This window comes from Limnovirga soli, assembly GCF_013106755.1.
GTDB classification, from domain to species: Bacteria; Bacteroidota; Bacteroidia; order Chitinophagales; family Chitinophagaceae; genus Limnovirga; species Limnovirga soli.
Map to the genome: position 1 here is coordinate 57,672 of NZ_WHPF01000013.1, position 57,671 is coordinate 115,342.

46 protein-coding genes and 2 tRNA genes (2 of these 48 cut by a window edge) are annotated in these 57,671 nt (G+C 39.4%); 26 read left to right on the plus strand and 22 right to left on the minus strand.

What is annotated here, in order from left to right; all coding sequences use genetic code 11:
* A protein-coding gene (locus GD597_RS17030) for a hypothetical protein (protein WP_171609108.1) crosses the window boundary here: on the plus strand, positions 1-74 show its 3' portion. It extends 382 nt beyond the left edge of the window; 74 of the gene's 456 nt are visible here — the last part of the coding sequence; the start codon falls outside the window, past its left edge; its stop codon occupies positions 72-74.
* Between the two features lie 396 nt (positions 75-470).
* Here the strand turns inward: GD597_RS17030 and GD597_RS17035 are convergent, their stop codons facing one another.
* The gene (locus GD597_RS17035) at positions 471-1,349 is read right to left on the minus strand and encodes an alpha/beta hydrolase (protein WP_171609109.1); all 879 of its coding nucleotides are present in this window, start codon (positions 1,347-1,349) and stop codon (positions 471-473) included.
* A gap of 168 nt (positions 1,350-1,517) precedes the next feature.
* Entirely contained in the window at positions 1,518-1,856 is a 339-nt protein-coding gene (locus GD597_RS17040; protein WP_171609110.1) for a single-stranded DNA-binding protein, read from the minus strand.
* Positions 1,857-2,036: 180 nt separating this feature from the next.
* Here GD597_RS17040 and GD597_RS17045 point away from each other — a divergent pair, with 180 nt between their 5' ends.
* The 3 genes from GD597_RS17045 to paaE all read left to right on the plus strand — a co-directional run bounded on the left by GD597_RS17045 (position 2,037) and on the right by paaE (position 4,315).
* Complete coding sequence (locus GD597_RS17045) at positions 2,037-2,405, plus strand: hypothetical protein (protein WP_171609111.1); 369 nt, start codon at positions 2,037-2,039, stop codon at positions 2,403-2,405.
* A 98-nt stretch (positions 2,406-2,503) separates the two neighbouring features.
* Positions 2,504-3,094 (plus strand): TetR/AcrR family transcriptional regulator, encoded by a 591-nt coding sequence (locus GD597_RS17050; RefSeq protein ID WP_171609112.1) that lies wholly within the window; start codon positions 2,504-2,506, stop codon positions 3,092-3,094.
* Positions 3,095-3,238: 144 nt separating this feature from the next.
* Entirely contained in the window at positions 3,239-4,315 is a 1,077-nt protein-coding gene (paaE, locus tag GD597_RS17055) for a 1,2-phenylacetyl-CoA epoxidase subunit PaaE (protein ID WP_171609113.1), read from the plus strand.
* A 125-nt stretch (positions 4,316-4,440) separates the two neighbouring features.
* On the opposite strand, the gene GD597_RS17060 is transcribed toward paaE, so the two are convergent.
* Entirely contained in the window at positions 4,441-5,883 is a 1,443-nt protein-coding gene (locus tag GD597_RS17060; protein ID WP_171609114.1) for a tetratricopeptide repeat protein, read from the minus strand.
* A 246-nt stretch (positions 5,884-6,129) separates the two neighbouring features.
* On the opposite strand from GD597_RS17060, the gene GD597_RS17065 reads away from it, so the two are divergent.
* The 3 genes from GD597_RS17065 (at position 6,130) to GD597_RS22100 (ending at position 6,962) form a co-directional block, all read left to right on the plus strand.
* Positions 6,130-6,324 (plus strand): hypothetical protein, encoded by a 195-nt coding sequence (locus tag GD597_RS17065; RefSeq protein WP_171609115.1) that lies wholly within the window; start codon positions 6,130-6,132, stop codon positions 6,322-6,324.
* A gap of 25 nt (positions 6,325-6,349) precedes the next feature.
* A complete protein-coding gene (locus GD597_RS17070; RefSeq protein WP_171609116.1) occupies positions 6,350-6,709 on the plus strand; it encodes a hypothetical protein in 360 nt (119 codons plus the stop codon).
* Positions 6,710-6,827: 118 nt separating this feature from the next.
* Entirely contained in the window at positions 6,828-6,962 is a 135-nt protein-coding gene (locus GD597_RS22100; protein WP_262888862.1) for a hypothetical protein, read from the plus strand.
* An 81-nt stretch (positions 6,963-7,043) separates the two neighbouring features.
* On the opposite strand, the gene GD597_RS17075 is transcribed toward GD597_RS22100, so the two are convergent.
* Together GD597_RS17075 and GD597_RS17080 are read right to left on the minus strand one after the other, a co-directional pair.
* A complete protein-coding gene (locus tag GD597_RS17075; RefSeq protein ID WP_171609117.1) occupies positions 7,044-7,685 on the minus strand; it encodes a response regulator transcription factor in 642 nt (213 codons plus the stop codon).
* A 188-nt stretch (positions 7,686-7,873) separates the two neighbouring features.
* Positions 7,874-10,978 (minus strand): sensor histidine kinase, encoded by a 3,105-nt coding sequence (locus GD597_RS17080; protein WP_171609118.1) that lies wholly within the window; start codon positions 10,976-10,978, stop codon positions 7,874-7,876.
* 251 nt (positions 10,979-11,229) lie between these two features.
* On the opposite strand from GD597_RS17080, the gene GD597_RS17085 reads away from it, so the two are divergent.
* The 7 genes from GD597_RS17085 (at position 11,230) to GD597_RS17115 (ending at position 26,946) form a co-directional block, all read left to right on the plus strand.
* Positions 11,230-12,504 carry a hypothetical protein gene (locus GD597_RS17085; RefSeq protein WP_171609119.1) on the plus strand — a complete coding sequence of 425 codons (1,275 nt, stop codon included), beginning with the start codon at positions 11,230-11,232 and terminating at the stop codon, positions 12,502-12,504.
* Between the two features lie 189 nt (positions 12,505-12,693).
* The gene (locus GD597_RS17090; RefSeq protein ID WP_171609120.1) at positions 12,694-14,499 is read left to right on the plus strand and encodes a M12 family metallo-peptidase; all 1,806 of its coding nucleotides are present in this window, start codon (positions 12,694-12,696) and stop codon (positions 14,497-14,499) included.
* A 361-nt stretch (positions 14,500-14,860) separates the two neighbouring features.
* Positions 14,861-15,967 (plus strand): GNAT family N-acetyltransferase, encoded by a 1,107-nt coding sequence (locus GD597_RS17095; RefSeq protein WP_171609121.1) that lies wholly within the window; start codon positions 14,861-14,863, stop codon positions 15,965-15,967.
* Between the two features lie 63 nt (positions 15,968-16,030).
* Positions 16,031-16,261, plus strand: a complete 231-nt coding sequence (locus GD597_RS17100; RefSeq protein ID WP_171609122.1) for a DUF4287 domain-containing protein — start codon at positions 16,031-16,033, stop codon at positions 16,259-16,261.
* A gap of 29 nt (positions 16,262-16,290) precedes the next feature.
* On the plus strand, positions 16,291-16,638 hold the full coding sequence (locus GD597_RS17105; RefSeq protein WP_171609123.1) for a DUF1801 domain-containing protein: 348 nt from the start codon (positions 16,291-16,293) through the stop codon (positions 16,636-16,638).
* Positions 16,639-17,099: 461 nt separating this feature from the next.
* Positions 17,100-25,667 (plus strand): PKD domain-containing protein, encoded by an 8,568-nt coding sequence (locus GD597_RS17110; RefSeq protein WP_171609124.1) that lies wholly within the window; start codon positions 17,100-17,102, stop codon positions 25,665-25,667.
* Positions 25,668-25,908: 241 nt separating this feature from the next.
* Positions 25,909-26,946, plus strand: a complete 1,038-nt coding sequence (locus GD597_RS17115) for a PorP/SprF family type IX secretion system membrane protein (protein WP_171609125.1) — start codon at positions 25,909-25,911, stop codon at positions 26,944-26,946.
* Between the two features lie 150 nt (positions 26,947-27,096).
* On the opposite strand, the gene GD597_RS17120 is transcribed toward GD597_RS17115, so the two are convergent.
* The 4 genes from GD597_RS17120 to GD597_RS17135 all read right to left on the minus strand — a co-directional run bounded on the left by GD597_RS17120 (position 27,097) and on the right by GD597_RS17135 (position 30,057).
* Positions 27,097-27,561 (minus strand): DUF983 domain-containing protein, encoded by a 465-nt coding sequence (locus GD597_RS17120; RefSeq protein WP_171609126.1) that lies wholly within the window; start codon positions 27,559-27,561, stop codon positions 27,097-27,099.
* Positions 27,562-27,671: 110 nt separating this feature from the next.
* Entirely contained in the window at positions 27,672-27,977 is a 306-nt protein-coding gene (locus GD597_RS17125) for a rhodanese-like domain-containing protein (protein WP_171609127.1), read from the minus strand.
* 72 nt (positions 27,978-28,049) lie between these two features.
* A complete protein-coding gene (locus GD597_RS17130; RefSeq protein ID WP_171609128.1) occupies positions 28,050-28,673 on the minus strand; it encodes a Crp/Fnr family transcriptional regulator in 624 nt (207 codons plus the stop codon).
* A 103-nt stretch (positions 28,674-28,776) separates the two neighbouring features.
* Complete coding sequence (locus GD597_RS17135) at positions 28,777-30,057, minus strand: UDP-N-acetylmuramoyl-tripeptide--D-alanyl-D-alanine ligase (protein ID WP_171609129.1); 1,281 nt, start codon at positions 30,055-30,057, stop codon at positions 28,777-28,779.
* Between the two features lie 231 nt (positions 30,058-30,288).
* Between GD597_RS17135 and polA the strand changes: the two genes are divergently transcribed.
* Together polA and purU are read left to right on the plus strand one after the other, a co-directional pair.
* A complete protein-coding gene (polA, locus tag GD597_RS17140) occupies positions 30,289-33,120 on the plus strand; it encodes a DNA polymerase I (RefSeq protein WP_171609130.1) in 2,832 nt (943 codons plus the stop codon).
* A 123-nt stretch (positions 33,121-33,243) separates the two neighbouring features.
* On the plus strand, positions 33,244-34,071 hold the full coding sequence (gene purU / locus GD597_RS17145; protein WP_171609131.1) for a formyltetrahydrofolate deformylase: 828 nt from the start codon (positions 33,244-33,246) through the stop codon (positions 34,069-34,071).
* Between the two features lie 202 nt (positions 34,072-34,273).
* Here purU and GD597_RS17150 read toward each other — a convergent pair whose 3' ends face one another.
* From GD597_RS17150 to GD597_RS17175, 6 genes are all read right to left on the minus strand, one after another.
* The gene (locus GD597_RS17150) at positions 34,274-36,715 is read right to left on the minus strand and encodes a T9SS type A sorting domain-containing protein (RefSeq protein ID WP_171609132.1); all 2,442 of its coding nucleotides are present in this window, start codon (positions 36,713-36,715) and stop codon (positions 34,274-34,276) included.
* 553 nt (positions 36,716-37,268) lie between these two features.
* A complete protein-coding gene (locus GD597_RS17155; protein ID WP_171609133.1) occupies positions 37,269-38,051 on the minus strand; it encodes a LytR/AlgR family response regulator transcription factor in 783 nt (260 codons plus the stop codon).
* A gap of 137 nt (positions 38,052-38,188) precedes the next feature.
* Positions 38,189-38,893 carry a LytR/AlgR family response regulator transcription factor gene (locus GD597_RS17160; RefSeq protein WP_171609134.1) on the minus strand — a complete coding sequence of 235 codons (705 nt, stop codon included), beginning with the start codon at positions 38,891-38,893 and terminating at the stop codon, positions 38,189-38,191.
* Entirely contained in the window at positions 38,890-39,948 is a 1,059-nt protein-coding gene (locus GD597_RS17165; protein WP_171609135.1) for a sensor histidine kinase, read from the minus strand. The genes GD597_RS17160 and GD597_RS17165 overlap by 4 nt, the downstream gene beginning before the upstream one ends.
* A gap of 322 nt (positions 39,949-40,270) precedes the next feature.
* The gene (locus GD597_RS17170; protein ID WP_171609136.1) at positions 40,271-41,527 is read right to left on the minus strand and encodes a hypothetical protein; all 1,257 of its coding nucleotides are present in this window, start codon (positions 41,525-41,527) and stop codon (positions 40,271-40,273) included.
* Between the two features lie 3 nt (positions 41,528-41,530).
* Positions 41,531-42,946: a DUF4270 family protein gene (locus tag GD597_RS17175; protein ID WP_171609137.1), complete on the minus strand. Its 1,416-nt coding sequence runs from the start codon at positions 42,944-42,946 to the stop codon at positions 41,531-41,533.
* Between the two features lie 306 nt (positions 42,947-43,252).
* Between GD597_RS17175 and GD597_RS17180 the strand changes: the two genes are divergently transcribed.
* Positions 43,253-44,263 (plus strand): Kelch repeat-containing protein, encoded by a 1,011-nt coding sequence (locus GD597_RS17180; protein WP_171609138.1) that lies wholly within the window; start codon positions 43,253-43,255, stop codon positions 44,261-44,263.
* Entirely contained in the window at positions 44,247-44,579 is a 333-nt protein-coding gene (locus GD597_RS17185; protein ID WP_171609139.1) for a DUF4907 domain-containing protein, read from the plus strand. Before GD597_RS17180 ends, GD597_RS17185 begins: the two co-directional genes overlap by 17 nt.
* 176 nt (positions 44,580-44,755) lie before the next feature.
* Here the strand turns inward: GD597_RS17185 and GD597_RS17190 are convergent, their stop codons facing one another.
* Positions 44,756-48,523, minus strand: a complete 3,768-nt coding sequence (locus tag GD597_RS17190) for a DEAD/DEAH box helicase (RefSeq protein WP_171609140.1) — start codon at positions 48,521-48,523, stop codon at positions 44,756-44,758.
* Positions 48,524-48,833: 310 nt separating this feature from the next.
* Between GD597_RS17190 and GD597_RS17195 the strand changes: the two genes are divergently transcribed.
* Positions 48,834-48,905: transfer RNA gene (locus tag GD597_RS17195), tRNA-Arg, on the plus strand.
* A 55-nt stretch (positions 48,906-48,960) separates the two neighbouring features.
* On the opposite strand, the gene GD597_RS17200 is transcribed toward GD597_RS17195, so the two are convergent.
* Entirely contained in the window at positions 48,961-49,326 is a 366-nt protein-coding gene (locus GD597_RS17200; protein WP_171609141.1) for a response regulator transcription factor, read from the minus strand.
* Positions 49,327-49,513: 187 nt separating this feature from the next.
* Here GD597_RS17200 and GD597_RS17205 point away from each other — a divergent pair, with 187 nt between their 5' ends.
* The 6 genes from GD597_RS17205 (at position 49,514) to GD597_RS17230 (ending at position 54,360) form a co-directional block, all read left to right on the plus strand.
* Positions 49,514-50,257, plus strand: a complete 744-nt coding sequence (locus GD597_RS17205; RefSeq protein WP_171609142.1) for an outer membrane beta-barrel protein — start codon at positions 49,514-49,516, stop codon at positions 50,255-50,257.
* Positions 50,258-50,429: 172 nt separating this feature from the next.
* A complete protein-coding gene (hflX, locus tag GD597_RS17210; RefSeq protein ID WP_171609143.1) occupies positions 50,430-51,620 on the plus strand; it encodes a GTPase HflX in 1,191 nt (396 codons plus the stop codon).
* A 158-nt stretch (positions 51,621-51,778) separates the two neighbouring features.
* Entirely contained in the window at positions 51,779-52,132 is a 354-nt protein-coding gene (locus tag GD597_RS17215) for a Rieske (2Fe-2S) protein (protein WP_171609144.1), read from the plus strand.
* Between the two features lie 90 nt (positions 52,133-52,222).
* Positions 52,223-52,296 (plus strand) — tRNA-Asn (locus GD597_RS17220).
* Between the two features lie 1,147 nt (positions 52,297-53,443).
* Entirely contained in the window at positions 53,444-53,926 is a 483-nt protein-coding gene (locus GD597_RS17225; protein WP_171609145.1) for a hypothetical protein, read from the plus strand.
* A gap of 17 nt (positions 53,927-53,943) precedes the next feature.
* On the plus strand, positions 53,944-54,360 hold the full coding sequence (locus GD597_RS17230; RefSeq protein WP_171609146.1) for a hypothetical protein: 417 nt from the start codon (positions 53,944-53,946) through the stop codon (positions 54,358-54,360).
* Between the two features lie 60 nt (positions 54,361-54,420).
* Here the strand turns inward: GD597_RS17230 and GD597_RS17235 are convergent, their stop codons facing one another.
* The 4 genes from GD597_RS17235 to GD597_RS17250 form a co-directional block, all read right to left on the minus strand.
* Positions 54,421-54,942: a hypothetical protein gene (locus GD597_RS17235; RefSeq protein ID WP_171609147.1), complete on the minus strand. Its 522-nt coding sequence runs from the start codon at positions 54,940-54,942 to the stop codon at positions 54,421-54,423.
* Positions 54,943-55,253: 311 nt separating this feature from the next.
* Entirely contained in the window at positions 55,254-55,493 is a 240-nt protein-coding gene (locus tag GD597_RS17240; RefSeq protein WP_171609148.1) for a hypothetical protein, read from the minus strand.
* Between the two features lie 54 nt (positions 55,494-55,547).
* Positions 55,548-56,105, minus strand: coding sequence for an alpha-ketoglutarate-dependent dioxygenase AlkB family protein (locus tag GD597_RS17245; RefSeq protein WP_171609149.1), 558 nt, complete (start codon positions 56,103-56,105; stop codon positions 55,548-55,550).
* A 67-nt stretch (positions 56,106-56,172) separates the two neighbouring features.
* Complete coding sequence (locus GD597_RS17250) at positions 56,173-56,670, minus strand: hypothetical protein (RefSeq protein WP_171609150.1); 498 nt, start codon at positions 56,668-56,670, stop codon at positions 56,173-56,175.
* A 332-nt stretch (positions 56,671-57,002) separates the two neighbouring features.
* On the opposite strand from GD597_RS17250, the gene GD597_RS17255 reads away from it, so the two are divergent.
* Complete coding sequence (locus GD597_RS17255; protein ID WP_171609151.1) at positions 57,003-57,206, plus strand: hypothetical protein; 204 nt, start codon at positions 57,003-57,005, stop codon at positions 57,204-57,206.
* A 293-nt stretch (positions 57,207-57,499) separates the two neighbouring features.
* Here GD597_RS17255 and GD597_RS17260 read toward each other — a convergent pair whose 3' ends face one another.
* Positions 57,500-57,671, minus strand: the 3' portion of a protein-coding gene (locus GD597_RS17260) for a hypothetical protein (RefSeq protein ID WP_171609152.1). It continues 80 nt past the right edge of the window; only the last 172 of its 252 coding nucleotides appear in the window; its start codon lies beyond the right edge, outside the window; the stop codon is at positions 57,500-57,502.

Below are 57,671 nucleotides of genomic sequence, written 5' to 3' on the forward strand. Positions count from 1 at the left end.
AGCAAGGGCTTGAAAAGATTGACAGTATTGGCGTAAACAGGATTAATATTGAAAAGTATGTACGCTTTAAATAGCCGTGGTTTAGCTGCGCAAGGTGTTTAAAGTACAATTGCTCATGAGCCATCGGTACACACAGTCACAAGAAAGATAACGGACAGACGGCTTTGAGCCGTAGGACTGATGTTGCCATCATCGCTTTGCCGATCATTCTTACTGCATAGGAAGTGTGCGACGCAACAACAGCCTCTTTTAGCACAGTTGTTGGGTACATACATTGTAATAAAACCAAATTTTTTAAAAGCATTTTTTAGCCGGGCAATTTGTTTTTATGGCATCTTTACTTGCGTCGCACACTTGTGCGGCAGCACCTAATTGGGCTTTTAACAGCCAGATACACCACCTTCAAAATAAAGCATAAAAAAAAGGCGAAAGCATATGCACTTTCGCCCTTTTTTTATCAACGGTTATTCTTATTGGTGAAAGCTTTGGCCTATAAACTGCAGGGCATCAGTAATGCCGGTGCGCCAGTAGGTCCAGGTATGTGCGCCATCGCGTACACGGTATTCGTGCGGTATTCTTTTCTCTGATAAAGCAATATGCAATAAGCAGTTGCCCTTGGTAAGAAAATCGTCATCGCCGCAATCTATCCAGTAACGTACTTTTTTAAGATCATCGGCCGATTTATCTTTTACCAGTTGTAAAATACTATTGCTATTCCAGGCAGCATTCAGGCGGTCTTTGCCTTTTATGTCTTTACCATAAAGTTGGGCAAAAGTATTGTTCCAGTTATTATCGGGCATAGTGGTCATGGCATCATCATCAAATACGGCAGCACTTAAAGGGGCACAGGCTGCAAACAATTCTGGATATTTTATAGCATAAATTAAAGTGCCATACCCGCCCATAGAAAGTCCGGCCACGCCACGGTATCTTTTCTCGCCCTTTATATGATAGTTTTTCTCAATGGTGGGCATAAATTCTTTAATAAAAAAGTCTTCATATTTCTCCTTGCCATCGTAGGAGTTAATGTACCAGCTGGAGTCGGCATTGGGCATTACAATAATCATGGGCGGAATGGTACCATCGGCAATGGCTTTATCGGCATAACGGTTTATTTCGCCAAACTGTAACCAGCCGGTATTGTCGTCAGTATAGCCATGCAATAGATACACAACAGGGTAATATCTGTCGGAGCTGGTATAATCTGCAGGCAGGTAAATGGTATATTTTACCGCCTTGTTAAGAATGGCACTTTTTACCGTTTGTGTTTCTATTACTTTTCCTGCAGGCTGGGCAATTGCCAAAACGCTACAGCATACACACATAAAAAACAAAAGCATTTTTTTCATAAAGCAAAATATTGAATGAAGGTTTTATTTTGAAACCTAAATGTAACACTCAATTATTGAATAAAGGGGGAATCTAATAAACAAACCTCTACCTGGCAGGCAGTTGCCACAAAATAAAAAAAGCCCTTATGCATTTGCATAAAGGCTTAAGATAAGGGTTGAATATGCTTATTGTTTTTTACTCAGTATCAGCAATTCTATGGCCTGTACTTCGGTGGCATAGCGCTTAATACCATCTTTATCGGTATAATTACGGTTTACCAGTTTGCCTTCCACCAGCACTTCCAGACCGCGGGTAAAATATTTTTCTACAATTTCTGCGGTTTTATCCCAGGCAATAACATTGTGCCATTGGGTTTCGGTAATTTTTTCACCTTTGGCATTTTTATAGGTTTCGTTGGTGGCAAGGCTAAGGCGGGCTAATTTTTTGCCGCCTTCCAATACTTTTATTTCGGGGGCATTACCAAGATTTCCTATTAACTGTACTTTGTTTCTTAAACTGTTCATTGTTTTAATTTTTAAATTGTTATTCAAATTTGCTGTTCAACTACGGTGGCCACCGTTTACAACACAAAATTGCAATGCCGGCTAAAGGGTAGCCGGAGATTATTCGTTTAGTTTCGACAATAAATATTTTTACCCGGTTATAAGCGTTTAAAAACGGATAATTTTTCCTATCTTAACTGCATGGAAACCACAACCCGCTTATGTTTGGCCTGTGGCAAACCACTTAAAGGCCGCACCGATAAAAAATTTTGCGACGACTATTGCCGCAATGCCCACAACAATAAAAACAAGGCCGAAGAACCCCTTGTAGTAAAAGAATTATGGCAGGTATTAAAAAAGAACCGGCGAATTTTAGAAGAAATGCTGGGTGCCGAAGAAATGATAAAACAACCCAGAACCAAATTTATTACCAAAGGCTTTCAGTTTAATTACCATACCCACCAGTACACCAATAAAAAGGGCAATATTTATACCTTCTGCTTCGAGTATGGCTATCTTTCACTGGAGGGCGATTGGCTGTTAATAGTAAAACGTAGCCCCAATATATAAGGCTTTTTATCCGCTCCAGGCAGTTTGTTTACCCCGTTTAACTAACAAAAAATCAAAAATTATACAACATATTTGCTAATGAACGTTAATTTTACGGCATGGCAAGAATACAAACCGATAAAGATGTATCACGCAAAGAAGTGATCATTAAAGCCTCAGCCAAGCTGTTCAGAGAAAAAGGCTATAAGGCTGCCAGCATGAGAGACCTGGCCGTAAAAGTAGGCGTAGAGGCTGCCAGCCTGTACAACCATATCCGCTCTAAAGCAGAATTACTACACGATATTTGCTTTAACGTGGCTAATGTTTTTTTCGAACATATGAACGAGGTAGAATCTACCCAAGCCACCCCCATAGAAAAGCTGGAAAAGTTATTGCGCTTTCATATAAAGCAAATGCTCGAAAACTTTGAAGAAGTATATGTAAGCGACCGTGAATGGCGTTACCTGGCCGATCCTTACCTGTCCAATTTTCAAAACCAGCGCCGAAGTTACCGCAAGCGTTTTGCATCCATTATTCAGCAGGGTATAGAACAGGGGCAAATCAATAAAATTGATGCTTCTACCGCCGTACTGGTATTGCTACACGCCATCAGCGGTATCGACTCCTGGCACCGCAGTACCCACAAAGTAAGTGGCGAAGAGCTGGAAGAAAATATTGTAACCATACTAATACAGGGTTTACAAAAATAAAACTAACAATGGGGGCGTTGCCCCGCTATGCAGCGGGGCCGGGCTTTCCGTTACAAGTCCTCGCTCACTGCGTTCGCTGCGGGCTTTTCACTGCAATCCCTAACGCAACAGCCGCTATTCATATTCACCTAATTTGCCAAAACCATGTCGCTGCATTTTGAAAAAATCAGGATTAAAGAAGTAAGAAAAGAAACGGCAGATTGTGTATCCGTTCTTTTTGATATTCCGCCGCATTTGCAGGATGCATTTAGCTATCAGGCGGGCCAGCATATAGGCATTAGAGCCACCATTAATGGCAGCGAGTTAAGACGTTCTTACTCGCTTTGCAGCACACCATTGCAAAACGAATGGCGGGTAGCTATAAAAAAAGTGCCTGGTGGGCAATTCTCCACCTATGCCAACGAAGTATTGGCAGCTGGCACCGAAATAGAACTAATGAAACCAATGGGGCATTTTGGTACAAGCTACCACCCCACCCAAAAAAAGAAATATATAGCCATTGCGGCAGGCAGCGGTATTACCCCGGTTATTTCCATTATAAAAACCGTATTGCAAACTGAGCCGCAAAGCCATTGCACCCTGGTATATGGCAATAAAAACAGGGCTTCCATTATTTTTAAAGAAGAGCTGGAAGCGCTAAAAAATAAATACCTGCAACGCTTTAGCCTTATTCATATACTTAGCCGCGAAGGAACAGATGCTGCCATTAACCACGGTAGAATAGATGCCGCCAAATGCCAGCAGCTTTTTAATAAAGCTATACCACTGCATGCCGATGAATATTTTATATGCGGCCCTGAAGAAATGATTTTTACTGTAAAAGATTTTTTAGCCAATAGCGGCGTAGATAAAAGCCATATTCACTTTGAATTATTTAGCACTGCGGCAGTGCAGCCATTAGAACAAGCCGCAAAGCTTAGCACAGATGCTATTGAAAGAAACAGTACCGTTAGCATAAAGCTGGATGGAATTAGTTTTAATGTGGGCGTACCATTTTATGGCACTTCTATTTTAGATGCCGCATTGGTAGGTGGTGCTGATTTACCATATAGCTGCAAAGGCGGCGTTTGCTGTACCTGTAAAGCCCGTTTGTTAGCAGGCGAAGTGAGTATGGATGTTAGCTATGGACTGGAAGCAGAAGAAATAGAAAAGGGCTTTATACTGGCCTGCCAGGCACACCCCAAAACAGAAAACGTAGTAATTGATTTTGATATAAAATAAAAGCCGCGCAATACTATTACACGGCTTTTATTACAGGTGGCTGTTATAAGCTGCATTTACTTGCTACCGTACAAGTGTGCGACGCAAGTAAAGCACAATAGCTGTTTATAGCCCGGCTAACAGGCTTACTGTAATTGCTCAATTTTTTTTAGTTCAATAGTCCAGCCCAAATCCATTTTTACAATCAGGGGGTTGGCGCTGTTTTTTAATATCCATAACTGGCGGCTGCCTTCTTCGTTTGTAATATGTATACATTCCAGCAGCTTATCGTTATTATCTCCCAAATTTACCCTTTGTTCAAAACGGGCGTCATCCTCTTCAAACTCATCATCCGCTACCACGGTAAAATTTTCCATGCCTTCGCCCACATCCAAACCGGTTTCGTTATTATCTATTAATGACTGGTAGCTGGCTTTACTTATCCAAACAGTGCTGGTGGCATCGTTCATTACCTGCAGGCCCATGCCACCCTTAAAATAATTGTTTAAAATAGTGGCATTGGCCAGGGCTTCTTTACCAATGCTAACTTCGCCCGTCATATCTGTCGAGTTGGTCATTTCCCAGTTAAAATGCAGTTCTTTTTGTATATCGGCATTAGAAAGGGTAACAGAAAAATTATACTCACTACCATTATTTTCTACGGCCCAGGTATATTTTGTACCGCTGGCAAGAATAGGCTTTGCAAACTCTGAAGGACATTTTAGCTGGTAATATAAAAAGTCGTAACCTTCAAATTTGGTATTGATGTTATTGGCATCTTCGCAGGCTTTTTCGGGGTTGCCCATTTCTTTATACACATACATACGCCGCAAGGCAATGCTGGCATTTTCCGGGTCTATTATAACCAGGCGGTTTAATAAGGAAATGGCTTCGGTATACTTTCTGTCTGACCGGTACATTTTTGCCAGTTCTTCCATAATGGCAGGTGTTTCGGGGTAGGTTTTGTTTAAGTCCAGCGCAATATTATAAGCTTTCTCCGATTCACCTGCCGCAAATAAAACGGTGGCATATACAATGCCCATATCCCTTTTTTCGTCATTGGTTTTAAGCAGGCCAAAAAAATGTTCACCGGCTGCAAGGGCATCGGGGTAGTGGCCCAAATCGGTTAGTATGGCTGCTTTTGTAAAATAGCCATAGGGGTTATTGGGTGCAATACGAATGGCTTCGGTGCAAACGGGAATGGCTATGGCGCTATCCGTTGCTTTTTCTATAACCAAAGGAATAATGGCCATCATTTTAGCAGCTGAATCGGGATTTTTATATAAGGTTGTCATTACATCAAAACCCTGCTTAAACTGTTTATTTATAAAGTAACTGGTAGTAAGTTGAAATACCACTACCGTATCGTTTGTTCTTTTTTGCAGGTAAGTATTGGCTTTTGGGATGAGTTTATCGTAGGCTTCTGTGTCGAACAGGTCGGCAATTTCTGTTTTTAGCTCATCATAATTAATCACTTTTGGGGTGGGTGGTTTTGGGTTTTTATTGGTATTTTGAGCCATAGCATTGGCAGTAATACACAGCATTATCACTACAGTAAAAAAGGGCTTAAGCATAGCTTGCATGTTCATATGATAGATTTATTTTTTAAAATTACTATTAAATGCGGTTGCAATTTGTACCCGCCAAAAGGTATATATGGTTACCGGCAAAATAAGTAGCGCCTTGGGGTCAAATAATGCCAGGGTTCATCAATCATTATTTAACTTTAAAACAAATCTAATTGGTGGCTACAGCAAATTACCAGGTATAACTATAAAGGCTACATGTTATTAATTACCCTAGGTTGCTGTAGGTGATAGTAAAAATTTAAAATAATGGAAATACCGATACCTGGAATTATGTTCGCTGCAATTGTTTCTTTAGGGATATTTTATTACTATAATAGAAAAGTAACATTGAGAAGGGAGGAAAAGCGTGAAAGACTTAAAAGCAGGCAGGAAGGCTATATGAATGTTATGCCTGGCAACCCAAATAAAAATACGGGTAAACCAAATGACACATTTATTTAGCAGACTAATGCAACAAATAAGCAGTATGAATATCTTTCTTACTATAATTACAGAAAATCAAACACAAAAAATGCAGGCTGTGCAGTTGGCTGCATTTGTACAAACCGCATTGGGTGCAGATTGGGGTATTGAAAATATTGACAGTTATTATAAGTTTGATCACTCTTACAAAATAGCCTTAAAGATCGTAGTAAATGGAATGACCCGAAGCGAAATATTCCAATTGGCTATAACCCAAACTGATCACCTGGTATCGCCCTGGCTGCTATATTTTGATCAGTTTGAAAACACTATAGAACTTATTTTCAACAAGAATGAAAATACAAAATCCGTCCATCCGGCATTTGATGCTATACATTGGGCGCATTTACAAATGGCTGAATAAAAGCAAGCTATAGCCAGCGCGTAAAATCCAACACTAATTATGGGCCGTAAAAGCAATAGATGAAAGCATAGAGCCAGTGCACAGTGAAGGAGCCAGGTAATATGAGTATTATTTTTTTGTGCATATTGATAAAGAAGAAGAAAAACTAACCGTGTATAAAGATTTTTGGAACACGCTTGCCGAAGAACAATACATTGAATTGTGTTTGCAAAAAGGCGTTCTGGGGTTTGACTATATTTCCATACAACAGTAAGCTGCGCCAGGTTATACAGTACAAGAGTGCGACGCAAGCGGTGCTGCTATTGGTTCCCTGCAGCCGGGAACAAAATAGCTGTTATACAATTCGCTGGCCAAGGGCTTTGGCTACCGCCTCGGCGGCATTGCTAACGTGCAGCTTTTCGTAAATATGCGATATATGGCTATTTACCGTGGCATAGCTAATATTGCACTCGGCTGCAATCATTTTATAGCTGAGGCCCTTTACGAGCAGCTTAAGAATTTCATGTTCTCTTTCGGTAAGGTCAAAATTATCAGGCGTATTTTTATAGTGTTTGTTATTAAACAGGTGCAATACCTGTCGGGCTACGGTGGGTGTCATAGGGGCGCCACCATCCAACACTTCACGCATGGCATCCAGTAATTTTAAAGGCGGCGTTTTTTTAAGAATATATCCATCTGCGCCGGCCAGTATGGCTTCAAATATTTTTTCTTCTTCTTCAAAAATAGTTTGCATTAGCACTTTTACTTGCGGAAACTGGGTATGAACAATTTTAAGTCCTTCAATACCATTAACACCCGGCATATCAATATCCATTAAAATTACATCGGGCAGGCAGCCAACAATGTTTTTAATAATGTGCTGGCAATTTTCAAAAGCGCCGGTACATACAAAACCTTCCGAGGTTTCCAGCAGCATTTTCAGCAATTCCCTGCGGGCTTTGTTATCTTCAAATACAGCTACTTTTATTTCCTGCATGTTGCAAAGTTCTCTATAATAATTTAGCTGCCAATCATTGAATCCAATGATTTTTTATATCACAATTAGAGCATAGATTTTTGTGGCCCGGCTTTCCAATAGTTATTGGGCTTTACTTGCGTCGCACACTTGTTCTACAGTAATTATAGGCAGCACTAAACAGCCAAAACAATCATCCAGCCATCAGTTTATACAGGAAAGGTTAAAGAAATGGTTGTCCCCATGTCGTGTGCAGCGTTAATTGTTAGCGTGCCATTTAGTTCCAGTGCCCTTTTATACATACCGGGCAAACCATTACCTCCAAAACTATTATTAGGTGTTGTGTTAGCACCCGCAGCAGTAAAAGCAAAGCCCTTACCATCATCTTTAATGTGCATGGTTATTTTTTTACCATGTAATTCAATGGTAACCCAAACATTTTTACAGGCAGCATATTTAGCGGTATTATTAATAGCTTCCTTAAACAGCAGGTAAGTGTTTTTGCGTTGCACCATATCCAGGTTTTGACGCAACACGCCATCGCTAATTGAAAAGTGAATAGTAATGCCAATGGGTTCCAGAATTTCTATGGCAAAAGCCCGCATTCGGTTTATAACACTTTCAAAATTATCGTTACGGGTATTAATGGCCCAAACAATATCGCTCATGGCTTCCATCATATTATCTGTATGCTTGCTTATCTGGTGTAACAGGTTTTGTACGTCTTTGCTTTCACCGGTTAGCTTTTGTTGTATAATGGTGCTGGATAAGGAAATACTGCTTAATGTACTGCCAATTTCATCGTGCAGGTCTCCCGCAATACGGTTGCGAATAGTTAGCAGTTTAAGTTGTTGCTGTAAACGGTAACGATACAAGGCATACAGGCTGCTGGATAATAACAGTCCCATTAAAATTTTAAACCAGCTGGTTTGATACCAATAAGGCAATACTTCAATGATAATACTTATGTTCTTACTGTTCCACACGCCATCAGTATTAGTGCCGGTAACAAAAAATGTATATTGTCCGGGACTTAAATTAGTATAGGTAGCTTCGTTTTTATTGGTGGGGTTGGTCCATTGGTCATCAAAACCTTCCAGCCTGTAAGTGTAGAATTTTTTCTCATTGCTTCTAAAATCCAGCGAGGCAAAACTGATGGTAAACATGTTTTGTCCTGGCTGTAGTATTATTTTTTTTGCATAACCAATAGGCGTATTTAATACAGTACTATCTTTTTTCCAGTCAACCCATTTATTCGAAATAGAAAGCCCAGTAAAAACAATAGGCACCGGTGGTTTGGTTTTTAAAACCTCGGCCGGATTAAAAACAGTATAGCCATCAACCCCGCCAAAAAATAGTTGGCCATTGGGCAGGGTGGCGTACTGGTTACGGTTAAATTCTTCACCTGGTAGGTTATCTTCTTTGGTAAAATTTCTAAACATTTTATTGGCTGTATTAAAACAGCTAAGTCCCTTATTGGTACTCATCCATAAATTGCCGGCACTATCGCTAACAATGGCATACACTACATTATTGGGCAGGCCATCTTTATCTGTAAAGCGCAAACAGGTACCTGTTACCATATCAAACCTGCAAAAACCTGCGCCATTGGTGCCTACCCATAAATATTGTAATGGTTGCTTTGCATCAGGGCAAATAGTAAATAACATATCTGAGGGTAAAGAGCTGGTATTGCCAGGAATATTTCTCCATTGTTTCCATTGGTTATTGGCAGCAGTATACCTGAATAAACCCTGTACTGTGGCAAACCAGTAATTCTTCAGCGCATCCTGCCACCAACCAGCAATAAATGGGTATTGATTATTGTTTGCTGGCTGTACAGGAAATTGGGCTGTAAAATCAGCAAGTCCGGTTTCTTTATTAAACCGGTATAACATTTTTTTATTCAACCCTTCATCTAAAAAAATCCATAAACTATCCTTGATGTCCTCAAAAAAATTAATACTGCTATAAAAATTTTTCTTAAAAAAATCATAGTGGGTAAAGCTTCTGGTGCCCGGGTTAAACCTGTTTAGTTGTACTTCCATGCCTTTTTCGGTAAGAAAATTAGAAAACCAGAAACTACCTTGCTTATCGCGTAAAAAATTATTAAAGTCAACAGCCACCATTCGCCTGATTAACTGCTCATTATCAACCCAGTTTTGCCCATAAAAAAGCCTGAATGCATCAGCATTATCACCGCTTTTATACAACCTGAAGGCGGGTTTAAGCATATCGCTTTTAAAAACGCCAAATCCGGCGGATCCATACCATGCCGTACCGGTATTATCCTTGCAGATACTGGTATACATTGCGGTAAAAGGTTCATGGTCCCTTTCTACCATAATTTTTTGTAAACTATTTGTTTGCGGGTTAAATAAAAACGAATCGCCCATAAAAAAATAAATCAAGCCATCTGGCAAGGTTTCCATTTTTAAACAAACCGGTGTTGGCTTATCCGTTACTACCATAACCTGTTTGGTGCTTTTGGTATGCAGGTTAAAAAGGCATAGTTTATTTTTAAAAAGGAAATATAAATTACTGTCCTGCTGTGGGCTTTGGTCAAATGTAACATACCTGAATGCATCTTTCGACAAACCAAAAACCGATGGCGCATATCCTTTTAACATCCATTTATGTTTATTTGCATCCGGTACCGCATAAATTAAGGTATCAGGATATTTTATCCAAACCGTACCGTCGGTCAGCCAGCTTACTGATTTTTGGTTATTCTGGTTAAATTGGTAGGAAAAGCGTTTATCTTTTTGTAATTGGTTATAGCTAAAAACCAGTTTAATCTTTTCGGCAAACCCTTTTGTATAGTTGCCGGGTCGTACTGCGCCTATATCATAAATCAATAAATCATTTGTTTTTTGAATAAGCAATTTGTTATTGCGAATACTTAATGCAGCAATAGCATTGTTTTCCTGTTTGGCAGCAGTAAGGGTAACTGGAAAAAAACGTTCCGTATTTTTTTCAAAAATATATAATCCCCGAGAAAGCGTATTTACCCAAATATTTTTATTGTTGTCTTCAAAAATAAAATTCACATAATTATCAGGCAGGGAATAGTTATCGTCGGGATTATGCCGGTATACAGTAATGGTGTATCCATCATATTTATTTAATCCATCCTTGGTGGCAAACCATATATATCCTTCGGCATCCTGAAGAATACTGTTTATCATGCCTTGCGATAGCCCCTCCTTTGAAGTAATCCACTCCCCGGCAAAATAGGTAGCATTAAAGTTATCGCGGGCAGGCAGGCTTCCCCAGAGAAAAAATAATATGCCTGTTATTATCAATTTTTTCATGGATGCATTTCAAGATCAAATATATTTTATAATACCAACAAAAGGGTAGAATTCACATATCTGCATCCTGGAAAATGCCATATACCGTTTGTGCAAGCCATTTATCTTGCCATAATCGTAAAGCTATCATTGGATTCAATGATAAAAGCTTAAAAACCTCTTTCTATATCATTGGTTTCAACGATTGCGCACCTGTGATAATACGGCAATCTTTGTGCAGTAAAAAAATTAAAAAATCAAAACTTACAACCATGAAAAAGATTACATTTTTTTTCTTATTCGCTTTACTTTCAGCAGTATCCATTCACGCACAAAATGTATTTCCTTCATCCGGCAGGGCTGGTATTTATAGCCTTACTCCGGCTGCATCCCTTCAGGTAATAGGTGGTGCCCGAATAGGCACTGGCACAAGTTATTTGAACATTGATAGTGCTACCGGCAATTTAAGTTTCGCAGGTACAGCAGGTTACCGTGTAGCTAATAATCAGTTTGCCTTTGTTGCAGCTGCTGCCCCCCTGGCTGGCTTATATTTTAATGCTACCAATACCCGTTATGAATTTAGAAGCACTTCTGGGGTATCAGCATTAAATATCGGTGCCGATGTTAACGGAAGGGTAGGAATTGGCGCAGCTACACCCACTGAGCGTCTCACAATTGTTGATGCACTAAATGATAAGCCCTATAGTGGAATCATGGGTGTATACGCCAATAACCTTACACAGGGTGTGGGTATAGGATACGCAGGCATACGTGCAATTGGCTCAAACAGCAATCAGGATCTTTCTCTCAATGCAAAAAATACCGGTAATATTACCATGCAGGTAAATGGTACTACGGGCAACGTGGGTATTGGTACACAATTGCCCACCAATAAATTAAGTGTTAAGGGTGCCGCCGATTTTACCGGTAATGTAGGTATTGGCTTCGGCACACCTAATGCGCCATTACAATTTGCCAATAATGTGGCCAACAGAAAAATTGTTATGTATCAGGGCCCTAATAACGATCACCAGTATTATGGTTTTGGTGTAAATAATTTAGCGCTGCGCTACCAGGTTGATACCACTACGGCCGATCATGTTTTTTATGCAGCAACTTCTTCATCTACATCTGCCGAGCTAATGCGTATTAAAGGTACTGGAAGTGTAACCATCGGTACATCAACACCAGCTACCGGCTATATGTTAACAGTGGGTGGTAAGGTAATATGCACTGAATTAAAAGTACAATTGCAACCTTTTCCCGATTATGTATTTGAAAAAAACTATGCCTTGCCTACACTTAATCAGGTAGAAAATCATATCAATACCTATCATCGCCTGCCAGGTATGCCCAGCGCTGCAGAAGTAGAAACCAACGGAATGGAAGTTGGTAAAATGCAAGGTAAAGTGGTAGAAAAAGTAGAAGAAGCCACTTTGTATATCCTGCAGCTTAACAAACAAAACCAGCAACTGCAACAACAGGTAGATTTACTTGCAAAAGCACTTCAACACTTGCAGGCGCAGGTAGCCAACTTGCAAAAATAAGTAGAAGCCCGGCTGTACTACTGCTCTCAACTCTGCTTGTTACGTATTTGCTGCTTCGCCACGCAAAATACCTAACTGGCAAGTTCGGGTCAATATGCGGCAAATTTCAGCCTGTCAGCTGATTACGTATTTTTTGCTTCATGCTATCCAAAGTCTTCCTCATCATTTAATATGTATAAACTAATTACAATGAAAAAAAATTCATCAATATATTACCCCCTAATCTTGCTGGTCTTGTTGATGTTGGGTAATGGCATTGTATCTGCGCAGGATGTATTTCAGGCATTGCCCGTCAATGCCTCATACGCAGAAACAAATGCCTTAAAAAAAATTTTTAAAACACAAACCATTGTGCAACTCGATGCACAGGCTGTTTATCAGTTTATAAAAAAATCGGGCAACAAAAGCAGTTTTGTTATCAATGCGGGCAATAATTATCACTGGAATATTTCACTTGAACAGCACGATTTACGCAGCCCGGACTATTTGCTGCAGTCCACCACCAATAAAGGCCTTATCACCCTGCCAAAAGAAGAAATCAGCACCTATGCAGGGTTCTTAAAAGATGGTCCCAATAACTATGTTCGTATGAATATTGAAGCCAAAAAAATAAGCGCCAATATTATTGATCATGGCGTAGCTTATTACCTTGAACCACTTAAAAAATTTGTCCCTTCCGCCGCACCAGATAAATACATTATTTACAAGCGGGGAGATAGCCGCCCTGTAGAAGGAGTTTGCAGACAGGTAGCAAGTGCCGAACAACAAGTAAATCAAAAACTTTCCTCAATTGCCACCCCGGCTGCTGCAGATTGCAGGATAATAGAAATTGCCACCGAATCAGATTGGGAAAATTTTGCACAAGGTGTTACTGCAAGTGATATTCTGGCCAATCTCAATTTTGTAGAGCCGCTTTATCAAAACTATTTTGGCGCCAGTATAGTGGTAAAATACCAGCACCAATGGGCTATCTCATCAGACCCTTATACAGCTACCGATTTATGCGGGGGCTCACCTGAACGTTTGTCAGAGTTCAAATCATACTGGCAAGCTAATTTCACCTCTGTAAAGCGTGACGTCAATATCTTGTATTCCGGTGTTGATTTCACCGGCGGCACCATAGGTTGTGCTTATGTGGGCGTATTTTCCGGTTCAACCTCCGATGCCTGTTATGCTGTTGCCCAATGGATCACTTCTTATCCTGATGAAAAACGCGAAGTGCTGGTAGCCCATGAAATGGGACATATTTTTGGTTGCGTACACGATGAAACTGGCTGCAGCAGCACAGATGGTCCTATTATGTGCCCTAATATTAATGCGGTATGTTATACGCAATGCACGCCTTATTGGTCAACGCTTAGCTTTAGCTCCATCATCAGTAGCTTCACCAGCAGTAATGGCAGTGCCCGTTTAAGATTAAGGGAATTTTTTCAGTCAGTAAACACAGCTTTTTCATTAGGTCTTCCCTATTCAGCCTCCGGTAATAATTTGTTTGTAGCATCTGGAAATATTGTTACAAATGGGTTTTTTGGTCCGGGTTTAATCGCCTTTACGGGTACCGACAATGTTACCCTACAGCCGGGATTTTCAGCCTCAGTAGCTTCGGGTCTTGGTAATTTTACTGCCCAAATAGGCCCCTGTAATCAAAGCAGTCAATTAACTACTGCAGTACCAATGCAGGTGCCTGCAAAAGCAATAACAGCAACACCTATAGCCGAAAATATTAAAAGTGTAAATACGGCCATAAAAGTTTATCCCAATCCATTCAGCAGTATTGCCAATATAGAAATTTCATTGCCAAAAACAGCACATATTTCTTTATCGGTATACGACCCCTCAGGCAGGCTTATTGATAAACCTGTAAATAATAAACCCATGCTGGCAGGCACCAATAACATTCCATATACCAACAAGCAGCTTAGTGCAAATTATTACCTGTTTGTAATTGAAATAGATGGTGTTAGGTTTACGGAGAAAGTAATAAAACTACCCTAGTATACTCATTAGTATTTAAGTAATTGTATAGTTGGCCGTTGCCTGTAAAACACTGCAAAAGACCGCTTTTTTAAGCGGTCTTTTGTTTATTTAAGAAGGTAAATAATTAGCCAGACTGTGGAATGTTCTTTTAGCTTTTCTTGCGTCGCACACTTGTACGTACCGGTAATATGGCAGCTTTAATACAGGCAAAAGGCAATTTTTTATTTAAGTTTTACCAAAAGGTGAAATGGTACAAATAATTTTTTAGGTGCTGCATATCAATACCTTACCATGGTATGTACAGCATAAATAAAAGCTTATGCACAGTATACCATTTGAAATTCTATTTTTGATAATCATCTTCATCCGTTAACCAACTTTGAAAAGCATTTTCTTTAAAAATATTATCCGCCGTATAAAACAACAGGTATATCCATTGTATACCACTTATGTGTATCATACTGTAGCAGATACCACTTCCAATATTAGTTTTGGTATTATTGGCCATATGGGCGTACACCACCGGTATAAAAATTTATATATTGGTAAAAACAAAAAAATTAGAATAGTCCCCCGCTTTTTTACCAATACCCTTACTGCTGCCCGAAACTTATTACAAGCCAGCGGTATGGTAATTATTAGTGGGTATAAGCATAGTGCCAGCCTGCCAAAAAATACTTTATTGGTACCAGATTTTATTGGCGTTTATATTAATTTACCAGCTACCCTGGATATTTATTTCCAAAGCCTTCCCGAAAGTGCCAGGTCAGATATTAGAAAAGTAAAAAGGGTTGGCTACACGGTGCAATATTGCAGGGATAAACAATGGGTAGCAACATTTTTTACCCAATACTATACACCCTCCATGCAACAACGCCATGCCGAGGAAGCCTATATTATGCCCGCAGATGAAATAACAGCCATACTGGCCAACCCCGGTACTGAATTTCTGAAGATTTACGATGGTACACTTTGCGTAGCTGCCATGCTAACCAGCTTAGATAATGGGCGTTATAGTTTTTTGCGTATGGGCTGGTTAGAAGGTCATCAAACACTGGTTAAAAATGGCGCCATTGCAGCTGTTTACTGGTATGCCATTCAAAGGGCATTTAAATTAGGTGCCCAAACCATCGATATGGGAGGCACTCCCAACTACTTTGAAAATGGTGTGTTGCGTTACAAAGCAAAATGGGGTGCAAGGTTCTGCAATAATACCTCCTATCAGCATAAGCACTTACTGCTTAACCCTGATAAAGAAGGTTGTTACCAGTTTTTGCTGGCCACTTCCCTGATTGCATTTAACAGCAATAAACAGTTTATTGTACTAAGCAGTAAATATCCTGGTCAATTACATATACCTAAAAATATGCTCGCAAATATCAATAGCTGGTTTGTATTGCAGCCTCAAAAGCAAGTACATAAAAGCAATGGCGGGCAGCAGTTACCAGCTATTTTACAATCCTGGTATAAACACATAAACTATTAACAGGTAATTTAAATCTGGGTTAACTTTATACGGTATCTTTTTTTATCAACTAAAAATTGTGTTATGTCATTTCAGGCTTATTTGGATAATATAAAAGCGAAAACAGGCAAAGGACCTAACGACTTTAAAAAGCTGGCCGAACAAAAGGGGTTTACACAAAATGGACAAATAAAACCCGGCGTAAAAGCTACTGATATTACCAACTGGCTTAAAACAGATTTTGCATTGGGCCACGGGCATGCCATGGCTGTTTTCGCCTTATTAAAAGGCATAAAAAAAGAAGGCGATGAGTAAATTATAAATAGCATATTTTAATAACCACCATGCTAACGCCAATTGATAATTATTTTTTACAACAAAAGGAACCTGTAAAAGCTACCATGCTTTTTCTGCGTGCTTTTATTTTGCAACAAAATAAAAACATAACCGAAGCATGGAAATATGGCATGCCTTTTTATTGTTATAAGGGCAAAATGTTTTGTTACCTGTGGACGCATAAAAAATATCATCAGCCCTATATTGGTATTGTAGAAGGTGCCCGTATTCAGCACCCGGCTTTAATTAGTGAACAGCGTGCAAGAATGAAAATTCTATTAATCAATCCCACCGCAGACATACCTGTTGAGGAGATAAAAAATATTCTGCAGTCTGCTATAGCCCTATATAAGTAGCTGTATACTACTGCTTATTTGCCCAATATTTATAATACAAATTATTAGCCCGGCAGTTTATTTTCATGGCACCGTTCTTTGCGTCGCACACTTGTACTGCAGTGTAAAATGGAGCTTTTAACAGCCATGTAAAACCGCCGAAAGGTCCATTATGGCCAAAGTTTTTGGCTGTTAAAAAAAGCTGCGCAATGCCCAGAACGCACAAGAGTGCGACGCAAGCGGCGATGCTATAGTAATATATAGCCCGGCTACAAATAGTGCTGCATATAACAACCGCATTTTGAAATATAATAAAATTTAAATCTGCCAAATGCAATAGCTTCCAATAATTTATATATCTTGAATATTCGTACACCAAAACAAACGGCAGCCCGTAAACGCATTAAAAAGCCTTTAGTTACAGCAATTGCTGATAGCTGTATTGCGCGGATGATGCCATGTATTGGCAAAACATTTTGTAATTGCTAAACCAACCAAAAGCTAAAGCGTTGATTAATAATTTGAATACCATAACGGGTAACACCAACAGGCAGCATCCCGGTTTTTTTACCAAACCATTTCTAACATTTTTGCGCATTAGTTTTTTGTTGCTATGCATGGCATTTAGCAGCCTTACCGTTTTTGCCGGACAAAAAGATACCATTGGCTATAGCGGTGCCACTACATTTTGCGAGGGAGGCAGTGTAAAGTTAACCGCCACAAATGCTGATGCAGCCAGTGTTTGCCAATGGATAAAAGATGGTACCAATATTAATGGCGCCACCAAGTTTGAATACACCGCCACCACATCGGGCAAGTATACGGTAATAGTAACCAAACCCAATAATTTAGGCCCATATGATACGGTTACGGTTACGGTGAATGCCAAACCCAAAATAACTTTAACCTCAGCAACGGGTACTGATAATCAGCTGGTTTGTTTTAGTGCAGCACTTACAAATATTACTTATTCTATTACAGGCGCTACCAGCAATAGTATTAATGGATTACCGCCGGGTGTTACCAGTAATTTTAGCGGTGGTGTTTTAACCATAAGTGGTACACCAACAACAACAGGCAGCTTTAGTTTTGAGATTACAGCATCGGATAAATGCACCCAAAAACAAACAGGGATAATTGATATAAAACCATTGCCGGTTGCCGGTTTTAATTTTACAACTACAGGTTTATGTTCTAATACACCAATTAATTTTACCAGTACTTCTTCTGGTGATAACCTTAGCTACATATGGAATTTTGGTGATAACAATGCAACTAGCAATAGCGCTTCTTCAGCTAATCCAACACATGAGTTTATTGGCACCAATGGCAATGGCACACAAAATTTTACAGTAAGCCTTACTGTAACAACCAGTTTTGGTTGTGCCGATAGTGTACAACGTACTATTAATACCAAACAGATACCCAGTACAAAGTTGGGCGGACCAAGCCCAACAACCTATAACGGTTTATTGTATTTCAGGCAATGTACCGGTGCAGCAACAGCCACTTTAAACTTTACCAACCAATCAACCACTGTAGCATCTAACACTTCCTATACAATTAAGTGGGGTGATAATAGCCCGGATTTTTCCTCTCCCGGCTTTAATGCGCCGCTTACACATACCTATAATTCAGGTACATATCCTTTGCAATTTATTGTTAGTGGTAATAATGGATGTACAGATACCACCACTTATTATGTTTTTGTAGGTAGTAACCCCGCCGTAGGATTGGGCATACCAGAGAATACCCTGATTTGTACAGGTACATCTTTAACCTTCCCTATTTCGGTACCAGCCTCCAACTCGCCTGAGGTAGTGTATAAAATTGTAATTAATGATGGGACTGATTCTGTTATTTATTCGCATCCGCCACCAACCAGTATTACCCATGAGTTTAATGCAAGCTCCTGTGGTACAAACAGCACTTCTTTTAATAATTCCTTTTTTGTAAGAATGCAGGCTTCCAATGCCTGCCTTACTTCAGAATCGGTGGTAAGTCCTATTTATGTATCGGAAAAGCCTAAAGCCACTTTTGCTATTTCACCAAACGATACAACTTGCGTTAATACAGTAACAACCATTACCAATACCAGCGGGGCAATAAATTATGTGAATAATAATGAGTGTGCTTCGGGTTCTTTTATCTGGAGTATATCACCAGCCACCGGCTGGACTTTGGCCAACGGTACTATAATTGGTAATGATTTTGGTTTAGAGGACCCCTCTTTATGGCAAAACGGAACAAATTTTTTGTCTGTTATATTTACTCAAACCGGCACTTATACCATAAAGCTAAAAACAGGAAACCCTAATTGTGGAATGGATTCGCTGGTAAAAACCATATGTGTAAACCCTACACCGGTAGCTTCCTTTTTGTTGGATAAAACGGAAGGATGTTTGCCATTAACTGTTCGTACTACCAATACATCTAATAGTCCTATTTGTGGCGACAATACCTATGAATGGTCTGTAACTTATGCCAACACCAACGGATGTAGCCCGGCAGTAGCAAAATATTCCTTTGTAGAAGGAACAGATTTGCATTCGGTTAATCCGGTTTTTTTATTTGAAAACCCAGGAGTTTACACCATCAGTCTGGTGGCAAAAAGTTCAGGAGGCAATTGTGTATCTCAGGTGTTTTCGAAGCAGGTAACGGTAAAAGCAAAACCCAATGTTTCGTTAGTAAATATTCCTGCCAGTATTTGCCAGGGTGGTTCAGTAAATCCATTGGCCAATGTAAATAATTGTTATTCTGCTGTAACGCCAACCTATAGCTGGACTTTTAATGGAGGTATACCAGCAACATCCACTTCATCCAACCCGGGTACAGTGATATTTAATTCGGCAGGCACTTATACCATAACGCTGGTGGTTGAAAATGAATGCGGTAAAACAGAAGTTTCGCAGGATATCATTATTAAACCTTCTCCAGATGCCATTGTGCCAGACAATCAATCCTTTTGTGTAGGGGCAAGTGCGGGTCCATTTACATTTAGCAGCAGTTTTCCTGGTACAAGTTTTAGCTGGACAAATAACAATACTTCAATTGGATTGGCTGCTAGCGGATCGGGAAATATATTCGCCTTTACAACTACTAATGGCGGTTCTACTCCTGCTACAGGCAATATTTCTGTAATACCTGTTTTAAATGGCTGTACCGGCCCATCGGCAACTTTTAATATTACCGTAAACCCAAAGCCTTTGGCACCTGGGGTAGTTTCACCTTTAAATTATTGTCAGGGAGACGGAACGGTTACAGCATTAACTGCCACGGCAGCTTCGGGAAATACCTTGCTTTGGTATACCAGTGCTACCGGCGGTACCGGCAGCCCTACTGCGCCTACGCCTGTTACCACAATTACCGGCAATACAAAATATTATGTAAGCCAGATAAATACGGCTAGTGGTTGCGAAGGCCCAAGGGCATTAATTGAGGTAAATGTATATGCTGTACCTGTGATTGATGGCACAGCTGGCAGTCCTGCAACCTGTGGAAGTACCTCAGGTAGTATAACTTTAACAGGATTAAATGCCAGTACTAGTTACCAGATAAGTTATACCAGAAATAGCACTCCGGTTAATACCAACGCTACCAGTGACCCTGATGGTAAGATTATTATTGGGAATTTAGGTGCCGGAATATATGATGCCATATTTGTAACATTAAATGGATGTAGTTCAAATAAACTGGGGCCATTTAGTTTAAGCGACCCCAACCCCCCAACCACTCCTTTTGCAGGTAGTAACAGTCCGGTATGTAGTGGTGGAACGCTAACGCTGAATGCATCTACTTCCACCCTTGGAGCCATAACATATAATTGGACAGGCCCCGCGGGGTATATTAGTACCTCGCAAAACCCAACACGTAATAATACCTTGTTGGCTATGGCAGGAAGCTATTCTGTAACCGCCACTGTAAATGGTTGTACTTCTGCACCTGCAACTACCATAGTGGTTATAAACGAAACCCCAGCCACTCCCGTATTAGGCGGTAATACGCCTATTTGCAGCGGTAACGATATTCAGTTAAATGTTTCCAATATATACACGGGTTTAGTAACTTATGCCTGGACGGGGCCAGCCGCCTTTAACAGTACAGAGAAAAACCCGCTTATTTCAAAAGCTACCACTGCGAATTCCGGTACCTACAGCTTAAATGTAACAGCTGCAATTGGCAATTGTGTTTCTGCCGCTGGTTCAACCAATGTACTTGTAAATGCAACACCTGTAATTGATAATGCCAAAGTTACCAATCCTAATAGCTGTGCTTCAGCTACCGGTAGTATTGAATTAAGTGGTTTGGCTGTTGGGCTAACTTTTACGGTGCATTACTCTTTTAATGGTGCTCCAATTTCAGTAAACCTGGTGTCAAACAGTGATGGAATAATTTCTATATCCAACCTGAAGTCGGGGGTGTATGATGGTATATATATTGTATCAAATAGCTGTTCTTCCAATACAATGGGGCCATATGCGCTGGTAGACCCCAACCCTCCACCATTACCAGTAATTACCAATAATGGACCTTTATGTAGTGGGGCTGATTTACAACTAAATGCATCTAATACCCCGCCGGGTGCTACCTATAATTGGTCAGGTCCCGATGGGTTTATTAGTACAGCAGCCAATCCGGTGTATAATAATGTTCCTGTAACCGCAGCCGGAACCTATTTTTTACAGGTAATACTCAATGGCTGCACATCTGCCTCTGCTGCTACCACAGTTGTAGTAAATGCAACACCGGCAATGCCTGTAATAAGTAGTAATGCTCCGGTTTGCTCCACCAATACCTTAACGCTTTCGGCCAATACAAGTTTTTCCGGAGCCCTAAGTTATAGCTGGACAGGCCCGAATGGATTTACCAGTGATATTCAAAATCCTACAATACCAAATGTAACTGTTGGTGCAAGTGGTACTTATTTTGTAACTGCCACGGCTACATCAGGTAGTTGTCCATCACTGGCAGGAACTGCTTTGATTACCATCAATCCTACGCCCGTAATTACAGGTTTCAGTTTTATTAATCCGGTTAATTGTGGTACAGCCTCTGGTAAGATTTTATTAAATGGATTAAGCAGCAACGCTACTTACCAGGTTTATTTTACTGCGAATGGTGTACCCCAAAGCAATAGTATAACAACTGATAATAATGGCATACTAACCATAAATAATATTGGTGCCGGCATTTATTCCAATATTTATGTGCAACAGGCAGGATGTACTTCCAATATAGTAGGGCCAATTACACTTTCAGATCCTAATCCACCCGCAACACCATTGGCATCTAGTAATAGCGCTATATGTGCTGGTGCTACACTTAATTTAAACGCAGTAAGCAGTACAACTGGTAATATTATTTATGCTTGGACAGGCCCTGATAATTTTGTAAGCAATATTCAAAACCCTTTAATACCAAATACTACAGCCAACAACAATGGTACTTATTATGTGAGTGCCACCCTTAATAATTGTACCTCTCTGCAGGATTCTGTGCAAGTGGTTATCAATCCATTGGCAGCAACCCCAATCGTAATTTCGCCTGTACACTATTGCATCAATACTACTGCCTCTTTATTAACTGCTGAAGTGCTGCCTGGCAATACACTTAGCTGGTATACCACCGCCAATGGAGGTGTTGGCAGCAGCAGTGCGCCTTTACCAACTACTAACTCGGTTGGCACAACCAACTATTATGTAAGTCAGTCTACAGGTTTTGGCTGTGAAGGGGCCAGGGCTGAAATTGCAGTAATTGTACATCCCGATGCAACAGCAGCATATAATTTTATACAAGACAGCAGTTGCGCTGCATTTATTATTAGTAGCAGCAATATTCAACCGGTGATTTTCAATGACCGGAATAGTGATTATTTATGGTATGCCAATGATGCCGGCATAGGGAGTGGGATCAATTTTCCTGGTTTTACTATTACAAATGGGGGAGACGCCGTTATTATTAAAATGGTGGCTATTAGCAAATACGGGTGTTTGGCAGATAGTATATCGCACCAGTTTGTTACACCAGAAACACCGGCAACAGCTTTTACTGCCGATCAATCATCTGGTTGCGGCCCCTTAATCATTAATTTTAATAATACTACCCCGTTTGCCAGCAGATTTAATTATTTGTGGAATTTTGGCAATGGCATTACTTCTACCCAAATAAACCCGGGTAGCGTTAGTTTTGCCTCCAGTCCATTTTTTGTTGATACTACCTATACAGTTACACTGGCTGGTTACACAGATTGTGATACGGTTCTTGATACCCGTTATATAACGGTAAAATCTAAACCAAAATCGCTATTTACACCAGTTCAATCTAAAGGTTGTTCCCCTTTTACGGCGGTATTTAATAATACATCACTTGGCAATAACAAAACATTTATCTGGAATTTTGGCGATGGCAATAGTTTAACAACCAATAGTGATTCATTGGTGCATCATACCTACTATACCAATATCCAGGATACATTTTATGCGAAACTCATTACCATCAACGAATGTGGAAGTGATACTACCCAATATGCGATAGTGGTATCTCCCAATGCTATTAAACTCGATTTTGCCGTGAATGGTAATGAAACTACAGGCTGCAACCCCCATACAGTAAGATTTATAAATAATACCAGTGGAGCTACCTCATTTCGCTGGGATTTTGGCGATGGAAATGTATTAAGTACAAATAAAAATATTGATACCATTACACATTTGTATCAAAAAGCAGGTATTTATCAGGTATTACTAATTGCTTCGAATGGTTGCTCTGATACCAGTACCACAGAAACCATTCAGGTATTTAATAAACCCATAGTTGCATTTTCCTCCCTACCTGCGCAGGTGTGTTTGGGCGATACAATTCAATTCAATAACCTTAGTGATACCGTAACCAGTGTGCTTTGGAAATTTGATGATGGTAATACTTCCAGTCTATTAAATCCCATACACAATTATTCCAAAGCCGGCATATACAATGTAACATTAACCGGCATCAGACAATATGGTATTGGTAATAGTTGTACTGATAGTGTTAGTCAGCAGGTTACGGTAGTATCATCTTTGCCGGGTGCATTTAGCCTTTCAGATTCCATAGGTAATTGCGTTCCCTTTGCTGTAACTTTTAGCAACCTGTCAATACCTTCTGTAAATACTACCTGGGATTTTGGCAATGGCGCAAAAGATACCGGAGATGTTGTGATATACAATTTTACCGAAACAGGCCTTTATAATATACAAATGAATGCCATTTCATCCGGCGGGTGCAGATATACAGCTAACAAAACCATTAATATCCGCGGCCCCAAAGGCACCTGGAAATACGATCATGATTTTATATGCAATAATACACCAGTGCGTTTCGAGGCAACTGTACAGGATACCGATAGCTTACGCTGGCATTTTGGAGATGGCAGTACCCTGGTAACAAAAGAAAATATTGTGTACCATACTTATCTGCGCTCTGGTGCTTACCTGCCATCCGTAGAACTGTTATTAGGCAATACCGGTACCTGCGCAGTGTTACTCAATGGTGCCGATACCATTAAAGCGGATAATATCAGTGCCGGTTATACTATAAATTCACAAATGGAATGTGGTTTTACCACTGTTCAATTTACTGATACCTCCAGGGTATTTTATGGAGCCACCGCATGGCAATGGAAATTTGGAGATGGCATTACCAGTAATCAGCAAAACCCACAACACAATTATACCAATACCAATATCTGGCCGGTGCAATTAATCATCACTTCAGCCAGTGGCTGTAGCGATACTGTAAACCGCAGCCTGAATATTGCCGTAAAAACAAAACCTGTAGCAAATATTATTGCCAATGCCACGGCTTGTACAACATTACCGGTTACCTATATCGCCAATGTAACTTCAAAAGATTCTGTAAACCTGTACAGCTGGCAGTTTAGCAATGGACTTGCTTTAGATGGCAAAACCATCAACCCAAGTTTTGGTGCAACCGGTGATTATACTGCCACATTAATAACAGGTACTGTTAATGGCTGTTACGATACCACCAGTAAAACCATCACCATCAATCAATCGCCGGTTGTAACGGCCAGCAACGATGCACTTATATGCAGCGGACAGCAAATACAGTTAACTGCTTCAGGGGCAGCTACCTATCAGTGGTCGCCATTAAATAATAACCTTAGCTGTACCACTTGCGGCAACCCTATTGCGTCGCCAATAACATCGGTAATGTACATTGTGGCTGGTACCAATAGCGTGGGCTGTACTGCCCTCGATTCTGTGTTTATTACTGTTGCTCAACCTATACAGGTTGCAGTGAGTGGAAACGATAGTATTTGTATTGGTCAGTCAACCCGTTTGTTTGCCAGTGGTGCTGCTAATTATACCTGGAGCCCCAATACTGGTGTAGACGATATCAATAGCCCGTCACCATTATTCAGCCCCACTATTACTACAGCGTATATGGTTATAGGTGCAGATAAGGATAAATGTTTTAGCGATACAGCTTATATAACACTTGGTATTGGTAAATATCCCACTATCGATTTGGGGGCTGATAAAACATTGGCCACCGGTACCATACTACCCCTTGCCAGTACCGTTACCGAAGGCCCCATTACCAACTGGGCCTGGAAACCACAGCAAGACCTTAGTTGCAGCAATTGCGCATTGCCACTGGCTACCGTTAGAAAAGATATTTGTTATAATGTAACGGCTACCAATGCCTATGGCTGCAGCGCTACCGATACCATTTGTATAAAAGTGTTCTGCGAAAGCGGGCAATTGTTTATACCCAATGCCTTTACGCCCGATGGAGATGGACGTAACGATATTTTAATGGTTAGAGGTAAGGGTATAAAAACCGTAAAATCATTCAGGGTATTTAACCGCTGGGGGCAGGTAGTGTTTGAACGTAATAATTTCCCGCCAAACGATAAAACCTTTGGTTGGAATGGGTTAATAAACGGCAACCCCGCCTCGCCAGATGTGTATGTATACACCTGCGAAGTGGTTTGCGAAAACGATGTGCCATATACCTATAAAGGCAATGTGGCCATCCTTAAATAATGGCAAAACTGTTTTGCTCAAACAGCGGCAATGCCGGGTAGTTAAAACCCGGCATGTAGTAATAAACTTGAATAAAAATTGATCAGGAATAAAACAGGCGATTTGTACAATGGTATAGTAAAAATGTTGGGCGTTCCCTTGCAGGGCCGGGCTTTACGCTGCAAGTCCTCACTGCGTTGCGGGCTTTCCGCTGCAATCCCTAACGCAAAAACCATAGCACAAAGCGCCATATAAAAATAGTATGAAAAAATATTTACTCACTTGTTGTCTTTTATTATGTGCCGCACTGGCGCAAATAGCAGCTGCACAGGATTTTGCCTTTTCGCAATTCTACGAAATGCCTTTATTGCGCAACCCGGCACTGGCTGGTGTTTTTGATGGCGATGTAAGAGTAAGTGGTGTTTTTAGAAATCAATGGCAAAGTGTAACCGTACCTTTTCAAACTTCTGCTGCCAGTGTGGAAATGAAATTTCCAACCCGCCAAAAAGACGATTGGATAACTGCTGCCCTGCAGGTAACCTACGATGTGGCAGGCGATATTCAAATGAAAAGAACACAATTGTTGCCGGTAATTAATTACCACAAATTTATTGGTGGCGCCTACGATAGTTATTTGTCAGTGGCGTTTATGGGTGGGCGGGTAAACAGCCAGTTCGACCCCACCAAATTAAGACTGGATGAGCAATTTGTGGATGGCAGTTTTAACCCCAATAACCCCATACAACAGGTATTTAGCAGAACTGGAATGGCTTACTGGGATCTTTCTACAGGCATTACCTACAATAGCGGGTTTGGTGCCAATGGCCGGTATTATATTGGTGCCGGATTGTTTCATGTAAACCAGCCCAAAATTGGTTTTTATACCGCCAACGATGGTGTGGTACTTAACCGAAAATGGGCATTTAATGCCGGCCTGTCTGCCCCTACCAGTGATAATAATAATATTGTTCTATTTGCCGATTATTTTAAACAAGGCTCTTATAATCAAATGCTGGGTGGTGTGTTATATGGGGTAGATATAGAAACGCATTATGATGATGATTATAAGCTGGCTGTTTACCTGGGGGGTATGTACCGCTGGAACGATGCATTTATACCTGTAATGAAACTGGATGTATATAAACTGGGTATTGGCCTAAGCTACGATATGAATGTATCTAAACTAAAAACCGCTTCACAGTTTAGGGGTGGTTTTGAACTTACACTCAACTATAAAACCAAACTTACCAATCGGTCTGCCGATGCAGATAAAGTTAGGTGTACCGGTTTGCGCTTTTAATTATATGCAAGTTCCGGCTGCAAAAAGCCGCCAATAGTACCTATAGTACAAGTGTGCGACGCAAGTGGGATGACTTGAAAATATATAGCCGGGCTAAAAACAAAAAGGGTATAACCTGCGCTATACCCCTTTTAAATAGCTTATAATACATTACCAGTTGCCCATTTGACTTTCAATAATTCGTTCTGGTTTGGCGGCTTCATTTCTTTGCCATTCCGGATCGTATTTTACAAACCAGCTTAACCATAAAGTTCTGGATAAGCGCATAAATAACGGCTGTAATAATAACAACGAAATAGAGTTTACACCCAGCCAATAAAAGATGCTATTGTCCTCGATAGAAAAACCAAACAATACCCACCAGGCCACAAATGTAGCTACTGAATAGGCCACTGTTAAAGCATAACTAACATAGCTGGTGCCATAATAAAAACCTACTTCAATTTCAGTTCTTTGTCCGCAGGCCGGGCAATGGTCATGCATTTTTATATAGCGGCTTTGTTTTAATGCATAAGCGTTTTTTGATTCAAAAAGATAACCTTCCCTGCAACGCGGACATTTATTACCCAACACACTTAACACATATGAAGGCTTGCCTTTTTTTACTGTTTCCATAAAATTTCATTTCGCCTGCAAGGTACGTTTTATTGTTACTACCCTGCATTATTGGCTAACCCCGCTATTAATTTATGCAACTGGTTTTGGTATAATGCTTACTTTATTTTTTATACAATGCTTTGTAAACCATGCCAGCCACCGCCATTAATAGCATTAATACCTTCTTTTTGCAGCATGGTAGCTGCCATACCACTACGGCCACCACTGGCACAAACTGTAATAACAGTTTTACCCTTTAATTTATTGATTGACTGCGATAATACCTGTAGAGGAATATTGGTAGATTTATGTAAGTGTCCACCCTTAAATTCTTCTGGTGAACGAACGTCAATTATAATGGCACCGGCCGATAATAATTCTTTTAATTCAGCGGTTTTGCTGCCCAATCCAAATAATTCACTAAAGAAACTCATAGATTAATATTTTATGCAAATCTCGTTGTATAAAATATAGTGTATTGTGACTTTGGTTACAGACTGCCCTCCTTAACTTATTAATAATTCAATAGAGTTCCGGTGCAGCTTAAGCATACCGCGTTGTTCCATTTTTTTTAACAACCGCGAAATAACTTCACGGGATGAGTTGAGTTCCTCGGCAATTTGCTGGTGCGATAAGGCAATGATATTGGATTGGCTGGCCGCGGTATGCCGTTTTAAATAAAATTGTAAACGCTCATCCATATTTCTAAAAGCTACATTATCAATTACCACCAGCAGTTCTTCAAACCGGCTGCGATAGGTTTCCAGCACAAAATAATACCAGCTTTTATATTTACTCATCCAGGTATCCATAAAGCCAATAGGAATCATAAGCACTGTGGTATCTTCCATGGCGGTGGCGGTAATCTGGCTGGTTTCTGCCTTTGATGCACAAATGATTGATATGGCGCAGGCTTCGCCCGGCTGCAGATAATACATCAGAAACTCGCTGCCCTCATCATCGTTGCGGGATATTTTAACCATGCCTTCTAAAATAAGTACCGTACTTTTTATATACTGTCCGGTACGCATAATTACATCGCCCATGGCAAATGTTTTTATAATGCCGTGGGTATTAATTTCTTCCAGTAAAGCAGGTTCCAGTTGGGCAAATCTATCTTGTGTGTTCATAGTAAATGTTTGTTACCGGCTGCAGATACTTTCATGCAGCTTTACTTGCGTCGCATTACGTTCATCGTTCGGTACTATGGGCAGCAAAATGTTGGCGCATCTATTATGGTTGTAATACTTTTTCCATCTGCATACTTCTCGATCCCTTCACCAAAATATAGCTGTGTTCAAAATGTTGTTGTATAAACCAGTCTTTAGCTGCCACTGCATCATTAAAAAAATGGTAATCATGTGCAATTGCTTTAAAATCACCACCTACCAATACTACGGCCTTCCATTGATATTGGTTTATCAACGCCACTATTTGCTCATGTTCCTGTATACTTTCTTCACCCAATTCCATCATACCACCCAGCATCAGCACTTTATTTTCTGCTGCCAGTCGTGCAAAGTTTTCAATGGCTGCACGCATGCTGGTTGGGTTGGCATTATAGGCATCCAGAATAATTTTATTGGTATCCCTTTCAATTAACTGCGAACGGCTGTTTGACGGCGTATACGCTTCAATGGCTTCTTTTATTTGTGCATCAGGTACCCCAAAATATTTACCGGTGGCTACGGCACATAATATATTGGGTAAGTTATAATCGCCTACCAGTTTGGTTGCCAAAACATCAAAAGCGGCGCCTTTTGTAATGGCTACATGAAGAAAGGGTTCGCTTTGTAAAACCGTGCCGGTAATTGTACCCTTTTGGGTGCCATACCAAACAATATTTGCTAAACCCTGGCTCATGGTATGCAGGTAATCATAATCATCATAAGCAAATATGGCACCTTTATGGGCACGTATAAAATCGTACAATTCTCCCTTGCCTTTTTTTACCCCTTCTTCGCCGCCAAAGCCTTCTAAATGTGCTTTGCCACAGTTGGTAATAATGCCATAATTGGGTAATGTATACTTGCAATAACTTTCAATTTCTTTCTGGTGATTGGCGCCCATTTCTATTACTGCCATTTGTGCATCTGCTTTTATTTTTAAAATGGTAAGTGGTACGCCAATATGGTTATTTAAATTGCCCTCGGTAGTGTACGTAATAAAGTGTTTTGACAGCACTGCATGCACCAGCTCTTTTGAGGTTGTTTTTCCATTGCTGCCGGTTATGGCAATAAAAGGGATATTCAATTGTTCGCGGTGGTGTTTGGCTAAAGCCTGCAGGGTACTAAGTACATCATCAGTTTTTATAATGCGGTTATCGGAACTATTCACTGGCTCATCGGTAATGGCATAGGCGGCACCTTTTTCCAATGCCTGCAGGGCAAAAAGATTGCCATTAAAATTGGGCCCTTTTAATGCAAAAAACAAATCGCCGCTTTTTAATTTGCGCGTATCTGTTTGGATAGATGGGTGTTGCAGAAAAAGCTGGTATAATGATTCGATTGTCACTACAATATTTTTTTGGCAAGTTACGCAAGCCTGCTGATGCTACAAGAGGCAATTTCAAAACTATTCATAGCGAAATACTATTTTGCCGATTAGCATTACCCAACGCACAAGAGTGCGACGCAAGCGACGATGCCATGATAGTCAATTGCCAGGTACAAAATGCTTTTGAAGATAAATGTTGGCGCTTGCAGCAGTTTGAAGAAACTCATAACCTTTTATTACCTTAGCCGCATGAGTAAGAAATTATTTTTGCTGGATGCCCTTGCGCTTATATACAGGGCCTATTATGCCCTGATACGCAGCCCCAGAATTACATCGAAAGGCCGTAATACCAATGCGCAGTTTGGGTTTACTTCTACGCTGATAGATTTGATCAATAAAGAAAAACCTACGCATATAGCCGTTTGTTTTGATACGCATGCCCCTACCGAAAGGCATACCGATTTTAGTGATTATAAAGCCAACCGTCAGGAAGCGCCGGAAGATTTGCTGGATGCTATACCTGATATTAAGCGTATTATTCGTGGATTTAATATTCCTGTAGTAGAATTGGATGGCTATGAGGCAGATGATGTAATTGGAACTGTTGCCTGGCAGGCTTCGGATGCAGGTTATGAAGTATTTATGGTTACACCCGATAAAGATTACGGTCAATTGGTTAGGGATGGTGTAAAAATTTACAAACCCGGCTATCAGGGCGGCGATGTGGAAATTATGGGTCCGGCCGAAGTGTGTGCCAAATGGGGTATAGATAGCGTGGCACAGGTAATTGATATTTTAGGACTTATGGGCGATGCCGTAGATAATATTCCCGGTATACCTGGCGTGGGTGAGAAAACGGCTGCCAAATTATTAAAGGAGTTTGGTACGCTGGAAAATATTCTGGCCAATGCCGATGGCATAAAAGGTGCTTTAGGCGAAAAAGTGCGTAATGGAAAAGATAGCGCCATAATGAGTAAAAAACTGGCTACCATTATTACCGCGGTGCCGGTTGCTTTTCATGAAGAAGACTATCGCTTAAAAGAATGGAATAAAACTGAATTGATTGATGTATTTATAGAACTGGAATTTAAAACCCTGGGTAAAAGAATTTTAGGGGAAGATTTTAATGCATTTCAAACGGCACCGGTTGGCGTACAAGCAGACCTGTTTGGCAATGCCGTTGCCAGTAAACAAAAACCGGCTACACCCGCCATTGTAGCTGCAGCTGCCGAAGAAAAGGCAGAAGCAGGAATGGCTGCAGATAAAAACATAAATAATACCACCCACGAGTATATACTGGCAGATTCGGATGATAAAATTCAATCATTGCTAACCGCATTGCTGGCACAAACCGAGATTTGCTTTGATACAGAAACCACCGGTTTGGATGCCAATGATGCAGAATTGGTAGGGCTAAGTTTTGCGTATACACCGCATACAGCCTACTATATTCCCTGCCCCGCCAATCAGGAAGAAACAAAACGGATACTGGCTTTGTTTGCGCCCCTGTTTACTTCAACAAATATTACCTGGATTGGCCAGAATATTAAATATGATATGCTGGTGCTAAAATGGTATGGCATTGAACTGGCCGGCGCCATTTACGATACCATGCTGGCACATTATGTAATAGAGCCCGAAGGGCGGCGCAGCATGGATTTATTAAGCGCCCAATACCTTGGTTACGAGCCGGTACATATTGAAGAGCTGATTGGCAAAAAGGGCAAAACCCAGGGCAATATGCGGGATGTGGAGGTGGAAAAGGTGAAAGAATATGCCGCCGAAGATGCCGATATTACCTTGCAGCTAAAACAGGTATTACACCCTTATCTAAAAGAAAAATCAGTAGAAAAGGTTTTTTATGAAGTAGAGAATCCATTGGTAAAAGTATTGGCCGCTATGGAGTTTGAAGGTGTAAAAATTGATGAAGCCTTTTTGAACGATTACTCCAAAGAACTGGAACGCGAAGCAGCCCAAAGCGAAGAAAATGTATACAAACAGGCAGGGGTAAAATTTAACCTGGCTTCGCCAAAGCAGTTGGGCGAAGTGCTGTTTGAAGTATTAAAAATTGACCCCAAAGCCAAAAAAACCAAAACCGGTCAATATGCTACCGGCGAAGATGTATTAGCAAAACTGGCCAATAATAATCCCATTGTAGCAGATATTCTTGCTTTTAGAGAATTAACCAAACTAAAAAGCACTTATGTAGATGCGCTGCCTTTAATGATTAACCGTAAAACCGGCCGGGTGCATACTTCCTATGCGCAGGCAGTAGCCGTTACCGGCAGGTTAAGCAGCAATAACCCCAACCTGCAAAATATTCCCATACGCAGCGAAAGGGGCCGCGAAATTCGTAAAGCATTTATTCCAAGGGATGCCAATCATGTGCTGGTAAGTGCCGATTATTCGCAAATTGAATTACGTATCGTAGCCGCCATTAGTGGCGACCCCAATATGTGCGAGGCTTTTAAAAAGGGCGTAGATATTCATACCGCTACCGCTGCCAAAGTTTTTCATGTAGACGAGAAAGAGGTAACCAAAGAAATGCGTTACAAAGCCAAGAGCGTAAACTTTGGTATTATTTATGGGCAGGGGGCATTTGGACTGGCAGATAACCTGGGCATTAGCAGAACAGAAGCCAAAGAAATTATTGATAACTATAAAAAAGAATTTAGCGGCATTACCGGTTATATGGATGCCACCATCAACTTTGCCCGTGAACATGGCTATGTAGAAACATTAATGGGCCGCAAACGCTGGCTGCGGGATATTAACAGCAGCAATTTTACCGTTCGTGGTTTTGCTGAACGCAATGCAGTAAACAGTCCCATACAAGGTACGGCTGCCGATATGATTAAGCTGGCCATGATAAAAATTCATGCTGCCATGCAGGCAGAAAAACTGCAAAGCAAAATGATATTGCAGGTACACGATGAATTGGTGTTTGATGCTTTGCCTGAGGAATTGGACATATTAAAACCGCTGATTTTAAACAATATGAAAGCCGCCCTGCTGCTACCCAACGAGGTACCTGTAGAAGCCGAATTGGGCGCCGGTGCCAACTGGCTGGTAGCACATTAATATGTTATGTGCCCGACAGCGGTAGTGCTATCGGGCACCGCTTGCGTCGCACTCTTGTGCGGCAACAATACTATTGGGCAAGCACAATCAATTTAATAAGAAGGTAATTATAATAAACAGCAAATGGTTATTCTTATACAGTGTACAGATAAGGTGGGCCTGGTAGCGGCCATAGCAGGCGTATTGGCCGCCATGGATATTAATATTGTTGCCATGCGGGAGCATGTAGATACCAACGACAACCTGTTTTTTATGCGGGTAGTAACAGCCCAGGATGCAGATGCCACCACGGTAAAACAACAATTGGCTGAAGTGCTACCACCGGCTGCCGATATAAAAGTAAACCCCAAACCACAGAAAAAAATTATTGTACTGGTAACCAAAGAATACCATTGCCTTAGCGATATTCTTATACGTAATTATTTTAAAACGCTGCAGGCGTCTGTACAATGTGTGATAGGTAACCATGCCACTTTACAGGATATTTGTACCCGCTTTGATATTCCCTTTCATTATATATCTCATGAGGCAAAAGATAAATCAGTGTTTGAAGAGGAGCTAAAGGGAATTATTGCAAATTACGCTGCAGATTACCTGGTATTGGCAAAGTTTATGCGTATACTATCGCCGCAGTTTATTGAAAATTTTCCGTTGAAAATCATCAATATCCATCATTCCTTTTTACCAGCATTTATTGGTGCCAATCCTTATCGGCAGGCGTTTGAACGTGGGGTAAAGCTCATTGGGGCCACTGCGCATTTTGTAACCAACGATTTAGATGAAGGCCCCATTATTGCGCAGCAAATTATTCCGGTAAACCATAGCCTAACCGCTGCCGGCATGATGAAAGCCGGTAAAGAAATAGAAACCGCCGTATTGGCCAAAGCCCTTAACATGGTATTGGATGATAAGGTATTTGTATATGGCAATAAAACCATTGTGTTTGAATAAGCGGTATTTCTTGGCTGCATAAAGTACCGAACGTACAAGAGTGCGACGCAAGCGGCGATGCCATGGGTTAAATAGCTTGCAACCATAATAAAAAAAATTAGAGAATGGGCTGGCGCCTACGTTATTGGCTATACAGTTGTTATAAAATAAAACACCCGTAGTTTACTACGGGTGCAGGGTAGAAAAAAGGGGCTTTTGAATGTTAATTTTTATAAAGTATTGCTGATTGATCTTTTTCGCCATTAATTAGTACATGTACCAGGTACATGGCTTTGGCAAATTTGCTTAGGCTTAGGCTAACAGAGTTAGTGCCTTTTACAGTTATGCCTTCCTTATGCCAGATTGTTTTTCCACTCAGATCAGTTAATTGAATGGTGTATTTACTATTGGCTTGTGATGCAGTAAATAAAACGGTACTATTGTTTACAGCCGGATTTGGTTGCACCCATATTTTCTTTTCATTTATTACTGCTTGCAAGGCATTTTCTGCGCTTGCAATTATTGCTGCTGCAGTTTTAAACTGTTGATTGGGCGAGTAGGCAGAAAAACTGGTGGTAGTGCCATTTTTGCATTTGGTAGCCATACGCCATTGGTAAATGGTATTGATACTTAAACCACTGAGGGCTAAACTGGTTATATTGCCGGTGGTGTTTTGTGTCGTCCAGGCCGTAGTGCCTTTTACGCGGTATTGTACTTTATAACCTGCAGCACAACCAACTGCCGCCCAGTTAAGTGTGGCAGTAGTGCCCGTAATATTGGTGGTGGTTTGGCCACCGGCAACGCCGGGGCAGGTAATGGTAAGGGTGTAGCCGGTATCTGCATAGGCAAAATAATTAAAGCCGGTAAGCAGGGTATCTGTACTGCGGATACGGATTTTATAACCGCTGGTACCCACCGCCAATGTAGCCGGTACAATAGCATTAATACTACCCGTGCCGGTGGATTTTACGCTGCCTATAATAGTGGGTGTGGTAAAATCTCCGCTGGCATTAGACAACTCAGCAGTAAATTTATTTTTAGCAGAAAAGGTTAAGCCTGTTGAGGTAAATGGTATACTAATATTACAACCCGGCATAACCTGTTTGGCAGATATGGCAGCTACGCGGATGTATTGGTCTTTTAGTTTGCCGAAGAATAAATTTTGCGTAGAAAAGTCGCCAGTATAATTACTGTTTAAATTACCGAGCGTTAAAATATTACCCCTGTAATATCCTGAAGTGTAAATACTATTATTAAATCCTTTTACGGCAAGTCCTGGCGAGAAGCCACCGGCATTTACATCACCCGAGAAAGTTGTAGCCCACTGGAAATCTCCATTTGTATTTGCTTTGGAAACAAAATATTCTACCGCACCTCCACCATTTATTGAGCTGGGCTGAACATATAACCCGGAAAAATACCACAGCTTCCCCAGATAAGTGTAATTACGTATGCCACCTGAAATATATAACGCATTATTGGCAAAGGAAATGCCGTTTGCATAAGTATCGCTTGAAGCAAACCCCTTGTGCCAGATTAGATTACCGGAATTATCAAGCTTAACCAAAAAAGTATTGGTTTTATCTGTACTAATTGTATCTCCTAAAATAATAGCACCACTACCATAGCTATGCCCCCTGTAATTCGCTAGTGCATACACATTATTAGCATTATCAACAGCGAAAAAAGTATGCCCTAAAGAAGTTCCCTGAGAATAATTTGTGTTGATTAAATCCTTTGCATATTCCCATACTCCTGTCGAAGAAATTTTTGCTATAAATGTTGACCAGCTACGATTGCCATTTTTTAAATATTCTGTTGTATGAAAAATATTTGAACCAAAAGCGCATCCATCATTTGCGATGCCGTACAAAAAGACATTACCATTATTGTCAGCAATGATGCTGTTGCAATCATCTGATGCGAAACTGTTCTCCAACTCTACAGCATAATTTGACCATAACAACGTTCCCGCATTATTCATTTTAAACACAATGCATGTTGAATTATAGACGTCGGTCAATGGTGCAGGTAGCGGTATAGTACCGGCGCCGATGCTAAGACTTGTAAGGGTAGGGTCATTACGAATATATAGAAATTCGCAAATGATATTATTATTGCTATCGCTTGTAATAAGCGGATTATACCTTGAAGAATTATAATTTGAGCCTGTAACAAGCCTGTTCCATACCACACCGCCGGTATTGTTAAATTTAGTAACAAAAACACCTACTTCCTGAACACCTGAAACAAAATTGAAACTGCCGATACTATATGAATAAGTAGAAATAACTGTAGGTGAATACTTCCCCGTGATAAATACGCCTTGTGGATTAATAGTTAGATCAGTTGCTTTAATATACCCGGACGCAGAAGTCGGTGTTATTAATTTATACCAAAGCAACACGCCAGTACTATCATATTTGGCTAGATAACTGCCACTGCCGGTAGCTCTAAGGCTGTCATTTAAGAACAAGGAGCCCATATAATCTCCAAGTACGTAGGCATTGCCAGATGCATCTACTTCTACATCATGCGCATCATCATGCTCACTATTTGGGGTTAAATTTCCATTGGGTTCCGGTTTTGTCCATTGCCAGGTTTGTGCAGAGAGTTGCATTGTAGTTAGGAGGGTGGTTAATAAAACCAAATACAATTTTTTCATGGTACGTTTTTTAATTAGTAACTATTTATTGATTATTGAAAGCAACATAAGTAACTTCTATTGCGGTAAATTTTTACCACAATAACTGGTTAACACGGCTTAGCCAATGAAATATTGGAGGGAATTTTGGTGCTGGTTTTCAACTGGTTAAAAGCTTTTGCCTGGATGCATTTTGCTTTTTCAAAACTAGGGGCCTGGTATAAGAATGGCTACCGTTAAAACACCCTTTTATAAAGTTTTACAACGGTAATTTTACCAGTTTAAATATATAAGCTTTTTATGAATATAAATAACTGATGCTAAGTATTTATGGAAATATAATGTGGTTTTAAATAAATGATATGCGGAAGCCTGGTGTTGTTGTAGTTTGTATATTTCAAAATATTAGCTGCATAAAGAACCGCACGTACAAGAGTGCGACGCAAGCGGCGATGCCATGGGTTGTGTTGCCGGGCTCACATATATTTAAAAAAATTTGGGGGAATAAGACTATTCCCCCGCACCCTTTTTTCTATAAAATGAGTATGCGACTACTCAAAAAGTTTATATGCCCTTAGGTATATGATTCTATAAATTGATACAATGTTTCTTTATACGCATCGCCTACAGGAATGCTGTAGCTGCCAATGCTTAACTCGTTTTTGGCGATACAATCTATGTGCTGTATGGCAGCTATATACGAACGATGTACCCGGATAAACTGATGATTGGGTAATTTTTTTTCGAAGTCCTTTAAATTTTGCAAAGTGGTTAAGGGGGTTGACCTGCCTTTGATGTATAGCTGAATATAATCTTTCATGCCTCCTACAAATAGAATATTGCTATAGTGTACACGAATAAGTTTGTATTCTGATTTTATAAAAATATACTCTTTAGCACTGGTTTTGTTTGTTGTGCTGGCATGTACTAAATAGGCTTGTGCTGCACTTATTTGTGTGAAAATATCACTTAACAAAAACGGTGGATGACAAATGGAAAATATATATTTTTCAAAAGTTGCATCAAGGCTTTGATTAGATTGGCCGATACCAATAATTAATATGGTTGGATGGATTTCATGCAAAGCCTGTATACATTCTGCAGTTAGTAGCTGGATTGATACCATGGCAATTTTTACCTGCATAACAGATGGTATTTGCATCAGTTCGCTTGCATTATTTACAATTCGGCAAACCCTTACCGTTGCAATCTTATCAAGATGCGATACCAGCGGTTGTATCTCCGCAGCAATACTACTTATTATGATAACGCCTGTTTTATCCGAATCGATTGCAGGCAATGCTACATTGCCGATGGTTTTGCCTTTTGATGCGTATGTTTTTGTGCATAATACCATAAGTAAATAATTGGCTAAATCAAAAATTGTTGATTCATTTGCTGATGCAGCAAAACTATTTGTATAAGTAAGTGTGTGCAAAAAATTGCGATGAAACTACTTTTTCGTAAGACGAAAAATAGGGTAATTGGCTTTCTTTAAGAACCCGTTAACAACCTTAGGTTTTCTTTATACATTTCACCTATAGGTAGTTCATGGTTGTTTACCAGGATGGTATCTTTTTTAATTGCGTTAATCTGTTTAACTGCAATAATATATGATTTATGAATGCGTATAAATTTACCGGCAGGTAGTTTTTCTTCCATTATTTTCATACGCATCCTGGTAACAAGTGGCATGGCGTTACCGGCAAGTTGTATTTTTATATAATCCCTTTGTGCTTCTATAAAAATGATTTCTGTAGTATCTATTTTAAGCATGCGGGAATCGATGTTAACAAAAAGATGTTCTGCGGGTTTTATTATGGATGATGATTTGGCGTATTGGGCTGTATGCAAGGCATATGCTTTATTACAGGCTTTTATAAAACGGTCTAATGGCACTGGTTTTAGCAAATAATCTACCACATCCAAATTAAACCCATCAATGGCATATTTTTCATAAGCCGTAATAAAAATAACCATGGGTTTATGGGTAAGGCTTTGTACAAACTGCAAACCGGTTAAACCCGGCATTTGGATATCCAGAAAAATAAGGTCTATGCTGTGTTGGCTTAATACCTGCATAGCTTCTATAGCATTTTTACAAGTGGCCTTCAAAGTTAAAAATGGGATATTTTTAATATTGTCTGCCAATAAATCCAATGCTGGCTTTTCATCATCAATGGCTATACAGTTAATCATGTTACAGGTAGCTTAATGTGTAATAGAATAGTAAACCAATCATCTGTTTTTGTAATGTTTAATAGGTGGTTGCCTTCATATAACAGGTTTAGTCTACGTTGTACATTTTGCAACCCTATGCCGCTGGTAGTATCTGCTTTGCTAATCTCATGCGGGTGGTAAGTATTTTTAACCAGCAGTTCTATTGATGTGTTGGTGGCGCTAAGTTGTATGCTAATTGAAGGAGTTTGAACATAGTTGGTGCCGTGTTTAAAGGCGTTTTCTACAAAAGGTATCAGCAGCATAGGCTCTATCAATATTTCAGGATCTGCTATATTAAATACGGCTTCAAATTCCAGATTGTCGTCGAACCGTTTGCGCTGTAAATCTATATAGCAATTCAGGTATTCAATTTCTTTGGCGATGGTTACTTTTTCCTCATTAGCGTCGTATAACATGTATCTCATTAATGAAGAAAGCTGCATCACAGTTGGCTCCAGTTGCGGCGATTGCAGCCTGGCCATTGATACAATCGTGTTTAGTACATTAAACATAAAGTGCGGACTAACCTGAGACCTCAACAGGGATAACTCAGTATTAACCGTTTCATATGCTTTTTCCTGATGCCTCTTGTCGGCTGCTATTTTATCCCTTGTTATTTTATAGGCCGTACTGGTACTAATGATTACCATAAATGGAAAAATGGGCATAAAAAAGAATGCATCAATTGTTATTTTTCCATCATAAAAAGCATGAAATACTATATTCAATACCAACAAAAACAAAAGCAGCAAAACCACTGCAACAATTAAATAATTGTAGTATTTTCTTTTGTAAATAAAGCGTGGTATTAATTGTTGGGCATTAACATAGAACAATAGTATCAGTAAAATATTGCTAATAATATCCGGGATATTAAAAATTGATTTTTCTCTAAAACGAAAATCTCCATTATGTATTGGCGGATCATGGTGTTCGGTAGGTCTTAAAAAATAGGGTAACGAAAGTAGTAATAGCCATGCAATTATATGCACACCTATTTCAATCCATTTTCTTTGTTGCCTGCTTGCTGCCATTCGGTCAAAATAACAACTAAACATTGTTGTGAAAATGTAAAAATTGCGCTTTACCATATACTTGAAGCATAACATTAACATTTGATTGCGCTTCTATCTGCCACAAGATTTCCTGGGCAGTAATATCATGCCTTTTATGTTTAGCCAAACAATGCTTATATATTCGGCAGCTCTTGCGTCGCACTCTTGTACTGCATCAACAGTAGCAACTTAGAAAATATTTAAAATAATGTAAAGCAGCCTTGGCATCTTTATTTCCGTTTTACATTATGGGTTCTAAGTATGATTTCCAAAATGGAGTATTGTTATAAATACCAGTAACTCAATTGTATTTTTTTATTTTAGTAAACCAGAATTCCCTGCATAAGATTGTAAAACTGGCTTTCATATAATTTTCTTTGATTAAATTATTTTGGGTGGTGCCCTTGCTTCCAAACTCCATATTGAACAAATATCCCAGTTGACTTCTTTTGCCATTAAAACCGGCTCCAACAGTAATGCCATATTCGTTTAACTGCTGATTATTTATTTTAAGATAGGAGTTGGTATAATGCATACCAGCCTGTAAAAAGTAAGGCTCGTAAACACCACTGGCATAAGTAATTTTTTTTGCATATTCAATACCTGCTGCAATACGGTTGCTATTCACCAATTGATAATTTAAACCTTTGTATTGCATATTTGACCACTGTTGTTGTTCATAATCCGCACTTATTGTTAAACTATTATTATGAACCAGTGAAATACCAGCAGCATAGGTTAGGGGTAAAGTAAAATAGTTTTCTTTTATAATACTGTTGCTATATAAAGTACCACTATCCTGCTCTACCACTATGGTTTGTTCTGCGTTTAGTTTTGTTTGTAACATCGCAATAGCACCCAGGTTTAGCTGCCAGTGTTTGGTCAATTTTCCCTCATACTGAATGCCCCCTTTGCCATAGAAACTGTTTATATACATTTTATTGGTGCTTACAACTGCATTGCTGGTAATATTTAGGGCATTCAGGTACATCGTTTCTTTTTGGTTTAACTGCCCAAATAAAGCGGTGGTTTGCAGGCCTGCTCTTATATTTTTTGAAAGACTTATGGCATTCGCCAAATAGGCCTGGTGTAATCCACCAGTACCTTCGTAATAGGTGCTGGTGTTGTTGGTAGTGCCGATAATATTCTTAGAACCGGTAAAGGAATAGTTACTGCTGCTATAAGGTAATAAGCCTGCGCTTACACCCCAGTTACGTTTTAATTTAATGGCTAAAGCCAGTTTCTCAACCGAAAGATCAGAAGATAGATTGTTGGTTTGATTTACCCCATTTCCATAATAGGTAACACCCTTGTATCTCATTGTTACCTCCATCGAAATAAAATGATCATCCAATTTACTGTAGGATGCCGGATTGGCATTGTATAAATAGCGTGGAGAGGCCAAACTAATACCTGCACCTCCCATTCCGGTTGAGCGGTCAAAGGAACTATGTTCAATATCGCCTATACCAATAATAGAGTAAGGTGACACATTATTTTGAGCAAACGTAACCACCAATAAAGTTGAGCATAGAAAAGTGAAAAATATTTTTTTCATAGGTTATTGATTTACTGCCAGATAATATAGTATCAATGTTACATTGCTGGTTTTTTGGTTAGCTTCACCTAATAATATTCTATTAAAAGTGGTTTGAAAATTATAGGAAGGCGGACTTATAATAAGCCCGTTTTTATTAAAGCTACTAATGGCAATCTGCGATTTAATATAACTGGTGATATCATAACTATAATAAGTGTCAATGCCATATAGGTCATCAATTTGTAAATCACCGGTTTGTGTAGAGGTGGTGCCACTTGTAACCACTTTGGTAATATCGGTGCCAATTTTATTCAGGGCATCTGTTGTACTAAGTCTTAATAAGGTTGGTAGCATATATTGGTAGCTATCAAAACTGCCTGCCACTGGTCGTACACGTAACTCGGCTGAAATAATTTTCACAAAGCCGGGTAACTCTAAAATGTTTCTGATGCTGGGGAAACTTATTTTAACGGCCGAACCTGTAATGGCCTGCAGGTATGCTGTGTTATTTGTGGTGGCTGCAGGTATTTCACTATTTTGTTTGCTTAAATTTTCAATTGCCGTGCCTGTTCTGTCTATTGTTATATGGTTAAACTGGAAGGAACGTTCGTATAGGGCGAAGTCAACAAATCCATCCCGTAAAAAAAGATCTTTTTTCTTATAATGTAATCTTAGTGTGATGCTGTCTTTACAGCCAAACACCATCCCATTTTTATTAACTGCTGTAACACAAATCCCTTTAAAATAATCATTGAATTTTGGTAGCGATTTAATTTGTTCATCGCCTTGTTGCAGCATTGATAACCAGTTTGTACCAAGCACATCTTCCAGTTTGATAGATATGGAGTCGTCAACAGATGGTCTTATAACGGTGGTTTTTATACCAATAGGATCTTCTTTGTATAAAAAGCTATCTGTATTATACAATGCAGCAGAATTGCTGTGTTGTTCAATATTTTCTTTTAGCTGCTGCACAGCAATGGTAACTGGTTGGGTTGTATCGCCATAATAGGATTTATTTAAATGAATGATTAACTCCAGCGATTCAAAAATTGTATTGGAAAAAGTATCTGCAAAAGAAGCGGGTGCTATTTGCAAATAAGTGGAGGCCGTTATTTGCCCAAACACTGGATCCTGGTAAGCCCCGATAACACCTGCTGATGTATTGCTCGTAATAAATGAATCGATATAAATTGTGGATAGGTTTGTGGTAAAACTATCAGTTTTAATAATTTGGGTATTGTTGGTGGCCAGATATTGTGTGCCAAAATCTATATCAGTTTTAACACAGGATGGCAGTATGCAGATTGCCAAAAGTATCATCCAAAGAATATTGCCATTGCTGCCTGATAACCGGGACGTTGAAGTGTGCGACGCAAGTAAAGCTGCATTCATTTCCTGTGGCCGGGTAAATAAATTTTGTAAAGTATAAAACATAATATGTTGCGCTAAGAGTTGATTTTGCAATTATCAGCAGCGCAATAATAGAACGCCTTGCTGTTACAGATTTGTTACTATACATTAACCCTTAGTATTCATCTTTTAGTTACCCAATTTTACCGATGAAACCTTATTGTTAATGTATTATTCACCTTTTGGAGGCTAATAAATGCAATGCCGGAAGGCCTTTTGGCATTTGTAGATAAAAGAAGGCAGTTTGTAGTTGCATAGTTGCTACATATCCATTTTAACGATTTGCAGCAACGCAGCCTTAATAATTTGGTCAGCAAATTTATATGTGGTATGAATAAAATAAAGTACGCATGCTGGGCATTGCTGGCTACCTGTTTATTGAGTAGTTGTGTAAAATCGAGTTCTTCAACAGATGATGAAGAAGATGGTAACTGGATTCGCAGATCGGAATTTGAAGGCGTTGCCAGGGGTGAAGCTGTTTCTTTTGTAATTGGCGATAAGGCATATATTGGTACAGGATATGATGGCGAAGACAGGTTACAGGATTTTTGGGAATATGATCCTACTCAAAACTTCTGGCAGCAAAAGGCGCAATTCCCCGGCGTTGGTCGAAATTCTGCGGTTGGTTTTTCAGTAGGTACCAATGGATATATTACTACAGGATATGATGGTATTAACGATTTAAAAGATTGCTGGCAATATAATAGCCTTACCAATGCATGGGAGCAAAAAGCCGACTTTGCAGGATCAGCAAGATACGATGCTGTAGCTTGTGGTATTGGTGATAAGGGTTATGTGTCTACAGGATTTGATGGTAATTATTTGAAAGACACCTGGGCATACGATGCCGGTTCTGATACCTGGACCCAAAAAATAAGTATGGGTGGCAATAAACGCTCTGCAGCAGTTTGCTTTGTGAATGCGGATAAAATGTATATCTGTCTCGGCAATAATAATGGGGTAACCACCAATGATTTATGGATGTACGATCCTTCTGCGGAAACGTGGACTGAAAAGCGAAAAATAGCCAGTATAAGCGATGAGGATTATGATGATGATTACACTGATATTGTACGATACAATGCAGTAGCATTTGTATTAAGTGGTAAAGCCTATATAAGTACCGGTACCTCGGGTAGTTTGGTTAATAAAACATGGGAATATAATATAGCTACTGATTTATGGCAACGTAAAACACCTTTTGAAGGCAATGTGCGTACAGGGGCTGTGGCATTTACAGCTGCATCGCGGGGTTATATTGCTACAGGCACCAGCAGTGGCAGTTATTTTGACGATATTCTGGAATTTAAACCCGATGAAACTTATGAAGAAAATGATTAGAAAAACCCTGATAATTTGCGCACTGTACAGCTTATTTATAAGCTGTACACCAGCTGCAAGCCGGCAGAATGAAAAACTGCCTGTGCAGGCGATTGCCGTACCTGTGAAAGAAGGCTGGGGCTACGAATTGTATGTAGATAATAAGTTGTTTATTAAACAACAAAATATGCCAGCTGTGTCGGGGTTTCATAGCTTTAAAAGCAGGCAGGAGGCGCTTGCTACTGCTAACCTGGTTTTGAAAAAACTGAAAGCAGGCAAAACACCCATGGTAAGTATTGAGGACCTGCATCTATTAGGCATAAATACGAGCTTTTAGGCTGGTGAATTGTTTTATAAAAAAAGAGTTATCCGTTTGTTTTTTAACTGATAACTCTTTTGCTTTTGATGCTTGTTATTTTTTATTCTGTTACAATTATTGCCGCCATTTTGATACAGTACAAGAGTGCGACGCAAGTAAAGCTAAATAGTTGTACCCATGTCTGGCTAAATCTATTAACTAAACAGGTATTCAATATCTTCTTTGGTAAGGCTTTTCACAAAGCCGCTATCGTCGGTAATTAAATCGGCTGCCAGCAAGCGTTTCTTTTCCTGTAGTTTTAAAATTTTGTCTTCTACCGTGTCCTTACAAATCATGCGGTAGGCAAATATATTTTTGGTTTGGCCTATACGGTGTGTACGATCTATGGCCTGTTGCTCTACTGCAGGGTTCCACCAGGGATCTACGATATATACATAATCGGCCGCCGTTAGGTTTAAACCCACACCACCGGCTTTTAAGGAAATAAGAAATACGCGGCAATTATCATCGTTTTGAAAACGCTGAATGGCTTTCTCCCTGTCTGGTGCAGTAGTGCTGCCATCAAAGTATTCATAATCTACACCCAGCTCTTCCAGCCTGGCCCTTATTAATGCCAGCATGCCCAGGAATTGTGAAAATACCAATGCCTTATGGTCGCTGATGTTTTCGGTAATTTCCCGGCCTATTTCTTCCAGCTTTACAGAGGCATTGGGATATTTTTCATCGCCTTTCATAATGGCCGGACTATCGCATATCTGGCGCAATTTCATTAAGCCCTGCAAAATGGTAAGCTGCGATTTTTGTACACCCTGCTCTTCCACAACACCAAGAATTTTATCGCGGTAATCGTTTCGGAAAGCATCATAAATATCGCGTTGTTCCTTGGCCATTTCGCAGAAGAGAATCATCTCCTGTTTCTCGGGCAGGTCTTTGGCTACCTGCTCTTTGGTGCGGCGTAAAATAAAGGGGTATAATAATTTACGTAGATGTTCTTTTTGTTCTTTCTCGCCAAATTTATCAATGGGCACTGAGAATTCGTGTTTAAAGAATTCCATACTACCCAGCATGCCGGGGTTAAGGAAATTCATTTGCGCAAAAATATCGAAGGTGTTATTCTGTAAGGGGGTACCACTTAAACAGAGTTTATTTTTTGCTTTTAATAATGAAGCGGCTTTGGTTACCTTGCTGGAAGGGTTTTTAATGGCCTGGCTTTCATCCAGAATTACGTAATCCAATGGGATGTCCACAAACTGTTTTATATCGCTGCGCAACGTGCCATACGTGGTAATAATCACATCTATTTTATTGCTGGCCAGTGTGTCGTGGTTTCTGGCTCCGCCATGGTGAATATAATAGGTTAAAGTAGGAGTGAATTTTTTTATCTCATTCTCCCAGTTGTACATCAGGGTGGTAGGGCATACTACCAGCGATTTTAACCTGCCATGCTTTGTTTTTAGGTGATTCAAGAAGGAGAGGGCTTGTATGGTTTTACCCAAACCCATATCATCTGCCAATATACCGCCCCAGTTAACTTCACTTAAATAATTCAGCCATTGAAAACCGGAGGTTTGGTAAGGCCTTAGAATGGGCTGTAAATGTTTAGGTGCTTCAATGGCTTCGATAGATTGATTATACCTTAATTTATCGTATCTGGCTTCCAGTTGTACAAATAGTTCTTCCTCGTCGCGTTGGTCGTACAGGTCTTCAATTACACTAAAATGGTATTTGCTTAATTTAATATCGCCCTGTTTACCTTCGCCTACCCTAAACAGCAACGCATATTTCTTAATCCATTCTTCGGGTAAAATACCTAAAGTGCCATCCTGTAAGGGTACATATTGCTGTTTATTCAGCAAGGCTTTTTTAATATCGGCCACAGTAACTTTCTGTTCTCCAAAATGGATATCCACTTTTGCATCAAACCAATCGGTATTACTACTAATACGTATACGCGTGGTAGGCCGCGCCGTATTGAATCTAAAGTTTTTAAGTGCTTCAAAACCAAAAACGGGAATTTCCATTTCTTTGGCCGCATCACTAAAAAGAAAGAACCAGTTATTTTTTAAAACATCTGTGCCACGTAAAGCCAGTGTATAACCTTCTTCTGGCCTTACAAACTGCGAATGCAGGTTGGCTATTTTATCAACTATTTCTTTTTCTGCTTCCAGGTTGCGGTGTATTACCAGTAGTTTATCTGCAACAGGTATAATTACTTTGTCTTTATCGCTGGATTTAACATCATGCCCGTTATAGGAGAATACAGGCTGAAACAACAGGTAATCTCCTCGTTCCCTTAGCATTATTTTTACCTCTGGTTTGGTATCCTTAATTTCTTCGCGGCTAACATTGGTAAAATGTACCAGGTATTCTTTAGAAAGAGGTAATACAAAATCCACCAGTTTTCTTGGCCAATCTGTTTTGGCAATTTGCATAATACCCAAAGGCATAAATTTTTCTACCAGCAGTATATCTTCGGGTTTTTGCCATTGGTAAAAGCTATCGTTAAACTTATATACAAAAGAGGTATTAACTTCATTGTCAGCAATACTATAACTGCCATCACTGGTTTTTACTGTGCAGGTTATTTCATAATCTTCGCCCGTATGTTTTACCCAAAACTCAGGTGATATTGATGCAGGTGCACACTTCGCAGGTACCAGGTTGGCTGTTTGAAAAGCCTTATGCGGTGGCAGAAAATAGATAAAATGGTTCTCTGCCACATCCGTAAATAACTTCTTGTATTTCGGTTGCAGGTATTCTGTAATCAGTTGCCTTGTTTCTTCGGGCAGGGCCGCATCATGCTGCTGTATAATATTTTCCCAAATACCGCTAAATGGTGAGTTGCGGTTAAGATACCGGTTTACTTCGCCCGGCAATAGTTTTCTTAATTGCTGTACCAGTATTTTATCATCCTCATCAAAAACTTCGGTATTTATAAATTTGGTAAGATCCAGCTTCTCAATTTTACCCGCAAAGGCATTTTGTTCTTCATTGGTTTCTCCCTGTATAGCATCGGCCTGTATATAGGGGTATTGGTGTGCATTATAGCTAAACACAATACCCAACTTTATAATACTTTTTCCTTTTTCTACGGGTTTTATTTCCTCGGTAACTATAACAGATTCTGCAAACTCGGGCCGGTACCTAACCGGCGGCGGCGTGGGGGCTGCCACCCTTTTTATCGAGGTATCCAATACCCTTAAAAAAGGTTTGCCGTCCTTATAGGTAAATTCAAATTTGCCTTTAATATCATCGGCCATAGAAAAACCATACAATGCCAGTAATTTGTTTTTCTCTTTATCCAGATTGCGGATGGTATCAAAATAATTTGGCCCGTTCTTATGGTACAACTGTAAAAAAACAATGCTTTTATGTACGCAAAGGGGGTGGGCATCATCCGTACCACAATTACAGCTGGTATCAAAATTGCGTTCCTCATTTTTTTGCAGTACTACATTAAATATGCTGCCATCAATATCAACTTCGGCAACAACACGTTCGTCTTTGGCAGTGGTAATATTGGCTTTGGCCGATCTTAAAAAATCTTCGGCCTGTGCATAGGCATCAGTTGCAGTTAGTACCCGTATCAATTTCAGGTCCAGCACCTTCATTTTAACAATGGTGTGGCGCTGGTCGTACTTAATATCTTTTTCGCCCAGCATATTTTTATCCACCATTTCCTGTAATTGAAACAGGGTAGCGGCTTCATGCCGGCAAATTTCGCCCAGGTTATAAGGGCAGCCGCATCTAATAGATAATGCTTTGGGGTCTTTAAACTTACTTACATACACTTTATAGTAGGTAGCATAGGCATCATCCCTTACCCTGAATATGGCAGAACCCAGTAAGTCATCATGTTCAATAAGCTCTGCATACCCCGAAGCATAAATTTTTTTGCCACGGCGTATTACTTCATCAGTGCCATTATTATAAATGTGTTTTACTAAAAATGGTAGCGCCAAAAGATTTGAGATTTATAGTTTACTATTGCCATTCAGGTTGCGAAAAGACCAATTTGCAAAAGTAAAGGATTTAATTGCAGCCAGCGAAACGAAATGCAATGATTCTATATGAAAACTTTGTTAACAGCCAATATTATTTGCTAAAACATTTTTCTTTTTTGGGTGCCGGCAATATATTTTCATAGCATCGCCGCTTGCCACGCTCGGTTCGGGGTTCCGGTTACATGGCGGCAGTTAACAGCCATATAACCCTGCACTACCTAGGCCATGTTTGCCATATAACATTTAGCCTTACATTTGCGCCTCATTTGGTCTCGTAGTACAATGGATAGTATAAGGGTCTCCGAAGCCCTGGATTCAGGTTCGATTCCTGACGAGACCACATAATTCCTCCCCCAGATATATATTAGCAGGTATAGGCAAAGCAGATAAGCACCTTATTTTTTGCGGATAGCCAGTAAACGTTTTACCCGCATAGACAGTTCCTTATCATTAAATGGCTTGGTAATAAAATCATCGGCACCAATAGATAATGCTTCCAGTACGGTAGCTTCCTGGTCAATGGCGGATAATACAAGAATAGGCACCTTAATGCCGGATGAGCGGATAATGCCAATTAATTCAAGACCCGATGTATAAGGCATTACAATATCGGTAATAATCAAATCGGGTTTAAAAGTTTCCATAGATTGCAAAGCATCTCTGGCATCGCTATTGGCATTGATGGTATAATTATCCAGGCTAAGCCTGTGTTTAATTAAGCTTAACATCACCGGATCGTCCTCGGCTATTAATACTTTCATAGATATTGGATTATGGTTTATAGATTTTCTATAACGTTGTTTAAGGTTTTATAAAGTAGTATTGAAGTTGATTGAAACATTACTTTAACGTTTTGACTTATTTTTAACCGCTTATATGGCCTCAATTCTACTATTTTTGTCGTTAATGTTTGAAAATAGTAAAAATTTAATTACCAAAAGCTTCATAATGAAGAAATTATTATTGGCAGTGCTAAGTTTTTCAGCTTTTACCACCGTATTTGCACAAACCAACGACGTAAAAAAGAAAACCGATTGGAGTAAGATTGATCTCAGCAACAGGGCAAACGACCACTTTATGATTCAATATGGTATGGATGGCTGGACCAATGCACCAGATAGTGCTCAACCCTCCGGCTTTTCCAGGCATTTTAATATGTATGCCATGTTAGACAAACCTTTTAAAACAGATGCCCGTTTTAGTATTGGTGTTGGCCTTGGTATTTCCAGCAGCAATATGTTTTTTAGCGATACCTATGTAAACCTGAAAGCAGCTTCTACCACACTACCATTTACTGATGTAAGTGCCAGTAACAGCAACCGCTTTAAGAAATTTAAAATGACCACCGTTTTTGTAGAAGTGCCATTGGAATTAAGGTATGCTAAAAACCCCATTACACCCGATAAAGGCTTTAAAGCCGCTGTTGGTTTAAAAGTGGGCTCTCTATTAAAAGCCTATACCAAGGGTAAAGATCAAATTAATGCTGCCGGTACTTCTTTATACGGTACAAAATATGTAGTTAAAGAAGCCAGCAAAAACTATATCAATAGCATTCGCCTGGCTGCAACCGGTCGTATTGGTTTTGGTAATGTTTCTATTGACGGTTCTTACCAGCTTACCTCGCTTATTAAAACGGGTAATGGTCCAAAAATCAATCCTTATTCTGTAGGTCTTACACTCAGTGGTTTATAATTCGGGCAAATTTTGTTGCCATGGATGAGGAACGTACAAGTGTGCGACGCAAGTACAGCCTCATTATTGCAGGATAGCCTGGTACCTATACAAAATAATTTTAATAGATGGGCCTTCGTTAAATCGGGGGCCTTTTCTTTTATCGCATTACCTTTACAAAAACACGGATACATTGATTGATAAAGTAAATAAAATTAAAACCCAGGAACAGGCCGTTTTAGTGGGCCTGGTGCAAGGCGAGCAAACCTACGAACAGGTACAGGAGTACCTTGACGAGCTGGCATTTTTGGCCGAAACTGCCGGAGCCATTGCCGGTAAACGCTTTACCCAACGCCTGAAACACCCCGATAGCCGCACTTTTGTAGGCAAGGGCAAACTGGAAGAAATAAGGCTATATGTGCAAAATAAAGGCACTGATATTGTTATTTTCGATGATGAACTTACCGGCTCTCAAATATTAAATATAGAAAAAGAGCTGAAGGTTAAAGTGATAGACCGCAGCGATTTGATACTGGATATTTTTGCCAGCCGGGCCCGTACCGCGCAGGCCAAAGTACAGGTAGAACTGGCCCAATATCAATACCTGTTACCCCGACTGAAAGGCATGTGGAGCCATTTGGAAAGACAGGGCGGTGGTATTGGATCCCGTGGTCCGGGTGAAACAGAAATTGAAACAGACCGACGTATTGTAAAAGATAAAATATCGCTGCTGCGTAAACGCCTGGGCGAAATTGACAAACAGGCTTTTACCCAACGCAAAGACCGTGGCGAAATGATTAGGGTAGCACTGGTGGGTTATACCAATGTGGGTAAAAGCACCATTATGAACCTGATTAGCAAGAGCGATGTTTTCTCAGAAAATAAGCTGTTTGCCACCCTGGACACCACCACCCGCAAAGTGGTTTTTGATAATACGCCCTTTTTGTTAAGCGATACCGTTGGTTTTATACGCAAACTGCCGCACCACCTGGTAGAAAGTTTTAAAAGCACCCTTGATGAAGTGCGTGAGGCCGACCTGCTGCTGCATGTGGTAGATATTTCCCACCCCCAGTTTGAAGAGCAGATAAATGTGGTTAATAAAACCCTGCAGGATTTAAAGGCTTTTGACAAACCCGTTATCACCATTTTTAATAAGATGGATTTATACGAAGCCAGGGCTTTTGACGAGTGGCTGGAAGAAGAAGTAAAAGCCGATGTATTGCGGGAGCTTCGCGAAAACTGGGAAAACACCACCGATGGTAATTGCATTTTTATTTCGGCAACAGAAAAAACAAATGTAGATATCCTGCGTAGTTTTATTCTAACCCGTGTAAGGGCGCAATATAAAGTACGCTACCCCTATAAAACCGAGTACCTGTATTAGCTGGTTGGTTATTAGGTAGCCGGCAGTAGTACTATGGGCATCGCCGCTTGCCACGCTCGGTTCAGGGTTCGGGGCATTGGGCAGCTTTGAGGTCTGGTTACAGTTTCTCTACTGCAAAAAAAGGTGCCCCAAATGCAAAAGGAAAACATTACAGCATAATGAATGGTAAAAATTATACCTGGTATTTATTGGCCCCCTCTACCGCCGCCATCAATTTTGGCCCCAATAACTTGGCAATAGCCGAAGTAAATAATAAAAAAATAACCATTGCCAACACACCTAAAGGTTTATTTGCCTGTGCGCATGCCTGTCCGCATGCTGGGGGTATTATGGCGCAGGGCCATATTGATGCATTGGGTAATATTGTTTGCCCCCTGCACCGCTATAAGTTTAGCATACACAATGGCAGAAACACCAGTGGCGAGGGATATTATTTAAAAACTTACCCCATAGAACAGCGGGAAGAGGGTGTTTTTATAGGTTTTGAGCAAAAAGGACTGCTGAATTTCTAAAGAATTCAGAAAAAAATTGAGAAAGGATTTGGGTACTATGCAAAATCTCCTATTTTTGCACCCCGATTTAGCAATAAATCAAATAAGGATTCCCGAATAGCTCAGTTGGTTAGAGCATCTGACTGTTAATCAGAGGGTCGCTGGTTCAAGTCCAGCTTCGGGAGCAAGGTTGAAACACAACGGTACAAAGCACTTCGAACAACGAGGTGCTTTTTCTTTTTACCACATCCAAATGACCTTGCAGTGAAACTTGCAGTATGTGAACTGATATTGCGGTTTATTACTTCCTTTTCGCAATAGGACTCCATATTTGACCCCGGATTATTTACCCTTAGGTTTACACTCTGAAACGGTTTGATTGAGATTACGGAGACCGTATGCGACCGTGGGATATAAACAGTTAATGTGTATAATTCCCACTTCGAGGTGTTTGTAGAAATAAATATTCTTTCTACCTTTGTTCTGCCGTAGTGCTTATTAAGCATAAACCGGGTAAACTGTTGATGCATTAATTGCTATACAGAAATATAAAACTATTATGGAATAGATAAGAATTGGTGTTCGAGGGTAACCTTGGATAAACTTTAGTTTTATAAATTCTAAAAATAGTGTTTATGCTTAGCGAAATTAATGGTAGTAACAATGTGGTAAATCAGTATATCACAGTACAAGTTTTCAATCATCCTCCAACACCTCAGGTTGATGAATCTCCAAAGAAAAACAAGTTTGATTGGAATGGTCTTATATCCCTCATTGGGAGACTTATACCCTTGTTTGTAGTTTTAATCCCAATATGGTTTGGTTGATTTCATACAAATGAAAAGGCCGAGAAATTAATAATCCAACTAAGAAAAATTTGACAAAATAAATATTCTTCATACCTTTATGATTACAGATTACCAACTACAATCTGATTTTAGAGGTATTATCGAATATACTTTTAAAGGAAGAAATACAGCAAAATTAATGACAAAAACTCTAGGGTGTAACCTTAGATTTAGTGTTGTGTATTTTTCACTTTAAAAGTATTTTCAATGGTCGTCAACAATATCAATGGTGATAACAATGTGGTATATCAGAATATCACAATACAGGTAATCAATCAGCAACCCACTCCTCGGATTGATGAATCCCCAAAGAAAGAAAAAAGGAAGTTTGATTGGAATGGTCTTATGTCCATCCTTGGCAAGATTATACCATTCTTGATTTCATTCATTCCAATAAGTAGTGGTTGATTATTATATTATGTCCCTTGGTAATAACTACCATTTCGCATATTTTTTATAATTAATATATTCCAAAACAATATTTGTGAGTATACAAGAATTAACCGATAGATTTATCAGTGATGTTGATAATGTCATTCTTGCAAAAAGCGTCGCTAGAAGCCTGGAACAAATACGGTATGAACGAAAACTGTATGCAAACGATATAAAAACAAAATTGACCGTAAGTTTAGATGAGTCTAACATCTCAATGGATTATGAAATAATTCTACCTTATAGTTTAGGTGACATAGGAAACTTTTTAAATCATAACGAAAAAGTATTTAAAGTTGAAACTGATGGCAAGGTTATTATTACAAATTTTGCCGCTGAAATAAAAGCAAATAAGCTATGCATAACAAACACAATACAAAAGTTAAAAGATAGCCCTAACCTTATTGTTTATTTTGGTGATTCTCAACTTACGCAGTTTGATTATTTAATTGACAAATTTGAGCAACTACATGACCAATCTGTAGTACTTTTAAAATGCTATCAAAGGATAAATGAGAATAAGACAATTGCTTGAATTTTAAAAAATGTAAAATGAAATCAGTTTCATTCGAGATACCGACAGAGCAACTAAATAAGCTATTGGAAATGTACCCTAACAAAGGGAAAAATAGTGATGTGGGGAACATTGCAGTAATGGTAGCTGAACTTTATTTCAAGAGCCTTGACCCAGACTCAATTTTTACAAGGGGCAGTATCGATTTACAGGTAACATCCAAAGGAAGGACAGAAAATTATGAGATAAAAGGAACAGAGGATGCCGATATTGCCTGGGCAAAACTGAAGGTTTCAAGTAGACAATGTTATGATGAATTGGTTGCTGGTATGATTCTTATTCGAGTGACTAACATTCGAAATGCAAAAGTGATTTTACACTTTATGAAGTATGGCGAAGATTTTACAATGGTTGAGGAACCACGTTGGTCAATAAAGAAAGTAAGTAATAAATAGAAAACCGTATTTATTTACATACCAAAACGAACAACAATTTGAGTGCCATTCTTTACTGTGTTATGACAATTGGAATTTAAAAAAAGATTCAACTACAGCTGGGTGTGAAAATATTTCAGAAAGAGTTTTAATCAATTCATTGGAATCGGCCTTACTTAATTTTTCTGTGAAATATTTATTTACGTCAAAATCATCATTTCGATAAGTATAAGATAAAGCCAATGATAACTCTTTATAAGTATTAATCGAAATATTCTTTCTAGCTATTTCTACTATAAATCCACTCCATATTTTATCATCAGGTAATCCAGATGTATGAATTTCACTTATAACCCTATCGACAAAATTTACAACAATTGGCTTTAATTGCTCAAATCTTTCTTGATATAGTAAATCTTTTGGTTTATTCTTTAATTTATTCAGGCCTTTACGAATCTCCCAATAATAATGAAAAATATTATGGTCAGAGGGATAATATCTGCTTAACGCATCAACAGCGTTATTAATTCTTAAATTCAGGTTTGTTTTATCTAATTCATCAATATTAGTTTTTATGTATTCGCATAATTCTAATAGTTGCATAAATATATTTTAAGTTTTCTTTTTCTAAATTTAATTAAAATTTGTAACTTAGTCTTGACAATAATTAAAGAATGACTGACATCCTATCAGATATATTAGTAAATGTTATTGGGGGCTCCTTTTGTTCGCTTATTGCCTTTTTTGTTGGAATAGGTTATAATGGATTTATTAATTCTATAAAAAAAACTTTTGTGTAATTAATACACATTAAAATTTTAAGCTTTTTACATAAAAATTATCAAAAAATTATTGTATTGACAACCCAATTCTGGCTCCTTAAACAATAACTAAGTTTCAAAATGATATTATTTTTATAAAAGCGGTTTATTAAATGTTGCCTTAATCAGCTTCCTCAGGTTCCTTCCCTCTGCCTGGAGAATCGTGTGTGCCTGGTTGAACTCTGTCTCCAGCCTGTCGCACTCCTCGTCGGTGAACACCCTGTTGCCACCCTCATCTACATATTCGTTAAACGGTAGGTACACGTCCAGCATAATCTTCTTTTCTGCCATGAGCTGCTTTACCCATGTCTCAACGTCTTGTCTTGTCTTCATTGTTTTTTATACTTTAAATACGGTGCAATAAAAAAACCATGCGGGTCTTTCCTTCTACTTCACTTGTCTGAACGTGACGTTAATTCTGCCGCCATCGAGTTTACGCTTAGGCACTTGATGCTTATAAAGCTTTTGGACATTCTTTCCCATCTCCAAAATTGAACCATCATGGAGGAAAAGCTTTGTGATTGCATTTGTCTCCTTACTTTTAAATTGAAATTCACGGGTGACACCAAGGCTTACGGATGCGATTGATTCATGAAGCTGCGATTCTAAATCTGAGTGCCAGCCGATACTATCGTTCCCTGACCTGTAGTAGTTAAGAAGGCATGCATTATATTTCTTGTTGATTGTTGCTTCAACGATTTCTTTTAACTCAAGCAATGGTTTGATAAATGGCTTTGGCAGATTTTCGGTTCCGCTGTAGTTATACTGTTTCTCTCCGTACCATGCAGTCAGTCTTGGTTGTAAGATTTCCTTTCCCATAATCTTGATTGGCTTGTGTTCCCATTCAATCTGCTCTTTTAACTGCTGAAAGAAGTATTCTGTATCTGTTATAATATCAGTGAATAATATGCATTCTGCATTAGGAAGTTCTATGTTTGTTTTCATTACTTATTTTTTATTTGTTGTTTAAAATGCCGCTCGATCTTCGAGCGGCATTGATTTCATCCTGTCCTTATTTTTCAACTTCGTCTAATTGTAAACTTTTGGTTCTTAAATATTCGTTATCAATCTCTGATAATTCTAAGCCATCAAACATTTGCTCTGACCAATTCTTATCATATTCTTTAGAATAATTAGCTTTATACTGAATTAGCTTCATTTCATAATCAAGAAAATCTCTTGAATACGCTCTATCCCAAAGTTCATATGCTGTTCCAAACTCGTCATTTCGCAGAGTCCACTTAAGATTAAAATAATGTGTTATATAATCTTCGGCTAAATATGCGTATGTCCCTGCAATTACAACATTGATGGTGATTACAATACCATTCTTGTTTATGAATTTTAAACTGGCAGTACTTCCTCTATAAACTCCGCCTGGACCTTTTGGCTTCTTTTTTGTTTTAAACCTTTCTGCCCTTGCCATCTGCAATGCTTCCCATACAAGTTCCGCATTGGTCATTACTGTGTAGTCAACTGGTGCTACATCGTTTGTTACTTTTGTTTTCATTACTTATTAAATTAAAATGGCCCGGAAAAAAGGTAGAGCTTCTTTTAACCGAGCCGGATTTTTAATCCTAAACTTTTTATGCTTCAATTACCAGGCTCTACTCCAATAATATCCGCTATCATACTTTTAAATACTGAGGAAAATAAAAAAGTGATTCTCTCAATATTGTACCGTAAAGATGCATGGGGATTGAATTAAAGAGAAATTGGGAAGGCGAGAATCACACAAACTCCACATCGGTTCCATATCGGTTGTCTTGATCTCGACGCGTCGAGATCAGGGTCCCTCACATTTTTTATTCTTCCAGTATTTAAATGATAAACAATACAACAATGGAAAAGAATTTAAACGAGCTTATCAGTGAGCTCAACAAGCAGACAGAGGGACTCAAACAACTGAAGGAAGAGTTTGAGCAGTATCAAAAATCAGAAGCAGAAAAATCCAGCTCAGTAATTACTTTTTTTTGTGGTACAAGTGTATCAGATGAAATAAAAGAAGAGATAATCAAAAATGTAAGACACCAGTTTTTAAACTAGGTTTTCATTATTTTTTATTTTTTAGGTCGGTCTTTAATTAGACCGGCCTTTTTATTTTGCGTTTAGGACTCCAAAACGGAGACCAAATTCAAACCTTGCAGATAATACTGATTTCGGTTCAGAGGTCCGTAACGGAGCCCATATTCAATCGTGCGAATAAAAAATGCCAACACGTAATGTTGGCACAATGGAGGGATATGATATTGGATTTTAATGGCAGTAAATACTTGTGATTTTGAATTTCGAAGATGCATCGTATTCCCAAGAGAATTCCGTTTGGACAGAAGAAATTTCTAACTCCATATTCCCCTCCTCTTCCATTCCTTGTTCTGAACTCTCATGCCGATTTGGTATATGTCCAAATCATTGTTGTTGCAGTACCTGAAGCACTGAATCATTGTCTTGTTCAGGTGCTCGTTCTCCTCCTCGCTTATGCTGTCCAGCTCGATTTCGTCGTCTGGATGG

Excerpts from the sequence above, each read along its gene's own strand:
- GD597_RS17080 (WP_171609118.1), bottom strand. The coding sequence starts at position 10,978 with ATGAAAAAATTGATAATAACAGGCATATTATTTTTTCTCTGGGGAAGC.
- GD597_RS17040 (WP_171609110.1), bottom strand. The coding sequence starts at position 1,856 with ATGAACAGTTTAAGAAACAAAGTACAGTTAATAGGAAATCTTGGTAAT.
- GD597_RS17185 (WP_171609139.1), top strand. The coding sequence starts at position 44,247 with ATGAAGAAAATGATTAGAAAAACCCTGATAATTTGCGCACTGTACAGC.
- GD597_RS17230 (WP_171609146.1), top strand. The coding sequence starts at position 53,944 with ATGAAATCAGTTTCATTCGAGATACCGACAGAGCAACTAAATAAGCTA.
- GD597_RS17255 (WP_171609151.1), top strand. The coding sequence starts at position 57,003 with ATGGAAAAGAATTTAAACGAGCTTATCAGTGAGCTCAACAAGCAGACA.
- GD597_RS17245 (WP_171609149.1), bottom strand. The coding sequence starts at position 56,105 with ATGAAAACAAACATAGAACTTCCTAATGCAGAATGCATATTATTCACT.
- GD597_RS17175 (WP_171609137.1), bottom strand. The coding sequence starts at position 42,946 with ATGTTTTATACTTTACAAAATTTATTTACCCGGCCACAGGAAATGAAT.
- GD597_RS17075 (WP_171609117.1), bottom strand. The coding sequence starts at position 7,685 with ATGCAGGAAATAAAAGTAGCTGTATTTGAAGATAACAAAGCCCGCAGG.
- GD597_RS17115 (WP_171609125.1), top strand. The coding sequence starts at position 25,909 with ATGAAAAAATATTTACTCACTTGTTGTCTTTTATTATGTGCCGCACTG.
- GD597_RS17240 (WP_171609148.1), bottom strand. The coding sequence starts at position 55,493 with ATGAAGACAAGACAAGACGTTGAGACATGGGTAAAGCAGCTCATGGCA.
- GD597_RS17125 (WP_171609127.1), bottom strand. The coding sequence starts at position 27,977 with ATGAGTTTCTTTAGTGAATTATTTGGATTGGGCAGCAAAACCGCTGAA.
- GD597_RS17105 (WP_171609123.1), top strand. The coding sequence starts at position 16,291 with ATGCTAACGCCAATTGATAATTATTTTTTACAACAAAAGGAACCTGTA.
- paaE (WP_171609113.1), top strand. The coding sequence starts at position 3,239 with ATGTCGCTGCATTTTGAAAAAATCAGGATTAAAGAAGTAAGAAAAGAA.
- GD597_RS17250 (WP_171609150.1), bottom strand. The coding sequence starts at position 56,670 with ATGAAAACAAAAGTAACAAACGATGTAGCACCAGTTGACTACACAGTA.
- GD597_RS17150 (WP_171609132.1), bottom strand. The coding sequence starts at position 36,715 with ATGAAAAAATTGTATTTGGTTTTATTAACCACCCTCCTAACTACAATG.
- GD597_RS17035 (WP_171609109.1), bottom strand. The coding sequence starts at position 1,349 with ATGAAAAAAATGCTTTTGTTTTTTATGTGTGTATGCTGTAGCGTTTTG.
- GD597_RS17200 (WP_171609141.1), bottom strand. The coding sequence starts at position 49,326 with ATGAAAGTATTAATAGCCGAGGACGATCCGGTGATGTTAAGCTTAATT.
- GD597_RS17050 (WP_171609112.1), top strand. The coding sequence starts at position 2,504 with ATGGCAAGAATACAAACCGATAAAGATGTATCACGCAAAGAAGTGATC.
- GD597_RS17215 (WP_171609144.1), top strand. The coding sequence starts at position 51,779 with ATGAATGGTAAAAATTATACCTGGTATTTATTGGCCCCCTCTACCGCC.
- GD597_RS17130 (WP_171609128.1), bottom strand. The coding sequence starts at position 28,673 with ATGAACACACAAGATAGATTTGCCCAACTGGAACCTGCTTTACTGGAA.
- polA (WP_171609130.1), top strand. The coding sequence starts at position 30,289 with ATGAGTAAGAAATTATTTTTGCTGGATGCCCTTGCGCTTATATACAGG.
- GD597_RS17160 (WP_171609134.1), bottom strand. The coding sequence starts at position 38,893 with ATGATTAACTGTATAGCCATTGATGATGAAAAGCCAGCATTGGATTTA.
- GD597_RS17170 (WP_171609136.1), bottom strand. The coding sequence starts at position 41,527 with ATGAAAAAAATATTTTTCACTTTTCTATGCTCAACTTTATTGGTGGTT.
- GD597_RS17165 (WP_171609135.1), bottom strand. The coding sequence starts at position 39,948 with ATGGCAGCAAGCAGGCAACAAAGAAAATGGATTGAAATAGGTGTGCAT.
- GD597_RS17045 (WP_171609111.1), top strand. The coding sequence starts at position 2,037 with ATGGAAACCACAACCCGCTTATGTTTGGCCTGTGGCAAACCACTTAAA.
- GD597_RS17180 (WP_171609138.1), top strand. The coding sequence starts at position 43,253 with ATGAATAAAATAAAGTACGCATGCTGGGCATTGCTGGCTACCTGTTTA.
- GD597_RS17155 (WP_171609133.1), bottom strand. The coding sequence starts at position 38,051 with ATGGTATTATGCACAAAAACATACGCATCAAAAGGCAAAACCATCGGC.
- GD597_RS17235 (WP_171609147.1), bottom strand. The coding sequence starts at position 54,942 with ATGCAACTATTAGAATTATGCGAATACATAAAAACTAATATTGATGAA.
- GD597_RS17120 (WP_171609126.1), bottom strand. The coding sequence starts at position 27,561 with ATGGAAACAGTAAAAAAAGGCAAGCCTTCATATGTGTTAAGTGTGTTG.
- GD597_RS17090 (WP_171609120.1), top strand. The coding sequence starts at position 12,694 with ATGAAAAAAAATTCATCAATATATTACCCCCTAATCTTGCTGGTCTTG.
- GD597_RS17065 (WP_171609115.1), top strand. The coding sequence starts at position 6,130 with ATGGAAATACCGATACCTGGAATTATGTTCGCTGCAATTGTTTCTTTA.
- GD597_RS17060 (WP_171609114.1), bottom strand. The coding sequence starts at position 5,883 with ATGAACATGCAAGCTATGCTTAAGCCCTTTTTTACTGTAGTGATAATG.
- GD597_RS17085 (WP_171609119.1), top strand. The coding sequence starts at position 11,230 with ATGAAAAAGATTACATTTTTTTTCTTATTCGCTTTACTTTCAGCAGTA.
- GD597_RS17070 (WP_171609116.1), top strand. The coding sequence starts at position 6,350 with ATGAATATCTTTCTTACTATAATTACAGAAAATCAAACACAAAAAATG.
- purU (WP_171609131.1), top strand. The coding sequence starts at position 33,244 with ATGGTTATTCTTATACAGTGTACAGATAAGGTGGGCCTGGTAGCGGCC.
- GD597_RS17205 (WP_171609142.1), top strand. The coding sequence starts at position 49,514 with ATGAAGAAATTATTATTGGCAGTGCTAAGTTTTTCAGCTTTTACCACC.
- GD597_RS17100 (WP_171609122.1), top strand. The coding sequence starts at position 16,031 with ATGTCATTTCAGGCTTATTTGGATAATATAAAAGCGAAAACAGGCAAA.